The following is a 55,074-nucleotide window of genomic DNA, read 5'->3' as shown; positions in this document are numbered from 1 at the left end:
CGACGACAGCATCGTCAAGGCCGCCCAGCTCGACGGCGCCAGTCTGCCGCGCATCTACTGGCGCATTCTCATCCCCAGCCTGCGGCCCGTCTTTTTCAGCACGCTGCTGGTGCTTTCGCACATTGCCATCAAGAGCTTCGACTTGGTGATGGCGCTGACCGCCGGCGGCCCCGGCTTTGCCAGCGACGTGCCCGCCACCTTCATGTACACGATGGCCTTCACCCGCGGCCAGATCGGCCTGGGAGCCGCGTCGGCCACCGTCATGCTGGCCACCGTGGCGGCCATCGTCGTTCCCTACCTCTACAGCGAGCTGCGCACGAGGAAGCCCACATGAAGCACCTGCACCGTTTCCTCCTGCTGGGCGCGCTGGCCTTGTTCGCCGCGATCTTCCTCGCACCGCTGTACGTGATGGTGGTCACCTCGCTGAAGGACATGGACCAGATCCGCGCCGGCGGCCTGCTCGACCTGCCATCCGACCCCAGCCTGGCCGCCTGGTCCAAGGCCTGGTCCAGCGCCTGCACTGGCACTGACTGCGGCGGACTGCGGCCCTTCTTCATGAACTCCATCGCCATGGTGGTGCCAGCCGTGCTCATCTCCACCGCGCTGGGAGCGCTCAACGGCTATGTGTTGAGCAAGTGGCGCTTCCGCGGCAGCGAGCTCGTGTTCGGGCTGATGCTCTTTGGCGTCTTCATGCCCATGCAGGTGGTGCTGCTGCCGATGTCGCAGGTGCTGGGCTGGCTGGGCCTGTCCACCTCGCTGTGGGGTCTGGTGCTCGTGCATGTGCTGGCCGGTCTGCCGTCCACCACCCTCTTCTTCCGCAACTACTACGTGGGCCTGCCCGACGAACTGGTGAAGGCCGCGATGATCGACGGTGCCGGCTTCTGGCGCATCTTCTGGCGCATCGTGCTGCCGCTGTCCACGCCCATCCTGGTCGTCACGCTGATCTGGCAGTTCACGCAGATCTGGAACGACTTCCTCTATGGCGTGGTGTTCACCGGCGCCGAGGCCAAGCCCGTCACGGTGGGTCTGAACAACCTCGCCAACACCACCGCCAACGTCAAGGAATACAACGTCGACATGGCCGCCGCCATGATCGCTGCATTGCCCACGCTGGCGGTCTACATCGTCGCCGGCAAATACTTCGTGCGCGGCCTCACCGCCGGCGCCGTGAAAGGTTGAACCCCATGGGAGCCCTCTCCATCCGCCAGGTCCGCAAGGCCTACCATTCTGTCGAAATCCTCAAGGGCATCGACCTCGAGGTCGAGGCGGGCGAATTCCTCATCCTCGTCGGCCCCTCAGGTTGTGGCAAGTCCACGCTGCTGGCGATGATCGCCGGCCTGGATCACCCCACCTCCGGCAGCATCCACATCGGCAACCGTGACGTCACCCACGCCCTGCCCAAGGACCGTGACATCGCGATGGTGTTCCAGAGCTACGCGCTCTACCCCAACATGACGGTGGCCGACAACATCGGCTTTGCGCTGGAGATGCGCAAGGTGCCCAAGGCCGAGCGCACAGCAGCAGTTGCACGCGTGGCGAAGATGCTGCAGATCGAGCATCTGCTCGAACGCAAGCCGGCGCAGCTATCGGGAGGCCAGCGCCAGCGTGTGGCCATGGGCCGCGCCCTGGCGCGCAACCCCAAGCTCTTTCTCTTCGACGAGCCGCTGTCGAACCTGGACGCCAAGCTGCGCGTGGAGATGCGCGCCGAGATCAAGCTGCTGCACCAGCGCACCCGCACGACCACGGTCTATGTCACGCACGACCAGGTCGAGGCGATGACCCTGGGCGACCGCATCGCGGTGATGAAGGACGGCCAGGTCCAGCAGTTCGGCACCCCGGACGACATCTACAGCCGCCCGGCCAACCGCTTCGTCGCCGAGTTCATCGGCTCGCCGGCGATGAACTTCATCGAGGCCTCGCGCACAGGCGCCGACGAGCTGCAGGCCCACGGACTGGGGTTGGCATTGACGCCCACCCAGCGCCAGGCCCTCCAGGCTCACGGGAACAGCGCCATCAGCTACGGCTTGCGCCCCGAGGCCCTGCAGTTCGCAGGCCAGGGACTGCCCGGCGAGCTGGGCATGGTCGAGCCCACCGGGCCCGAAACCTATGCCTTGGTGGACACGCCTTTGGGCCGCCTGACCGTCAGGGTGCCGGGCAAGGTGCCTCAGCGCGTAGGCGAGCGCGTGCACCTGGCCTGGTCCCCCGAACACTGCCACCTCTTCGACGGGCAGACACAGCAGCGCATCGCCTGATACCCTCGCGAGATGCATGTCTTCCCGCGTTACCGTTCTCCGGCCTTCCTGAAAGAGCACATCTTTCACACCATGGCCTTCTACCACCCCCGCTGCATCGACCGGCGCGGGGGCTACTTCCATTTCTTCCTCGACGACGGCACCGCCTATGACACCGAACACCGGCACCTCGTCAACAGCACCCGGCTGATCTACAACTACGCCCAGGCCCATCAGCATTTCCGCGCGCCCACCTACCTCGACGCCGTGCGCCACGGCCTGTCCTTCCTGCGCGAGGCTCACCTCGACCCGGCCACCGGCCGCTACGCCTGGATGCTGCGCGTCGAGGACCGCCCAGACGGCACCCGCGAGCACGTGGTGGAAGACGCGGCCCAGTACGCCTATGGCCTGGGCTTTGTGATGCTGGCCTACGCGCACGCACTGAAGGCCGGCGTGGCCGAGGCGCGCGAATGGCTGGCGCAGACTTGGCAAACGCTGAACACCCTCTTTTGGGACGAGTCCCAGGGCCTGTATGCCGACGAGCTGGTCGAAGGGGGCTGGGGCCCCTACCGCGGCCAGAACGCCAACATGCACGTCTTCGAAGCTCTGCTGGGCGCCTTCGAGGCCACCGGCGAGACCTCTTACCTCGACCGGGCCGAACGCATCGCCCGCCGCGTCACGGTGGACCTGGCCGACCAGACCGACGGTCACGTCTGGGAGCACTACCACGCCGACTGGACGCCCGACTGGACCTACCACCGCGACCGGCCCGACGAGATCTTCCGTCCCTGGGGCTACCAGTTCGGCCACCAGGCCGAGTGGGCCAAGCTGCTGCTGATCCTCGACCGCCTGCGCCCCGCCCCCTGGCTGTTGCCTCGTGCCCAGGCCCTGTTCGACTTCACCGTCGCTCATGGCTGGGACGAAGAGGCCCGCGGCCTGTTCAACCGCATGGCCCCCGACGGCAGCCTGTGCGACGACCACAAGGCCTTCTGGGTGCAGTCCGAGACGGCCACCGCCGCAGCCCTGCTGGGGCACCGTACCGGCCTGGAAACCTACTGGCGCTGGTACGACCGGCTGTGGTCCTACTGCTGGGACTACTTCATCGACCACGAGCACGGCGCCTGGTACCACACGCTCACCCGCGACAACCGCCGCCTGGGCGAGGAGAAGACCCCAGTGGGCCGGCTCGACTACCACACGCTGGGCAACTGCTACGAGATGCTGCGGGTGGTGGCCCCATGACGGAGCCACCCCCGGCTGCACAGCTATTGCCAGGTGCCGCCGGTGCTCACCGAGCCGCCCCCGGAGGGAGTGGTCACGATGCGATTGCTGCCGCCTTCCCACACCACATTGCCGGCCCCATCCTTCTTGATGAATTTGTACTGGTAGGTGGTGTTGGCGGGCAGGTTCAGCACCGTGCGCCAGTCGCCGCGGGTGCCCGAGCCGGAGATCCAGGTCATGGGCTTGGCTGCCGCCGGCGACCAACTCCCCAATGCCGTGTGGTGGCCCACGACGAAGAGGTTCTGCCCCCACACGGTGTCGGCCGTCACGTTGAACGTGACGGCAGCCGTCTGTGAGGGCTGGGCGCTTCCCCCCAGGCGGGCCCCCACATGGATCGCCGCGGCCCCGTTCGGTGCGGCCGTCAGCGTCACATAGCCGCCGGCATCCACCGTCACCACGTTGCCAGTGCACTGGCCGTTGTTGAAGTCCCCCGAGACGACATCGCAGTACTGGCCGGCCGGCAGACTGGTCTTGAAGTTGCGCGTCAGTGCCGCTCCTTCGCGATTGATGACCACGAAGCCCTTGTCGCCGCGGCCGAAGGCGATCTGGTTGTTGCCGTTGTCCCACCAGTCGGTCACCGTCCAGTTCGACAGTGTGGCGTTGCGGAAGGCCACCATGTTGGCGATGCCACGCCAGCGGTGTTCGCACACCCAGCCGCCGATGCTCTGATTGAAGCAGGCCGGCTGGCTCACGCCACCGTCCCAAGGGCCGCGGGTGGCCCCGCCACTGTCGTGCGGCGGGCCAAAGCTCGTGTCGTACGCCGTGCTGCGGTTGAAGGCATAGCTGGACATCAGCGCCGGGTAGCCATAGGGCCAAGCCAGCATGAAGATGTTCGCCAGGTCATAGGTCGCGCCGTAGTGATAGGTCAGGTAGTTGCCCCCGCCGCCGTGACCCCGCTGTTTGTCGTGGTTGTCGATGAAAGCGATCGCCTTGCTGCTGGGCATCAGGCCCCAGGTTTCGCCGAAGCTGCGCAGCTCGGCCAGCCGGCCTGCGCCGGCGAACTTGCCGAAAATCTGCTTGCCGTAGTTGAACTCGGTCACGGTGACCTGGCCGCCGCCGAGCGAGAAGTACTGGTTCGGCTGCACGGACTCGCCGGCCGCGCCAATCACCTCCAGGAACCAGAAGGGCCGTTTCGTGCCGGTGCGGCTGTTGACCGCATCGATGATGGCGCCCAGGTCGGTCGGGCTGATGTGCTTGGCCGCATCGACGCGGAAGCCCCTAACCCCCATGTTGACCAGACCGACCAGGTAGTCGGCGATCTTGCCGCGCACGTAAGCGCTGCCGGTGTTCAGGTCCTGCAGGCCCGAGAGCTCGCAACGCTGCACATTGTTCGCATCCCCGTAGTTGGTGATGGAGCACACCGGCTGGTGGAAATCGTTCGGACCGTAGAGCCCGGGATAGTGGTGATAGCTCCAGCTGCGCCCAGCGCTCGAGGTGCCGCCCGTGCCGCCGGACATGTGGTTGATCACCGCGTCCACATAGATGCTCACCCCCACGGCGTTGCAGCGGTTGACCATGTCCTGGAACTCGGCGCGGGTGCCGCTGCGGCTGCGGTCGAGGTTGTAGCTCACCGGCTGGTAGCGCATCCACCACGGATAGGGCGCACCGTCACCGCTGGTCACCCAGTTGTGCTCGTTCGGGGGCGACACCTGCACCGCCGCGAACCCCTTGGGCCCAAGGAAGGTCTCGCACTCGCGCGCGATGTCGGTCCACTTCCATTCGAACAGATGCACGAAGGCCGTGCGCGGTGCGCTCTGGGCCTGGGCCGTCGAGGGGCCCAGGGTCGTGGCGGCCAATGCCAAGGCGGCCAGGCCCTGCCGGGCCACACGCCGACAGCGCGGGGGCAATGGGGAAAGCTGCAGCATCGTTGTCTCCTGCGGTGCTGGTTGCGGTGTCGACCGGCGCCGCCGGCCTCGGTTGGGGAACGGGCCGCAGCATAGGAAGCCCGGCGCTGCAGTGCCAGAGGTCGAGCCCCGGTACGCCGGCGTTACATCGGACTTTTTTGTAAGAACTACGTGCACTACACGGTCACGCCCTCACCGACGGCATGTCGTGGGCTGAAAGTTCAGGGTTTGCCAGCAGCGCCGCGCGCGGGGCTCAACCCTCGATCCGTGCCACCCGCCAGGCCGCCAGTGTGGCCAGCAAGGCCGCCAGCGCGGCCGCCCAAAACACCGCGGCCCAGCCCCAGGCGCCTCCCAGCGCGCCGCCGGCCACGCCGCCCAACACGCCTGGCAGCCCATAGCCCAGCACTGAGTACAGCGCCTGGCCGCGTCCGCGCAGGCGGTCGGCGAAGTGCCGGTTGATGAAGGCGATGCACACCGTGTGGTGGGTCGCAAACGTGAGCGCATGGCTGACCTGCGCCAGTACGAGCACCACCAGGCTGGTTCCGAAGGCTGCGGTGGCGCCGAAGCGCAGCGCCGCCACCGCGCACACCACGACCATCCAGAACGACAGCGGCCAGCGCGCCAGCCAGCGCCCCTGCAGCAGGAACCAGGCGATCTCCACCGCCACCGACACGGCCCACAGCACCCCCACCACGCGCTTGCTGTGGCCCAGGGCGTCCAGGTACAGCGAGAAGAAGGCGTACAGCGCGACGTGCGCCAGGATCATGAAGAACACCGAGACGAAGAACCAGCGCACCGCCGGTCTGGCCAGCACGGGCCCCAGCGCCGGAGCCGGGCGGCCGACCGACGCCGCGTCCTCGCCGGCCGGCAGCCGCCAGCACACGACCACCAGGGCCGCGAGCAGCGCCACCGTGCCCGCCGCAAACCACGACAGGCCGAAACGCTCGAACACGAAACCGAAGACCAGCACCGTGACGATGAAGCCCACCGAACCCCACACACGCACGCGGCCATAGCGGGTCACGTCCAGGCCCTGCGGCGTGCTCACCCGCTGGGCCAGGGCCGCCTCGGCCATGGGCATCATCGCGCTGGTATTGAAGAACATCAGGAAGAGCACGCCGCCCATCACCACCCCGCTGGGCGCAACCCCGTGAGGCATCAGCAGCAAGCCCAGGCTGCTGGCCAGGCCCAAGCTGGCAGCCCAGCGCATCAGGCCGGTGCGCCGGCCGGTGTGGTCAGACAGCCAGCCCCAGCTGTAGGGCGCGATCACGCGGGTGATGCTCTGAACCGCGGTGAGGGCGCCGATCGCCAGCGAGCCGAAGCCCAGCTCCTTCAACCACAGCGGCAGGTAGGGGTTGAAGTAGCCGATGAAGCCGAAATACACCGCTGCCAGCGCGGCAAAGCTCCACAGGCCCTGCGCAGGCGCGGGAACACCGGCGGGAGCCGCCACGGGCTCCCTCAAGCCTGCGGCGCGCGGGCCGGGATCTTCGGCGTGGGCACCGCCACGTCGCCGCACTGGGCTCGGTGACGCAGGGCGTGGTCCATCACCACCAGGGCGAGCATGGCCTCGGCGATGGGCGTGGCACGGATGCCTACGCAGGGGTCATGACGCCCGAAAGTTTCCACGGTGGCCGGCTGGCCTTGCAGGTCGATCGAGCGGCGCGGCGTGCGAATCGAACTCGTGGGCTTGATCGCGAGGTGCACCACCAGATCCTGCCCGGTGCTGATGCCGCCCAGCACGCCGCCGGCGTTGTTGCTGAGAAAGCCCTCGGGCGTGAGTTCATCGCCATGCTCGGTGCCCTTCTGGGCCACGCAGGCCAAGCCCGCACCGATCTCCACACCCTTGACGGCGTTGATCCCCATCATCGCATGGGCGATGTCGGCGTCGAGCTTGTCGAACAGCGGCTCGCCCAGGCCCACCGGCACACCGCTGGCCTCCACGCGCAGGCGGGCGCCCACCGAATCGCCGGCCTTGCGCAGCGCGTCCATGTACGCCTCCAACCGCTCGATCACGCTGGCATTGGCGGCGAAGAACGGGTTGTGGGGCACGTGCTCCCACGACTCGAACGGGATCTCGATCTCGCCGAGCTGGGTCATGCAGCCGCGAAACGTGGTGCCGTACTGCTGATGCAGCCACTTCTTGGCCACGGCCCCCGCAGCCACCATCGGCGCCGTCAGCCGGGCCGACGAACGCCCGCCACCGCGCGGGTCACGGATGCCGTACTTGTGCCAATAGGTGTAATCGGCATGCCCGGGGCGAAAGGTCTGCAGGAGGTTGCCGTAGTCCTTGCTGCGCTGGTCGGTGTTGCGGATGAGCAGGCAGATCGGCGTGCCGGTCGTGTGACCCTCGTACACGCCCGAGAGGATCTCCACCGCATCGGGTTCGTTGCGCTGGGTTACGTGGCGCGACGTGCCGGGACGGCGGCGGTCCAGTTCGGGCTGGATGTCGGCCTCGGACAGTTCCAGCCCGGGCGGGCAGCCGTCGATCACGCAGCCGATGGCCGGGCCGTGGGACTCGCCGAAGTTGGTGACGCGAAAGAGCTGGCCGAAAGTGCTGCCGGACATGAAACCCAAGCGTAGAAACGGAACGGGCCGTGCCCCTGGCCGGCCCCGGAATGTGGAGGGAAGGCAGATTTTAAGCGCCGCCTGAGCGAAACTCAGAACCGGCCCGGCCGGCCTCAGGACGCCTGGGCCGGCTCGTCGCCCACCGGCCAATCGCGGATGTAGGCCTTGAGCATGCGGTTTTCGAAGTCTTGACTCTCCACCACCGCCTTGGCCACGTCGTAGAAAGAGATCACGCCCATCAGCGTGCGCTGGTTCATCACCGGCATGTAGCGGGCGTGCCGCCCCAGCATCATCCGCCGGACCTCGTCGATCTCGGTCTCCAGCGTGCAGGTCAGGGGGGCCGGATCCATCACCGTGCGCACGATCGTGCGGCCCACACTGCCGCCGTTGGCCACCACCGCCTGGATGCATTCACGGAAGGTGAGCATGCCCACCAGTTCCCCGTGCTCCATCACCACCAGAGAACCGATGTCGTGCTCGGCCATGGTCTTCATCGCCTCGCCCAGGGGCTGGTCGGGCGATACCGTGAACAGCGTGCCCCCCTTGACGCGCAGGATGTCACTGACTTTCATGGCGGGCCTCCTTGAAGCGATGGCTGGGTCGAAGCATGGGGATGGTCTGTCCCACCCAGGTGAGTACGGACAGGACGAGGCTTCAATATAGCCCACAATCCAGGATCACCGCAGATCACGCCCCCCTGGACAACCCCGGGTGCACCCTCAGGCTTTTGGGAGAGACCATGCCAGGATATTCCGACCCCGGCTTCGACACGCTGGCCCTGCATGCCGGCAGTGCACCGGACCCGAGCACCGGCGCCCGCGCGGTGCCGATCTACCTCAGCACCTCCTTCGTCTTTGACGACAGCGACCACGCCGCTGCGCTGTTCAACATGGAGCGTGCCGGCCATGTGTACTCGCGCATCTCCAACCCCACCACCGCCGTGCTGGAAGAGCGCATCGCCGCGCTCGAAGGCGGCGTGGGTGCGATCGCCACGGCCAGCGGCCAGGCCGCCCTGCACCTGGCGGTGGCCACGCTGATGGGTGCCGGCTCCCACATCGTCGCCAGCACGGCGCTCTATGGCGGCTCGCACAACCTGCTGCACTACACGCTCGCACGCTTCGGCATCGAGACCAGCTTCGTGCCCCCCGGCGACCTGGACGCCTGGCGCGACGCCATCCGCCCCAACACCCGGCTCTTCTTCGGCGAGACGCTGGGCAACCCCGGCCTGGATGTGCTGGACATTCCCGCCGTCAGCGCCCTGGCCCATGAACACGGCCTGCCACTGCTGGTGGACTCCACCTTCACGACCCCGGTGCTCATGCGGCCCATCGAACACGGCGCCGACCTCGTCTACCACTCGGCCACCAAGTTCCTCGGCGGCCACGGCACCGTGATCGGCGGCGTGCTGGTCGACAGCGGACGCTTCGACTGGGAGGCCTCGGGGCGCTTCCCCGAACTCACCCAGCCCTACGAGGGCTTCCATCAAATGGTCTTCAGCGAGGAAAGCAGCGTAGGCGCCTTCCTGTTGCGTGCCCGCCGCGAGGGCCTGCGCGACTTCGGCGCCTGCCTGAGCCCGCACTCGGCCTGGCTCATCCTCCAGGGCATCGAGACCCTGTCGATGCGCATGGAGCGCCACGTGGCCAACACCCGCCAGGTGGTGAAGTTTCTCGCCGAGCACCCCATGGTGGAGTCGGTGGGCTACCCCGAACTGCCCAGCCATCCCAGCCATGCGCTGGCCCAGCGCCTGCTGCCCAAGGGCTGCGGCGCGGTGTTCAGCTTCAACCTGCGCGGCAGCCGCGAGCAGGGCCGCCGCTTCATCGAAAGCCTGCGCCTGTTCTCGCACCTGGCCAACGTGGGCGATTGCCGCTCGCTGGTCATCCATCCGGCCTCCACCACACACTTCCGCATGGACGACGCAGCGCTGGCACGCGCCGGGATCACGCCGGGCACCATCCGCCTGTCCATCGGCCTGGAAGATCCGGCCGACCTCATCGACGACCTGGGCCGCGCCCTGAAAGCCGCCGAAAAAGCCGGGAGGGCCGCATGAAGCTTTTGGTCCATGGCCGCCAGGCCTATGCCTACACCGGCGGCAAGCCCTTCGACCCTGCGCTGCCCTGCGTGGTCTTCGTCCACGGCGCCTTGCACGACCACAGCGTCTTCGCGCTGCAGACCCGCTACCTGGCCCACCACGGCCATGCCGTGCTCGCAGTGGACCTGCCGGGGCACGGGCGCAGCGCCGGCCCGGCGCTCGACAGTGTCGAGGCCCTGGCCGACTGGCTGATCGCCCTGCTGGAGGCCGCCGGCGTGGCACGCGCGGCCCTCGTGGGTCACAGCATGGGCTCGCTGATCGCGCTGCAAGCCGCCGCCCGCCTGGGCGAGCGCGCCACCCACCTCGCCCTGGTGGCCACCGCCTACCCGATGAAGGTCTCGCCGGCGCTGCTGGAGACCTCCCTCCAGGACCCGCCCAAGGCCATGCGCATGGTCAACAGCTTTTCCATCGGCACGATGGCCGCCAAACCGTCGGCGCCCGGCCCTGGCGCCTGGCTGCACGGCGGCAACCTGGCGCTGATGCAGCAGTTGCAGGCCCGTCATGCCCGGCAGCATGCCGGCGCCAACCTCTTTCACATCGACTTTTCCATCTGCGACCGCTATGCCGCCGGTCTGGAGGCGGCCCGGCGCGTGCAGTGCCCGGCCCTGCTGCTGCTCGGGGCCCAGGACCAGATGACCCCGCCTGCGGCGACGAAAGATCTGGCGGCCGCGCTGCGCGCGCGCGTCCAGACCCTGCGCGCCGGGCATTCCCTGATGACGGAAAACCCCGACGGGGTGTTGAATGCCCTCAGGAGCTTTCTCTCCTCGCCCGGGAGTCCGTCATGAACACCCCCTTGCAGGCACAAGGCGCCAACCCGCGCAGCTTCAAGAGCTTCGCCGAGTTCTACCCGTTCTACCTCAGCGAACACAGCAACCGCACCTGCCGCCGGCTGCACTTCGTCGGCTCCACGCTGGCGCTGATCTGCCTGGCGGCCCTGCTCGTCACCGGCCAGCCGCAGTACCTGCTCTACGGCCTGCTGGCCGGTTACGGCTTCGCCTGGATCGGCCACTTCGGCTTCGAGAAAAACAAGCCCGCCTCCTTCAAGCGCCCGCTCTATAGCTTCATGGGCGACTGGGTCATGTACAAGGACATCTGGACCGGCAAGATCAAGTTCTGACCGCACTCAGTCCAGCAGGTCCTTGAGCGTCATCCGGCCGAAACCGGCCTTGTCCCAGAAGCCGCGCAGGTCGGGAGCCGGATCGAGCAGCAGCTCGGCCATCAGGGGCTGCGCAAGGGTGTGTTCGGGCTCGGCCAGCAGCACATGGCGCGCGCCCCCCTCCTCGTCCAGCCGCCCCACCCAGTCCAGCGCACGCAGCTTGTCCAACACAGGCTCGATCTGCAGCGGGTCGGTGCGCAGCCGCTGTGACAGCGCTTCCAGGCTCAGCCCATGGACGGGCTGCCGCCGGCTGGCCTGCAGCTCGCGCATCACCAACAGCGCCAGATGGAAGCGATATCCCGGTGTGGCCGGGCGACGCACCACCTTCATCTGCAGGCTGGGCGCATAGGCTGCGATCACCGCCCCCAGCAGCACCACGACCCAGCCCAGGTAGAGCCAGACCAGGAAGATCGGCACCGTGGCAAAGGTGCCGTACAAGGCCGAATAGGTCGGCACGCTGCGCAAATACCACGCCAGCAGCGCCTTGGCCAGCTCGAAACCCGTGGCCACGAAGAAGCCGCCCGCCAAGGCATGAGACCAGCGCACGTGGGTGTTGGGCACGTAGCGGAACAGCCCCGCAAAGGCGCCCGCCATCAGCACGAACTCCAGCGCGTTGAAAATCGCTGACACCGGCGCAGGCAAAGACCCCACCAAGCCGCGCGACGCCGACAAGGCATAAGACGTGAGCGTCAGACTCACCCCGAGCAGTAGCGGCCCCAGCGTGGCGGCCGCCCAGTACACCAGCACACGCTGCGCGATAGGGCGCGGCTTGCGCACCCGCCAGATGGCGTTGAGCGTGCGATCGATCGTGAGCATCAGCGACAGGGCTGTCAGCACCAGCGCGATCAGGCCTGCCGTGCCCAGCCGGTTGGCGTTCGCGGCGAAGCGCGTGAGCGCACGCAACACCGGCCGCGCGATCGCCTCGGGCACCAGGCTTTTCACGAAATAAGCCTCCAGGGCCGCCTGGAAGCTGGCGAACATGGGAAAGGCCGTGAACACCGCCAGCGTCACGGTGAACAACGGCACCAGAGCGATCAGGGTGGTGAAGGTCAGGCTGCCGGCGGTCAGACCCAGGCGGTCCTCGCGGAAACGCTGGCCCAAGGTCCGCAGGGTCTCGCGCCAGGGCCAGTCCTGCAGCGTGCGGACCAGCACCGACAGCCGCTCGCGCGCCGACAGCGGCAGCTGCTTGGGAAGGTTCATGCCCGGTATCATGCCATCGATGGATCACCACACCCGCATCGACCTCACGCGCGCCCTGGCCGTGGGCAGCCTCATCGGTCTGATCATCCTGGGGCTGGCCTGGGAGCTCTGGCTGGCCCCGCTGCGCCCGGGCGGCTCCTGGCTGGTGCTCAAAGTGCTGCCGCTGTTCATCCCGTTGGCCGGCCTGCTCAAGCGCCGTATGTACACCTACCGCTGGGTGAGCCTGCTGGTGTGGATCTACTTCACCGAAGGTGTGGTGCGCGCCGCCTCCGACCGCGGCTTCAGCGCCGTGCTGGCCGCGATCGAGGTGGGGCTGTGCCTGCTGCTGTTCACCGCCTGCGCCCTGCATGTGCGCTGGCGCCTGCGCCATGCGCGCACCGCCACCCCCACGCCATCTCCCTGAATCCCATGAGTCTGCTCGACGACCTGCGCACGGCAGTCGGTGCCTCCCAGGTGCTCACCGACGGCGACCTCTCCGCCTACGAAATCGACTGGCGCCGCCGCTACCGGGGCAAGGCCCTGGCGGTGGTGCGCCCCGCCAACACGGCCGAAGTCGCCGCGGTGGTGCGGGCCTGCGCCCGCCATGGCGTGAGCCTGGTGCCCCAGGGCGGCAACACCGGCCTGGTGGGAGCCTCGGTGCCCGACGACAGCGGCCGCCAGGTGCTGCTGAGCACCCAGCGGATGCAACGCATCCGCGAGATCGACACCGCCAACCTCACGATGACGGTCGAGGCCGGCTGCGTGCTGCAAGCCGTGCAGGAAGCCGCCGCCGCCCAGGGCCTCCTGTTCCCCCTGAGCCTGGCCGCCGAGGGCAGTTGCACCATCGGCGGCAACCTGGCCACCAATGCCGGCGGCACCCAGGTGCTGCGCTACGGCAACGCCCGTGAGCTCTGTCTGGGCCTGGAGGTGGTGACGGCCGACGGCGAGATCTGGGACGGCCTGAGCGGCCTGCGCAAGGACAACACCGGCTACGACCTGCGCGACCTCTACATCGGCAGTGAAGGCACCCTCGGCCTCATCACCGCCGCCACGCTGCGCCTATATCCGCGCCCGGCCGCCCGCATGACCGCATTGGCCGCCCTGCCCTCGATGGACGCCGCCGTTGGGCTGCTGCAGCGCGCCCAGGCCCGCCTGGGCGCCAGCCTCACCGGCTTCGAGGTGATGAACCAGTTCTCGCTCGAGCTCGTGCGCCGGCACTTCCCGCAGCAGCCCCAGCCGCTGCCCCCCTCTGCCTGGACCGTGCTGATGGAGGCCTCCGATCACGAGTCCGAGGCCCATGCCCGCGCTCTGTTCGAAAGCCTGCTCGAACAGGCCTACGAGGATGGCCTCATCACCGACGCCGCCGTGGCCGAGAGCCTGGAGCAGTCCCGGGCGTTGTGGCATCTGCGCGAATCCATCCCGCTGGCCCAGGCGGAGGAAGGCCTGAACATCAAGCACGACATCTCGCTGCCGGTCTCGCGCATTCCGGCCTTCGTGGCCTTCACCGACGCCGCCCTGGCGGCCCACCTGCCCGGTGTGCGCCTGGTCGATTTCGGTCATCTGGGCGATGGCAACCTTCACTACAACGTGCAGGCACCGACCGGCGTGTCGGGGGGGGAGTTCCTGGCGGCCCACGAAAAGACCGTCAATCGCATCGTCTACGACGCGGTGACGGCGCATGGCGGTTCCATCTCGGCCGAGCACGGCGTGGGCCTGCTCAAGCGCGAGGAACTGGCGGCACGCAAGTCGCCGGTCGCGCTGGGCCTGATGCGCGCGATCAAGCGGGCTCTCGACCCTCAGGGCCTGTTCAATCCGGGCCGGCTGCTGGCCCCCTGAGCACGGGGGCGGCCGGGTGCCCTACTGCACCGGCCCCTTCAGGCCGGCCGGCAGCGGCAGGGTCAGCACCTCGATGCCCTCGTCCCGCAGCGCCTGGGCATCTTCCCGCGTGGTCTGGCCGCGGATGCCACGCGAGGGCACCTCGCCGTAGTGGATGCGCCGGGCCTCCTCGGCGAAGCGATCGCCGACATCCTCGGTGTGTTCAAGCACATGCCGTACCGCCCGCATCCAGAGCTGCTCCGGCGTCGGCGTCGCTTCGGCCTGCGCCGGCCCCTCGGGCCGGGTCGCGGCGCCGAGATTCAGGCGCGGTGCGCTGGGCAGCTTCTCGACCGTGGCATGGCCGCACAGCGGGCAGCTCACCAGGCCCCGCGCAAGCTGGGACTGAAAGTCCTCCTCCGAGCCGAACCAGCCTTCGAAGCCGTGGCCCTGGGCGCAGCGCAGATCGAACACCTTCATGGCAGGGATGATGCCTGATATGTATCGTCCGTGGGGCGCCAGTCCGGACACCAGCGCCCGGCCTGCCAGCGCTGCCACCACAGCAGGCCGATCAGGGTCTTGGCGTCGGTGACCTCTCCGCTGCGCACCCAGGCGTCGAGTTCCTGGGGCGCAGCCGCGAAGACCTCGACGAACTCCCCCTCGTCCAGGCTCGCGGCCCCAGGGGTCAGTCCGCGGGCGAACCAAACCTCGATGCCTTCGGTGGAATAGGCGATCGCGTTGTGCAGCACCCCCGCTCGGGCCCATTGCCGGGCGACGTAGCCGGTCTCCTCGCGCAGTTCGCGCATGGCACATCGCAGACCCGATTCGCCCGGGTCGAGCTTGCCGGCCGGGAACTCGATCATCACCCGGCCGAGCGGGTAGCGGAACTGGCGTTCCAGCACGAAGCGGCCGTCATCCAGCAGGGGCACCACCATCACGGCCCCGGGATGCACGATGTACTCGCGCTGAGCGAGCCGGCCGTCGGGCAGGCGCACACGGTCCCGACGCACCTTCAGGAAATCGCCTTCGTAGGCGACGCGGCCTTCCACGCAGGCCTCGTGCAGGGAACGCTCGTCTTCGTGCCGGTTCATGACCGCCTCCAGTCAGGAGCGATGACGCCGCAGGTAGCGCCAGACGAAGCCCGGGAAGGCCAGCGTCGCGAACAAGCAGGCGGCCACCACATAGAACTCCCAGCCCTGCGGATGGCGCTGGCCCAGGCGGGCCTCCAGACCCATGCCCAGGGCGAGCACCAGGCCGAACAGCAGCAGCCATTCCAGCAGCCGCCAACCCAGCCCCTTTGGATGCTTCGGCGGCCCGATGAAAAGGACACGCTCGCTGAGAAACGGCAGGTTGGCAGCGACGGCCGCCACGATCAGGATCACCCAGATCGACGCCGACTGATCCATCGGTCCGGTCCGGCCCCGCTCAGACCGAGAAGGCCCGCACGATCGCCTGGGCGCACATGGCCATCAGCCCCCCGGGCAGGATGCCCAGCACCAGCACCGCCAGGCCGTTGACCGACAGCACAGCACGGGCCTCGGGGCTGGCCTGGATCGGCGCACGGTCCTCGGCCTCGTCGAAGTACATCACCTTGACAACACGCAGGTAGTAGTAGGCCCCCACCAGCGACAGCAGCACCGCGAACACCGCCAGACCGATGTACAGGTCCACATTCGTCGAGACCAGCGCCTGCAAAACGGCCAGCTTGGCATAAAAGCCCACCGTGGGCGGGATGCCCGCCAACGAGAACATGAAGATGGCCATCACCGCGGCATACCAGGGGCTGCGCTGGTTCAAGCCCTTCAGGTCTTTGATTTCCTCAGCCTCGAAACCTTCGCGCGACAGCAGCAGGATCAGGCCGAAGCTACCCAGGGTCGTGATGACATAGGTGACCACGTAGAACATCGCCGAGCTGTAGGCATTGGCGGCCGACAGGGTGTTGCCGTTGACCACCCCGCAGGCCAGGCCCAGCAGCATGAAACCCATCTGCGCGATGGTGGAATAGGCGAGCATGCGCTTGAGATTGCTCTGCGCGATGGCTGCGAGGTTGCCCACCAGCAAGGACACCACCGACAACACGATCAGCATCTGCTGCCAGTCCACGGCCAGGGCGAGCATGCCGTCGATGAGCAGGCGCACCGTGATGCCGAAGGCGGCCAACTTCGGCGCTCCGGCGATCAGCAGCGTTGCCGCCGTGGGTGCTCCCTGGTAGACATCGGGCACCCACATGTGGAAAGGCGCCGCGCCGAGCTTGAAGGCCAGCCCCGCCACCACGAAAACCACGCCAAAGACCAGCACTTGGCGGTTGAACTGCCCGGCGGCAATCGCCTTGAAGACTTCGTCGATGTCCAGCGACCCGGTGGCACCGTACATCATTGACAGGCCGTACAGCAGGAAACCGCTGGCCAGCGCACCGAGCACGAAGTACTTCATGGCCGCCTCGGTGGCCACGAGATCGTCGCGACGCAAGGCCACCAAGGCATACAGCGACAGCGACATGAGTTCCAGGCCCAGGTAAATCACCAGGAAGTTGTTCCCGGAGATCATCACCATGATGCCCAGCAGCGCCAGCAGGCTGAGCGTGAAGAGTTCTCCCCCACGCAGCATGTCGCGCTTGGCGCTGTACAGATGACCGTAGATCAGCGTCACGAAGACCGACAGCGTCGCAAAGAACTTCAGCAGGTTGCCCAGCGGGTCGTTGACGACCATGCCCTGCATCGCATAGACCGTCTGCCCTTCCAGGTAGTAGCCCAGGAAGTAGGCCATCTGCATCGCACCCACCACGGCCAGGGTGGCCAGCGTGAGGCCATACGTCAGACGGCGCAACGGGTGCGTCACGAACAGGTCAATCACAAGAATGGTGCTGGCCAGCACCAGCAGCGTGATCTCGGGGTAGATGGCGATCCAGTTCATCGTGTTCATTGTCATCGCCCCGTCAGTTCAGCTTGGACACGGCGACATGCTTGAGCAGATCCACCACCGAGTGGTGCATCACGTCGGTGAAGGGCTTTGGGTACACGCCCATCCAAAGCACCGCCAGGGCCAGCAGCGCCAGCATGAAGAACTCGCGCTTGTTCAGGTCTTGCAAGCCGCGCACGTTGTCGTTCGCGACGTCGCCGAAGTACACGCGCTTTACCATCCACAGCGTGTAGGCCGCCCCGAAGATCAGCGTCGTGGCCGCCAGCAAACCGATCCAGAAGTTCACCTTCACGGCGCCCAGAATCACCATCCACTCCCCCACGAAGCCGGCCGTACCCGGCAGGCCGCAGTTGGCCATCGCGAACAGCACCGCGAAGGCCGCAAACTTGGGCATGGTGTTCACCACGCCGCCATAGGCCGCGATCTCGCGCGAATGCACACGGTCATAGAGCACACCGATGCACAGGAACATCGCGCCGGAGACGAAGCCGTGCGCAATCATTTGCACGATGGCCCCCGAAACCGCCAGCTCGTTGAACAAGAAGAAGCCCAGGGTCACGAAGCCCATGTGCGCGATCGAGGAATAGGCCACCAGCTTCTTCATGTCCTGCTGCACCAGAGCCACCAGACCGATGTAGAGCACGGCGATCAACGACAAGCTGATGATGAGCCAGTCCAGCTCACGGGCCGCATCAGGCACGATGGGCAGGGAAAAGCGCAGGAAACCGTAGGCACCGAGCTTGAGCATGATCGCCGCCAGCACCACCGAGCCGCCGGTGGGAGCCTCCACGTGGGCATCGGGCAGCCAGGTGTGCACCGGCCACATCGGCACCTTCACCGCAAAGGCCAGGAAGAAGGCCCCGAACAGCAGCAATTGCACATCCAGCGGCAGCGGGAGCTGATGCCAGCTCAGGATGTCGAAGCTGCCGCCCGACTTGAAATACAGATAGGCCAGGGCCACCAGCATCAGCAGCGAGCCCAGCAGCGTGTAGAGAAAGAACTTGAATGCGGCGTAGACCCTGCGCGGCCCGCCCCAGATGCCGATGATGATGTACATCGGGATCAGCGTGGCCTCGAAGAAGACGTAGAACAGCAGACCGTCCAGCGCCGAGAACACCCCCACCATCAGGCCGGAGAGGATGAGGAAGGCCCCCATGTACTGGTTCACGCGCTCGGTGATCACCTCCCAGGCGGAGATCACCACCACGACGGTGATGAAGGCCGTCAACAGCACGAACCACACGGAAAGCCCATCCACGCCCAGGTGGTAATGGACATTGAAGCGCTCGATCCAGGGCACATGCTCGACGAACTGCATCGCCGAGGTGCTGGTGTCGAAGCCGGTGACCAGGGGGACCGTGATGAAGAAGCTCAGCACGGCACCGGCAAGGGCGATCCAGCGCACCGCATTGGCATGCTCATCGCGCCCCAAGGTCAGCAAGATGACGCCAAAGAGAATGGGCGTCCAGATGGCGAGGCTCAGCAGACTCATGTTCGGGCAACCTCGCTCAGCGGACCAGGAAGGACTGCAGGTGGGGCCACAACTGCCAGGTGATCAGCGCGAACACGCCGACGATCATCACCAGGGCGTAGTGGTAGATATAGCCCGACTGCACCAGACGCACCACGGAGGCCGTCCAACCAACCACTTTGGCCGAGCCGTTGACGATCAGGCCGTCGATCAGGCCCACGTCGCCCCCCTTCCAGAGGCCGCGGCCCAGCAGCCGGGCACCCGCGGCAAAGACCTTCTCGTTGATCCAATCCATGTAGTACTTGTTCTCCATGATGCGCACCAGCCAGCCCAGGCGAGCGTGCAGCGCCGCCGGGATCTCGGGCTTGACCAGGTAGAAGACGTAGGCTGTGGCCACCCCCGCCAGCGCCAGCCAGAACGGCAAGGTCTGCAAACCGTGCAGGGCCATCGCAGCAGCGCCGTGGAAGCCCTCGGCCAGCACCTTCATGGCCGGGTGAGCCTCGGTGTTCACGACGATGGCGTCCTTGAGGAAGTCTCCGAAGAGCATCGGGCCGATGGTCATGAAGCCGATCACGACCGAAGGCACGGCCAGCAGCAGCAGCGGCGCTGTGACCACCCAGGGTGACTCGTGCGGCTCGTGGTGGCCGTGCTCGTCGTCGTGGTGACCATGATCATCAGGCGACGGATGGGGTTTGTCGTGGAAGCGCTCCTTGCCATGGAAGACCAGGAAGTACATCCGGAAGGAGTAGAAGGCCGTGATGAACACACCGGCGACCACGGCGAAGCTGGCAAAACCCGCCCCCGGCAGGGTGCTCGCCTGCACCGCCAGGATGATGCTGTCCTTGGAGTAAAAGCCCGAGAACAGCGGCGTGCCGATCAGCGCCAGCGACCCCAGCAGCGAGGTGATCCAGGTGATGGGCATGTACTTGCGCAGTCCACCCATGTTGCGGATGTCCTGATCGTGGTGCATGCCGATGATCACCGAGCCGGCGGCAAGGAACAGCAGCGCCTTGAAGAAGGCATGGGTCATCAGGTGGAACACGGCCACCGAATAGGCCGACGCTCCCAGCGCCACCGTCATGTAGCCGAGCTGCGACAGGGTGGAATAGGCCACCACGCGCTTGATGTCGTTCTGGATGATGCCCAGCAAACCCATGAAGAGTGCCGTGATGGCCCCGATCACCAGCACGAAGTTCAGCGCGGTGTCCGACAGCTCGAACAGTGGTGACATGCGTGCCACCATGAAGATGCCGGCCGTCACCATCGTGGCCGCGTGGATGAGCGCCGAAATCGGTGTGGGGCCCTCCATCGAGTCCGGCAGCCACACGTGCAGCGGAAACTGTGCCGACTTGCCCATCGCACCGATGAACAGGCAGATGCAGATCACCGTGATCAGCATCCACTCGGTCCCCGGGAAGCTCAGGCGGGCGAGTTCACCGGCCTTGCCAAAGGTCTCGGTGTAGTTGAGCGTGCCGGCAAATGCCACGATCAGACCGATGCCGAGGATGAAGCCGAAATCGCCCACCCGGTTGACCAGGAAGGCTTTCAGATTGGCAAAGATGGCCGTGGGCTTCTTGTACCAGAAGCCGATCAACAGGTAGGACACCAGGCCCACCGCCTCCCAGCCGAAGAAGAGCTGGAGGAAGTTGTTGCTCATCACGAGCATCAACATCGAGAAGGTGAACAGCGAGATGTACGCGAAGAAGCGCTGGTAGCCCGGGTCTTCTTCCATGTAGCCAATGGTGTAGATGTGCACCATCAGCGACACGAAGGTCACCACGCACATCATCATCGCCGACAGGCCGTCGATGAGGAAACCCACCTCCATCTTCAGCTCGCCCAGCACCAGCCATTCGTAGACAGTGGCATTGAAGCGTGCCCCGTCCACCGCCACGGCCTTCAGCACCATGGCCGAGAGGATGAAGGAGATCAGCACACCGAGGATGGTGAAGAAGTGGGCGCCGCGGCGGCCGACGTAGCGGCCGAACAACCCCGCGATGATGGCCCCGGCCAGCGGCGCCAGGGGCACCGCGACCAGCATGTTCTGTGAGAGTTGCGACATCTTGTGGTGTCCTGTGCTGCGTCAACCCTTGAGGGCGTCGAGTTCGTCCACGTTGATGGTCGAGCGGTTGCGGAACAGCACGACCAGGATGGCCAGGCCGATGGCCGACTCGGCCGCGGCCACCGTCAGGATGAAGAAGACGAACACCTGGCCGGCCGGGTCGCCCAGATAGTGCGAGAAGGCCACGAAGTTCAGGTTGACGGCCAGCAGCATCAGTTCGATGGCCATCAGCAGAACGATCAGGTTGCGCCGGTTCATGAAGATGCCGACCACCGACATCGCGAACAGGATGCCTCCCAAGGTGAGGTAGTGTCCCAGGGTGATGCTCATGCCTTGCCTCCGGTGGTGGGCTGCTCACCGCCCGAGGCGGCCGCCACCGGCCTGTCGACGACCGGTTCGATATTGAGCACACGCAGCCGCTGCGCCTTGGTCACGCGAATCTGGTCGGCCGGGTTCACGTAGCGGGAATCCTTGCGCCGGCGCAGCGTCAGGGCGATCGCCGCCACGATGGCCACCAGCAACAGCACTGCCGCCACCTGCAGCGGGTAGATGTAGTGGGTGTACATCTCGATCCCCAGCAGCTTGGTGTTGCCCATCTGGATCTGCTCGGGTGTCGGCTGCGGCGCCTGGCCCGGGCTGAAGCCGGTCATCAGCACCAGGGCCATCTCCAGCGCGATGAGCACGCCGATCAGGCCGGCGACCGGGAAGTGCCTCCAGAAGTTCTGGCGCAAGGCGTCGACGTTGATGTCGAGCATCATCACGACGAACAGGAACAGCACCATCACGGCACCGACGTAGACGAGCACCAGCGCAATGGCCAGGAACTCGGCCTGCAACAGCATCCACACGCCGGCAGCGTTGAAGAAGGCCAGCACGAGGTACAGCGCGGCATGCACCGTGCTGCGCGCCGTGATGACGCGGAAGGACGCGAACAGCAGCACTGCTGAGAACACGTAAAAGAGCGCGCTTAGGGTATCCATGTCTTTGTTCTCGGTTGGCGGGTCGCCCGGCTCCCCCTCGGAGCCGGCAGAGACCGGCAGGCGGGCACTACCGGTACTTCGCGTCCGCCTCCTTGTTGGCCGCGATTTCCTTCTCGTAGCGGTCCCCCACGGCCAGCAGCATGTCCTTGGTGAAGTACAGGTCGCCGCGCTTCTCGCCGTGGTACTCGAAGATGTGGGTTTCGACGATGGAGTCGACCGGGCAGCTTTCCTCGCAGAAGCCGCAGAAGATGCACTTGGTCAGGTCGATGTCGTAGCGGGTCGTGCGGCGCGAACCGTCCTCACGCACCTCGGACTCGATCGTGATCGCCATTGCAGGGCATACCGCCTCGCACAGCTTGCAGGCGATGCAGCGCTCCTCTCCGTTGTCGTAACGGCGCAGTGCGTGCAGGCCCCGGAAACGCGGGGACAAGGGGGTCTTCTCCTCCGGGAACTGCACGGTGATGTGCGGCGAGAGGAAATGACGGCCCGTCAGTGCCAGACCCTTGATCAGCTCCGTGAGCATGAAGCTGTTGATGAACCCCTTGAGGGAAGCTACAGCAGACATCGTGGGACCTCGTCAGACTTCCGGTTCAGTGCCAGATGTTCCAGGGCGATTGGATCCACAGACCCACCACCACCAGCCACACCAACGTCACGGGAATGAAAACCTTCCAGCCCAGACGCATGATCTGGTCGTAGCGGAACCGCGGGAAGGTCGCGCGCACCCACAGGAAAATGGTGACCAATACGAAGGTCTTCAGGCCCAACCAGACCCAACCAGGAATCCAGTTGAACAGTGCGCTGTCCACCGGCGGCAGCCAGCCGCCGAAGAACATCAGCGCGGCCAAGGCCGACACCAGGATCATGTTGGCGTACTCGGCCAGGAAAAACATCGCGAACGACATGCCCGAGTACTCGATCATGTGGCCGGCGACGATTTCCGATTCGCCTTCGACCACGTCGAAGGGGTGACGGTTGGTCTCAGCCAGTCCGGAGATGAAATAGACGACGCAGATGGGCAGCAGCGGCAGCCAGTTCCAGGACAGGAAGTTCAGCCCCAGATCGGCAAAATAGCCCTTGTCCTGGCTGACCACGATGTCGGTCATGTTCAGGCTGCCAGCGACCATCAGCACCACGACGAAGGCGAAGCCCATCGCGATCTCGTACGACACCATCTGCGCCGACGCGCGCATGGCGCCGAGGAAGGCGTACTTCGAGTTCGAAGCCCAGCCGGCAATGATGACGCCGTAGACCTCCAGCGAGGTGATTGCCATCAGGAACAGCAGGCCGGCGTTGATGTTGGCCAGCGCCACCTCAGGACCGAAGGGAATCACCGCCCAGGCGGCCAGCGCCGGCATGATGGTCATGACCGGGGCCAGGTAGTACAAACCTTTGTTGGCGGCCGTGGGCGTGATGATCTCTTTGAAGATCAGCTTCACCGCATCCGCGATCGGCTGCAGCAGTCCACCTGGGCCGACGCGGTTGGGCCCGGGGCGCACCTGCGTCCAGCCGATGGCCTTGCGCTCCCACAAGGTGAGGTAGGCCACGCAGATCATCAGCGGCAGGACCAACGCCACGATCTTGACCAGGTTCCAGACCACGGGCCAGGCGCCGCCGAGCTGGGCCTGGCCGAATTGGGTGAGGGTCTCAAGCATCTGCAGCTTCCTCGATCACGCCTTGCTCAATTCCACGGCCGCGAACATCGGGCCCAGCTCGGCGGTGTCGGCATGGCCTGCGGCCACACGCACCACGTTGGCCGCCAGGCCGGCATCACAACGCACCGGCAGCGTGGCCACGCCGCCACCCACTTGCACACGCACACGGTCGCCCTCTTTCAGACCCAGGTGCACCCAGGTGGCCTGCCCCACGCTAACCACCGGGGGCTGAGCATCGCGAGTGAGCTGCAGCGATGCAGCCCGGCGCACCAGCATGTCGCTGCTGTAGATGGGCACGTCGGCGATGCGCTCCAGGCCGGTCGAGACCGGCGCCGGGTGGGCAGAAACCTGCACCTCATTGCTCAGCCGTGCCGCCAGCGCCGTCACGTCACCCAGCGCCTGGGCACGCACCTCCTCGGCCGTCTCGAAGCCGAAACCAGGCAGATCCAGCATCGTGCCCAGCACACGCAGCACCTTCCAGGCCGGGCGGGTCTCGCCCAGCGGCTTGACCACACCATAGAAACTCTGTGCACGCCCTTCAGCATTCACGAAAGTGCCGGCCGTCTCGGTGAAGGGGGCGATGGGCAGCATCACGTCCGCATGGGCCTGCACGGCCGACTTGAACGGGGTGAGCGCCACCACCATCTCGGCGCCGTGCAGGGCGCGGGCCGCACGCAGCGGGTCGGCAAGGTCGAGCGAGGGTTCGACATGCAGCAGCACGTAAGCCTTGAGAGGCTGGGCGAGCATGCCGGCCACGTCCAGACCACCCGGCCCGGGCAGAGCCCCGACGAGCTGAGCGCCCACGCTGTTGGCGGCCTCGCTCAGCACACCGGACGTGCCGCCCGTGTGGGCGGCAATCCAGTTCGCCAGCGCCAGCAGTTGCGACGCCTGGGGATGCTGCACCGCGGCGTTGCCCAGCAGCACGGCCTTGCGTTCACCCGAGAGCAGCGAGCGGCCGATGGCCGCGGCAGCCTCGTCGACCGTAGCGTCCATCGGGGCCGGGACACCCCGCTCGGCGGCGACCGCCGCGGCCACCGCTGCCAGGGCCTGCACCCAGGCCGACGGCGCGGCCGTCATGCCCTGGGCCATGGGCATCAGCCAATCATCGTGCAGCGCATGCAGACTGTGGATGCGCGCTCCGCGCCGGGCCGCCTGACGCAGACGCTGGGCCAGCAGCGGATGATCCTTGCGCAGGAAGGAGCCGACGACAAGCGCCGCCTCCAGGTTCGACAGGGAGGCGATGGACCGCCCCAGCCAGCGCGCTTGGCCCGCAGGCGGCGCGGTGAAGTCGGCGTGCCGCAGTCGATGGTCGACGTTCTCGCTGCCCAGTCTTCGCATGAACTGGCCCAGCAGATACAGCTCCTCGGCTGTGGCATGTGCACTGCCCAGCGCACCGATGGCCTGAGCGCCATGCTGGTGGCGGACCTGCTTCAGTCCGTTGGCCACGTACTCGAGCGCGGTGGACCAGTCGACCTCGCGCCACTGGCCGCCCTGCTTGATCATCGGGACGGTCAAGCGGTCCTCGACGTTCAGGGCCTCGTAGGAGAAACGGTCACGGTCGGCGATCCAGCATTCGTTGACCTCCTCGTTCTCGAGGGGCACGACACGCATCACCTTGTTATTCTTGACTTGCACGATCAGGTTCGCACCGGTCGAATCGTGCGGGCTGACGCTCTTGCGGCGCGACAGCTCCCAGGTTCGTGCCTTGTAGCGGAAAGGCTTGCTGGTCAGTGCTCCCACCGGGCAGATGTCGATCATGTTGCCCGACAGCTCGGAATCGACCGTCTGGCCCACGAAGGTGGTGATTTCGGAGTGTTCGCCGCGGTGGAGCATGCCCAGCTCCATGACACCGGCGATCTCCTGCCCGAAGCGCACGCAACGGGTGCAGTGGATGCAGCGGCTCATCTCCTCCATGGAGATCAGCGGACCGACCTCCTTGTGGAAGACCACGCGCTTTTCCTCCTGGTAGCGCGACGACGAGCCCCCGTAGCCGACGGCCAGGTCCTGGAGCTGGCATTCGCCCCCCTGGTCGCAGATCGGGCAGTCCAGCGGATGGTTGATGAGCAGGAACTCCATCACCGACTGCTGGGCCTTGATCGCCTTGTCGCTCTTGGTGCGCACGATCATGCCCTGCGTCACCGGCGTGGCGCAGGCCGGCATGGGCTTGGGCGCCTTCTCGACATCGACCAGGCACATGCGGCAGTTGGCCGCGATCGACAGCTTCTTGTGATAGCAGAAGTGCGGAATGTAGGTACCGGCCTTCTCGGCCGCATGCATCACCATGCTGCCTTCGGGCACCTCGACCTTGCGGCCGTCCAGTTCGATTTCAACCATATGCTGCAAGCCTCAAACGTAGGCCGGGACCTGGCAGGTCTTGTGTTCGACGTGGTAGGCGAACTCGTCGCGGAAATGCTTGATCATCGCCCGCACCGGCATCGCCGCTGCATCGCCCAGCGCGCAGATGGTGCGGCCCTGGATGTTGTCGGCCACCGAGTTCAGCAGATCGAGATCTTCAGGCCGGCCCTTGCCATGCTCGATGCGGTCGACCACGCGCCACAGCCAGCCGGTGCCCTCGCGACAGGGTGTGCACTGCCCGCAGGACTCATGCATGTAGAAGTAGGACAGGCGCAGCAGCGACTTGACCATGCAGCGCGTGTCATCCATCACGATGACCGCACCGGAACCCAGCATCGAGCCGGCCTTGGCGATGGAGTCGTAATCCATCGTGCAGTCCATCATGATGGAGGCCGGCAGCACCGGCGCCGACGAACCGCCGGGGATCACCGCCTTGAGTCGGCGGCCCTTGTGCACGCCGCCGGCCAGCTCGAGCAGCGTGGCAAAGGGTGTGCCCATCGGGATCTCGTAGTTGCCCGGACGCTCGACATCGCCCACCACCGAGAAGATCTTGGTGCCGCCGTTGTTGGGCTTGCCCACCTGCAAGTAGGCGTCACCGCCGTGACGGATGATCCAGGGCACCGCAGCGAAGGTCTCGGTGTTGTTGATCGTGGTGGGCTTGCCATACAGGCCGTAGCTCGCCGGGAACGGCGGCTTGAAGCGCGGTTGGCCCTTCTTGCCCTCCAGCGACTCCAGCAGCGCGGTTTCCTCGCCGCAGATGTAGGCCCCGAAACCGTGATGGGCATGCAACTGGAAAGAAAAGTCGCTGCCGAGGATGTGATGGCCTAGGTAGCCGGCAGCACGTGCTTCCTCGAGGGCCTGCTCGAAACGCTCGTAGACCTCGAAGATTTCGCCGTGGATGTAGTTGTAGCCCACGCTGATGCCCATCGCGTAGGCGGCGATCGCCATGCCCTCGATCACGATGTGCGGGTTGTAGCGCAGGATGTCGCGGTCCTTGCAGGTGCCCGGCTCGCCCTCGTCGGAATTGCACACGAGGTACTTCTGGCCAGGGAACTGGCGGGGCATGAAGCTCCACTTCAGACCCGTGGGGAAGCCGGCACCGCCACGGCCGCGCAGGGCCGACGCCTTCACCTCGGCAATCACCTGGTCGGGCGTCATGCCCGCGCCGCCATCCAGACCCAGCACCTTGCGCAAGGCCTGATAGCCTCCACGGGCCTCGTAGTCCTTCAGGCGCCAGTTGCTGCCGTCCAGGCCGGCATAGATCTGGGGACTGATGTGGCGGCCGTGGAAGCAGGTTTCGCGGCCAGTGGCCTGGAACTTGGACAGGTCGAGGGCCATCACTTCACCCCCTGCTTGGCGGCAGACTCGAGTTCGACCAGCAGCGCATCGAGTCGCTCATTGCTCATGAAACTGCACATCTGGCGGTCGTTGACCAGCATCACCGGCGCATCGGCACAGGCGCCCAGGCACTCGCATTCCTGCAAGGTGATCAGCCCGTCGGGCGTGGTGCCGCCGATCTCGATGCCCAGGCGACTGGCGAGGTGCTCGGCAGCGGCCAGCCCGCCACGCAACTGGCACGGCAGGTTGGTGCAGACGTTGAGCTTGAACCTGCCCACCGGCCGCTGGTTGTACATGTTGTAGAAAGTGGTGACCTCGCGCACTGCCACCGCGGGCATGCCCAGATACTGGGCCACGCCCAGTTCGGCTTCGGCCGACACCCACCCCTGCTCCTGCTGCACGATGGCCAGGCAGGCCATCACGGCCGACTGCTTCTGCTCGGACGGGTACTTCGCCACCTCGCGGGCGAAACGCTCCAGCGTGGCCGGTGCGAACTGCATCGGCTGGACCTGCTTGGCTTGGGCGCTCATCGGTCAATCTCTCCGAACACGATGTCCATGGTGCCGATCACGGCCACGGCATCGGCGATCATGTGGCCACGCGACATCTCGTCCATCGCGGCCAAGTGGGCAAAGCCCGGGGCACGGATCTTCAGGCGGTAGGGTTTGTTGGCACCGTCGCTGACGATGTAGATACCGAACTCGCCCTTGGGGTGCTCGACGGCGGCATAAGCCTCGCCTTCGGGCACATGGAAGCCTTCGGTGAAGAGCTTGAAGTGATGGATCAGCTCCTCCATGCTGGACTTCATCTCCACGCGAGACGGCGGCGCGACCTTGTGGTTGTCGGTGATGACCGGGCCCGGGTTCTTGCGCAGCCATTGCACGCACTGCTGGATGATGCGGTTGGACTGTCGCATCTCCTCGACGCGCACCAGGTAGCGGTCGTAGCAGTCGCCGTTGGTGCCCACCGGCACGTCGAACACCATGCGGTCATAGACGTCGTAGGGCTGCATCTTGCGCAGGTCCCAGGCGATACCCGAGCCGCGCAGCATCGGTCCGGTGAAACCGAGGTTGAGGGCACGCTCCGGGCTGACCACGCCGATGCCCACGGTGCGCTGCTTCCAGATGCGGTTGTCCGTCAGCAGCGTCTCGTACTCGTCCACATGCTTCGGGAAGCGACGGGTGAAGTCCTCGATGAAATCGAGCAAGGAGCCCTGCCGGTTCTCGTTGAGCTTGGCGATCGCCTTGGCATTGCGGATCTTGGAGGGCTTGTACTGCGGCATGCTGTCGGGCAGGTCGCGGTAGACACCGCCCGGACGGAAATAGGCCGCGTGCATGCGCGCCCCCGAGACCGCCTCGTACATGTCGAAAAGGTCTTCCCGCTCGCGGAAGCAGTAGATGAGCATGTTCATCGCACCGCAGTCCAGCCCATGGGCACCGAGCCACAGCAGGTGGTTCAGCAGCCGGGTGATCTCGGCGAACATGACCCGGATGTACTGCGCACGCTCGGGCACTTCAATGCCCAGCAGCTTCTCGATGGCCAGGCAGTAGGCGTGCTCGTTGCACATCATGGACACGTAGTCGAGACGGTCCATGTAGGGCAGCGACTGGATGTAGGTCTTGCTCTCGGCCAGCTTCTCGGTGGCACGGTGCAACAGGCCGATGTGAGGATCGGCGCGCTGGATGACCTCGCCGTCAAGTTCCAGCACAAGGCGCAGCACACCGTGGGCGGCCGGGTGCTGCGGGCCGAAGTTGAGCGTGTAGTTCTTGATGTCAGCCATGGTTGCCTCGGGCTCAGTGCAGGCCGCCGTAGCGCTCTTCGCGGATTACGCGCGGCGTGATCTCGCGCGGCTCGATCGTCACCGGCTGGTAGATGACGCGTCGCTGCTCGGGGTCGTAGCGCATCTCCACATGACCCGTGGTCGGGAAGTCCTTGCGGAACGGATGTCCAATGAAGCCATAGTCGGTGAGGATGCGCCGCAGGTCCAGGTGACCCTCGAAGACGATGCCGAAAAGGTCGAAGGCTTCGCGCTCGAACCAATTGGCGGCATTCCAGATCTCGTTGACCGAGGCCACCATCGGCAGGTCGTCATCGGGGCAGAAGGTGCGCACACGCAAGCGCCAGTTGTGCGCGACCGACAGCAGGTGGCACACCACCGCGAAACGCGGCCCGTCATGACGGCCGTCGCCATAGGTGCTGTAGTCCACCCCACACAGGTCGATGAGCTGCTCGAAACGCAAGGCCTCGTCGTCGCGCAAACGGCGGCATACATCGAGGTAATCGGCCGCCGCCACCACCAGGGTGAGCTCGCCGCGATCGCGCTGGAGCGAACGGATCTGGCCGCCCAGACGGGCCTCGATCGCGCTTTGCAGGGTGTCGAGTCGGGTCATGAGCGTCTCTTCAGCGGGCGATGGTGTTTTCTCGGCGGATCTTGGACTGCAGCTGCAAGATGCCGTACAGCAGCGCCTCGGCCGTGGGCGGACAGCCGGGCACATACACATCGACCGGCACGATGCGGTCGCAGCCGCGCACGACCGAATAGCTGTAGTGGTAATAGCCGCCGCCGTTGGCACACGAACCCATGCTGATCACCCAGCGCGGCTCGGCCATCTGGTCATAGACCTTGCGCAGGGCCGGGGCCATCTTGTTGCACAGCGTGCCTGCCACGATCATCAGATCGGACTGGCGCGGGCTGGGGCGAAAGAGCATGCCGAAGCGGTCGATGTCGTAGCGCGATGCGCCGGCGTGCATCATCTCCACGGCACAGCACGCCAGCCCGAAGGTCATGGGCCACAGCGACCCGGTCTTGGACCAGTTGATCAGCTTGTCAGCCGTCGTGGTGATGAAACCTTCCTTGAGAACGCCTTCGATACTCATGACTGCACTCCTTGGTCATTCCCAATCCAGGGCGCCCTTCTTCCACTCATAGACGAAGCCCACCACGAGGATGGCCAGGAAGACCATCATGGCCCAGAAGCCCACCGGCCCGATCTCGCGCAAGGCCACGGCCCAGGGGAAGAGGAAGGCGATTTCCAGGTCGAACAGGATGAAGAGGATGGCCACGAGGTAGTAGCGCACGTCGAACTTCATGCGCGCGTCCTCGAAGGCCTCGAAGCCGCATTCGTAGGGGGAGTTCTTCTCGGGGTCGGGCCGTCGCGGGCCGAGGACGAATCCGAGCACCTGGGGCGCCACGCCCACCGCGACGCCGACCAGAATGAACAAAAGGACAGGAAGGTACTGGTCGAGGATCATAGGCGTTGCGTCGCTTGGCTCATCGTTTCGTGGGTCCTGGCTGCGCCATGTCTGCGTCGTCCGGCCTTGCCGCAAGCGGCAAAAATAAGGCGCGCTGTCCTCAGCGGCAAACCGCTGCTTCAGCACGCCCGATTTCCCTGCGCCTGCCGCTGCCGGCCGGTGTCAGGGTCGACGGAGCACCGGATGAGGACTCCGCCGAAGATGCATTGAGATGGTGCCGACGGCGAGACTCGAACTCGCACAGCTTTCGCCACTACCCCCTCAAGATAGCGTGTCTACCAATTCCACCACGTCGGCCCGGAACACTCTCGCGGGCCAGGCCCGCGACATGCACCAATCGTTCAGTTGGGTTTCGTGAGCCGCCCGTGAATTCTGAGGGGAGCTGCTCACTGCACAGACATAAATTCTAACCCGAAACCCAGGGTTTTCTCCAAGCGCCGCCACCGACTTTTGAGACCGGTTGGAATCTGGCGCAAGCTGCGCACCGCGAGCTATGCGACCCGCGGGCGCGTGACCGGACCCGCAGGCCCGGTTGGTGAGCTCCGCCTCAGTGGCCGGAGGCCGGGATCTGGGCCGCACCGGCCGCCGCAGGCGCCGAGGCCGGCTGGCCGGCAGCCGGCGCAGACTGTGCGTCGGGCGCGCCGGGGATCTGTGCAGCCCCCGGGGCTGCGGGCTGGTCGAGCACGCTCGCACCGGGCGCGGCCGCGCCACGGGTGTCGGGGGTGGAGAGATAGGCCAGCGCCAACGTGCAGGCAAAGAAGACGGTGGCGCACACCGCGGTGGTGCGCGACAGGAAGTTGGCGCTGCCTGTGGCTCCGAACAGGCTGCCCGAGGCCCCGCTGCCGAAGGAGGCGCCCATGTCGGCCCCCTTGCCATGCTGGATCAGCACCAGACCGATCATGGCGAGCGCGGCCAGCAACTGCACCACGAGGATCAGGGTCATCATGAACTGCATCAGTGTTCTCCGGTGGTTCGAGGAGCCGCACGCCTCACAGGGCGGCGCGGCAAATAGCGATGAAGTCGGCAGCCTTCAGTGAGGCCCCGCCGATGAGCCCGCCGTCGATGTCGGGCTGCTGGAACAAGGCGGCGGCATTGTCGGGTTTGACGCTGCCGCCGTAGAGGATGCGCATCCCGTCGGCATGCGGTGTGGCTGCCTTGAGCTGAGCGCGCAGCAGGGCGTGCACGGCTTGGGCCTGCTCGGGGGTGGCGGTCTTGCCGGTGCCGATGGCCCACACCGGCTCGTAGGCCACCACGATCTGCGGTGTGCAGTGACCCAGCGTGTGGATCACGGCCGAGAGCTGGCGCTTGACGACCGACTCGGTATGCCCGGCCTCGCGCTCGGACAGCGTCTCGCCCACGCACACGACGGGGATGAGGCCCTTGCCGACCGCCATCTTCGCCTTGTCGGCCACGAGCTGGTCGGTCTCTCCGTGCAGGCTGCGGCGCTCGGAATGACCGACGATCACGTAGCGGCAGCCCAGGTCAGCGAGCATCGCGGCCGACACCTCGCCGGTGTAGGCTCCCTGCTCGTGTGCCGAGCAGTCCTGAGCGCCCAGCGCGATATGGCTGCCTTGCAGGGCCAGCACGCAGGCGGCCAGGTAGGGATACGGCGGACACACGGCCGTGTCGCACACGAAGGGTTCGGCCGCGCGCAAGCCGGCCAGCAGTTCGGCGTTGGACGCCAGGCTGCCGTGCATCTTCCAGTTGCCGATGACGAGTTTGCGTCGCATGGACGGAGCACTCCGCGCAAAAACTGTAAATTTTAAGGAGACGTCCGCGCTGCAGGCTGCCACACGAGGGCCAGCTTGCCGATGTGCTGGTTGGACTCCATGAGCGCATGCGCCTGGGCGGCCTCATCCGGCCCGAAGGTGCGGAAGACGACCGGCACGATGCGCCGCGAGGCCAGCAACGGCCACACGCGCTCGCGCAGTTCCCGGGCGATCTGGGCCTTGAAGGCCACGGGACGGGGACGCAGTGTCGAGCCCGTCACCGTGAGGCGGCGGCGCATCAGCGCACCGAGGTCGAGCTCGGCTTTGGCCCCGCGTTGCAAGGCGATGATGACCAGGCGGCCGTCATCGGCCAGGCAGCCGATCTCGCGCGGCAGGTAGTCGCCAGCCACCATGTCGAGGATGACATCCGCCCCATGGCCGCCGGTGAGCTCGCGCGTGCGCTCGGCAAAGTCCTCGCGGCGGTAGTTGATCGCATGGTCGGCCCCGAGCCTGCGGCAGGCCTCGCACTTCTCGTCGGAGCCGGCGGTGGCGATGACGGTCGCCCCGAAGGCCTTGGCGAGCTGGATGGCTGTCACACCGATGCCGCTGGTGCCCCCTTGCACGAGCAGGGTCTCGCCAGGCTGCAGGCGGCCGCGCTGAAAGACGTTGGACCACACGGTGAAGAAGGTCTCGGGCAGCCCCGAGGCCTCGACGTCGGACCAGCCGGGGGGCACCGGCAGGCACTGGGCCACCGGGGCGACGCACAGCTCGGCATAGCCGCCGCCTTGCACCAGGGCGCAAACCCGGTCACCCAGACGCAAGCCGGCTTCGGACAGGGCCTGCGCATCGCCGGCCACGATCTCGCCGGCCACCTCCAGGCCCGGGATGTCCGAAGCGCCTGCCGGCACAGGGTACAGGCCCTTGCGCTGCAGCACGTCGGGGCGGTTGACCCCTGAGGCGCCGACGCGGATCAGCACCTCCCCCGGCCCGGCCACCGGGTCGGGGCGCTCGGCCAGGCGCAGCACCTCGGGTGCCCCGTATTCGACGATTTCGACCGCTTTCATGGCGTGGCGATGGGCCGTGCGACCCGGCTCACTGCTGTTGCTGCTGCTGTTGCTGTTCCTGGGCCTCGCGTTCGCCGGCGGGAACCCGCTCGGCCAGGGCCTTCATCGACAGCTTCACGCGGCCCTTGTCGTCGGTCTCGAGCACCTTGACGCGCACGATCTGGCCTTCCTGCAGGTAGTCGCTGACCTTGTTGACGCGCTCGTGGGCGATCTGGCTGATGTGCAGCAGACCGTCCTTGCCGGGCAGCAGGTTGACCAGGGCACCGAACTCCAGCAGCTTGGTCACGGGGCCTTCGTAGATCTTGCCCACCTCGACCTCGGCGGTGATCTCCTCGATGCGACGTCGAGCCTCTTCGGCGCGCGCACCGTCGGTGGAGGCGATGGTGATGGTGCCATCCTCGGCGATGTCGATCTGGGTGCCGGTCTCCTCGGTCAGCGCGCGGATGGTGGCCCCGCCCTTGCCGATCACGTCGCGGATCTTCTCCGGGTTGATCTTCATCGTGTAAAGGCGCGGGGCGAATTGGGAGACCTCGGTCTTGGCACCACCGACAGCCTCGACCATCTTGCCCAGGATGTGCATGCGCGCTTCCTTGGCCTGGGCCAGCGCGACCTGCATGATCTCCTTGGTGATGCCCTGGATCTTGATGTCCATCTGCAAGGCGGTCACACCTTCGGTCGTGCCGGCCACCTTGAAGTCCATGTCGCCCAGATGGTCCTCGTCACCCAGGATGTCGGTGAGCACTGCAAAGCGGTTGCCTTCCTTGATCAGGCCCATGGCAATGCCGGCCACATGCGCCTTCAGGGGCACGCCGGCGTCCATCAGCGCCAGGCAGCCGCCGCACACGGAGGCCATCGAGGACGAACCGTTGGATTCAGTGATCTCGGAGACCACGCGCATCGAGTAGGCGAAATCGTCCTTGGAGGGCAGCACGGCCACCAGGGCCCGCTTGGCCAGCCGGCCGTGACCGATCTCGCGGCGCTTGGGGCTGCCCACGCGGCCGGTCTCGCCGGTGGCGAACGGCGGCATGTTGTAGTGCAGCATGAAGCGGTCGGTGAATTCACCGCCCAGCGCGTCGATCTTCTGCGCATCGCGGTCGGTGCCCAGGGTGGCCACGACCAGGGCCTGGGTCTCGCCACGGGTGAACAGGGCTGAGCCGTGGGTGCGCGGCAGCACGCCAGTGCGGATCTCGATGGGGCGCACGGTGCGGGTGTCGCGACCGTCGATGCGCGGCTCGCCGGCCAGGATCTGGCTGCGAACGATGCGCGCCTCGATGTCGAAGAGCAGGCCGTCGACCTTCACCTCGTCGAACTCGAGGCCTTCGGCGCCCAGCGCTTCCTTCACGGCGGCATAGGCTTCACGGCACGCCTGGGTGCGGGCCTGTTTGGAGCGGATCTGATAGGCCGCGCGCAGCTTGTCCTCGGCCAGGGCGGTGACCTTGGCGATGAAGGCCTCGTCCTTGGGCGCAGGCTGCCAGTCCCACTCGGGCTTGCCGCCCTCGCGCACGAGTTCGTGAATGGCCTGGATCGCCACCTTGCCCTGCTCGTGACCGAAGACCACGGCGCCGAGCATGACGTCCTCGGGCAACTGGTCGGCCTCGGACTCGACCATCAGCACGGCCGCCTCGGTGCCGGCCACCACCAGGTCCAGGCGCGACTGCGCCAGTTGGGTCTTGCCGGGGTTGAGCACGTACTCGCCGTCGACATAGCCCACACGCGCGGCGCCGATCGGGCCGTTGAAGGGAATGCCCGAGACGGCCAGCGCAGCGCTGGTGGCGATCATGGCGGGGATGTCGGGCTCGACCTCGGGGTTGAGCGAGAGCACGTGCACGACGACTTGCACCTCGTTGAAGAAGCCCTCGGGGAAGAGCGGCCGGATCGGACGGTCGATCAGGCGCGAGGTCAGGGTCTCGTATTCGCTGGGCCGGCCCTCACGCTTGAAGAAGCTGCCCGGGATCTTCCCGGCGGCATAGGTCTTCTCGATGTAGTCGACGGTCAGCGGAAAGAAGTCCTGGCCGGGCTTGGCATTCTTGGCCGCCACCACGGTGGCCAGCACCACGGTGTCGTCCATGTTGACCAGCACCGCGCCGGTGGCCTGGCGCGCGATCTCGCCCGTCTCCATCGTGACGGTGTGCTGACCCCATTGGAAGGTCTTGGTGACTTTGTTGAAGATGCTCATGGATGTCTCCGGTGATAGGCGCGCATGCGGCTGCGCGCAAAGCCTGGAGCCTCGTCACCGGAGCGGAGTGCCATTCCAGGGGGCCTGACCCGCAGGCGCCTTGGAATGACACAGCAACTCCATTGCAGTGGCGCGGACTCCGACAAAAAACAAAGAGCCTGTGCTGGGGACGCCAGACAGGCTCTTGGTCATCCTCGGGCGTTTACTTGCGCAGGCCCAGCTTCTGGATCAACGCCGTGTAACGCTCGGCGTCCTTGTCCTTCAGGTAGGCCAGCAGGCGCTTGCGGCGGTTGACCATCTTCAGCAGACCACGGCGACCATGATGGTCTTTCTTGTGGAGCTGGAAGTGGGGGGTGAGTTCGTTGATGCGGGCGGTCAGCAGGGCCACCTGCACTTCGGGAGACCCGGTGTCGGCGGCGCCGCGAGCGTGGGCCTTGATGATCTCGGCCTTGTTCAGATCTGCGATCGACATGTCGTTCCTTGGAATCGACCGCCACCCCGGCGACTCAGGCGCGCGCCGGGATGAGCGGTTTCGTACTCACTTGCGGTCGCGGGTGAAACCTCCCCGCGCCGTGCCTTGTCTTGCAGTTTTTTGCTGCAAAACTTGATTATTGTACACGGGGACGGTTTTGCGCGACTCAGGGGCGGCGCATCTGGCACTGGTGGGGCTGCTCGGTGCGTGCCGCGCTCAGGTGGCGCACGGTGGCAAATCCGTAGCCGGACCCCTCGTTGTCGAAGCGCACCCCCTCGCTGCCGGCCCTTTGCATCAGGCTGACGTACAGCGGCTGGATGAACTGGTGATCGGCGGCGCGCATGACCCCCTGGTGGACGCCGCCGAGAGCCGCGCCGTCGAAGCGGGCCCCTTCCAGCGCACGGGCCACCTGGAGCGGATCGGTCGCGCCGGCGCGTTCGATGGCGGTCACCAGCATCTCGACCATGGTCTGCATGCGCATGTGCAGGTAGTCGTCGGCGGCCCGGGGGAAGCGCTCGCGGAAGGCCGCATAGAAGCGGTCGGAAGCGGCCCCGCCGGCATTGGGATGCCACTCGGCCACCGCCAGCACGCGGCCCACGCCGGCCTCGCCGATCGCCGCCGGCACGCCCAGGGCGTTGCCGTAGAAGGTGTAGAACTTCGCCTGCAGGCCCACCTCGCGGGCGGCCTTGATCATCAGGGTCAGGTCATTGCCCCAGTTGCCGGTCACCACCGCCTGGGCGCCCGAGGCCTTGATCTTGGCCACGTACGGCAGGAAATCCTTGATGCGGCCCATTGGGTGCAATTCTTCGCCCACGATCTTCAGGTCGGGGCGGCGCTGGGCCAGCATCTCGCGGCTCTTGCGCACCACATGCTGGCCGAAGCTGTAGTCCTGGCCGATCAGGTAGACGCTGTCGACCGAGCGGTCCTCGGCCAGCACATCCATCAGCGCGGCCAGGCGCATGTCCGCATGGGCATCGAAGCGGAAGTGCCAGAAGCTGCAGCGCTCGTTGGTCAGGCTGGGCTCCACGGCGGCATAGTTCAGGAAGAGCACGCGGCGCTGCGGGTCGCGCTCGTTGTGCTTTTCGATGGCGTCGATCAACGCCGCCGCCGTGGCCGAGCTGTTGCCCTGGGCGACGAAAGCGATGCGCTGGTCGATCGCCGATCGCAGCATCGACAGGGCCTCCTCCGTCTGACCCTTGCTGTCCAGGCGCACGATCTCCAGCGGCCGCGCGCCCCCGGGCAGCTTCACGCCGCCACGGGCATTGACCCGCTCGGCCGCCCAGGCGAGGTTGCGGTGCACGGCCTCCCCCGCGTTCGCAAACGGACCGGACAGACCTTCGATGAGGCCCAGGCGCACCGGCTCGGGCCGCGGCTGGGCCACCACAGGGGTTGCGAGGCCGACCAGGGCCGCGGCCAGGGCCAGGGCCAGGGCCCTGCGCAGGGTGTTCGTGACAAGAGTCTTCATGGACCGGGGTTCGTCGGGCTGGGCCAGGGAAAGGGATCGGGCGCGGATTGTGCCAGCGCGCAACGCCGGCTCGGCGGCTCAGGCCGTGGCCAGGTCCCAGCGGGGGGCAACATCGAAGGCGTAGTCGCGCCGCGCCCGTCCCGGATCGCGCTGCAGCCGCATCGCGGCCGCCAGAGCGATCATGGCGCCGTTGTCGGTGCACAGATGCAGTTCGGGATAGTGCACCCTCAGGCCCCGACGCTGTGCCTGGGCATCCAGCAGATCGCGCAGGCGACGGTTGGCCCCGACCCCGCCGGCCACGACCAGGCGCTTGAGGCCCGTCTGTTTCAGCGCCGCCAGCGATTTCTTCACCAGCACCTCCACGATGGCCGCCTGGGTGGCCGCAGCCAGGTGGGCGCGGTCCTGCTCGCACACGGCATCGCCGAGCTTGCGCACCTGGGTCCACACGGCCGTCTTCAGCCCGGCGAAGGAGAAGTCCAGGTTGCCGCTGTGCAGCAGCGGACGCGGCAGCTCGTAGACCTCCGGGTCGCCGAACTCGGCCAGCCGGGCCAGCGCCGGGCCGCCGGGATACCCCAGGCCCAGCAGCTTGGCCGACTTGTCGAAGGCCTCGCCGGCGGCGTCGTCGATGGTCTCCCCCAGCAGTTCGTACTGGCCGACGTCGTCCACCCGCATCAACTGGGTGTGGCCTCCGGACACCAGCAGGGCGACGAAGGGGAACTCGGGCGGATCGGCCGACAAGAAGGGCGAGAGCAGATGCCCTTCGAGGTGATGCACCCCCACCACCGGCCGATCCAGCGCCGCCCCGAGGGCACAGGCCAACCCGGCCCCCACCAGCAGCGCACCGGCCAGGCCCGGGCCGCGGGTGTAGGCGATGGTGTCGATCTCGTCCAGGCGGCAGCCGGCCTCGGCCAGCACCTGGCGGGTCAGTGGCAGCACCCGCCGGATGTGGTCCCGAGACGCCAGCTCGGGCACCACGCCGCCGTAGGCTTGGTGCATGTCGATCTGGCTGTGCAGTGCATGGGCCAGCAACCGGGGCGCAGCCAGGCCGGCGTCGGCGCGCACCAGGGCCACGCCGGTTTCGTCACAGGAAGACTCTATGCCCAGAACCAACATCCGGGCAGTGTAGCGCCCTGGGGTTGACCCGGATAACAAGGGATATTTGCCCGCCCCAGTTACAACTTGGCACGATCTGTTAGCGCTTTGTCACAACTCCAACCTAGGGAATGCACCACACTGCGCCGAATTCCCTTCCCAGGGAAACGCACGGGCGGTTAGTCTTGCCACCCGTTGCGGTACACACGCAAGAGCGGCGTTTCGACCGTCCAAAGTCGTTTGGGATCATGAAGGAATACAAGCTCTCGGGCTGGCCCGAACTGCCGCCCGCCTACCAGCGCACCGCCTACCAGCGGATGCTGCATCAGATGTCCCAGGGCTTCGTCCCGCTGACCCTGCTGGTGCGTGCCAGCGGTCTGGGCCGCGACGCGGTCCAGCATTTCCTGGCCCAGCTCAGCACCCGCGGGGTGCTGGTGGAGCGCACGCAGCCGCGCGCCCCGCTGGGCGCCGGCATGGCCTCGCGTTCGATGGCCTGGCTGCGCCGCGCCCTGCGCGTCTGAGCCCCCGGGGGCCTCGGCGTGGCCCGATAGTTGCAAGGCGGCGGGCATGAGCCCGTCCCCTGCCCTGCGCATTCTGATCGTTGCACCGGAAACGCTCACCCCGGACCCGGACGACGCCGTTGCGGGCTGGCAGGCCGAGCGCTCGCGCAGCCTGCGCATCGGCCTGTTGGAGGCCGGCTGCAACATCGTGGCGGTGCTGCCGGCCGATGCCTACCTGCCCGAGCGGGTGGCACAGATCCAACCCGACATGATCATCGTCGATGCCGAGAGCGAGGCACGCGACACGCTGGAGCATGTGGTGATGGCCACCCGCGATGCGCGCCGGCCCATCGTGCTGTTCACCGACGACGAGGACACCAGCCATGTGCGCGACGCCATTGCCGCGGGCGTCAATGCCTATGTGGTGGCCGGGCTCGCACCGGAGCGCGTCAAGCCGGTGCTGGAAGTGGCCATGGCCCGCTTCCAGCACGAGGAGGGCTTGCGGCGCGAACTGGCCGATGTGCGCACCCAGTTGCAGGAGCGCAAGCTCGTCGATCGGGCCAAGGGCATCCTGATGGCCCGGCTGGGCTGCACGGAGGCGCAAGCCTATGCCCGGCTGCGCAAGCTGTCGATGGACAAGGGCCTGCGGCTGGCCGACCTGGCCCAGCGGCTGATCGACGCCAACGAACTCCTGGCCTGATGCGCCGTGGCGCACCGCCGTTGTGCGCCGCACAAACCGCAGGCTCAGCAACCGCTGCAGGCGCACCGCACCGGGGCACCGCCGACAGCGCTGCTGCGGCAAAACCCTGGCACGGTTCATGCGTAAGCTCTTGCGCGCAGGTCAACGGCGACCCGCGCAAACGGCCCGGTGGCATCAAGGACGATGCCCCGGCCCCAGGACGAAGGCGTCCCCACCGGTCTGTTCGCAGGCTGCGTGAGGACGCCTTTTCTGTTTGGTGCTTCGATGAAATCAAGGACGCGACGCATGAAAGCCCACGATCTGCTCAAGGCCCGCCTGAGCCGCCGGACCCTGCTCAAGACCACGGCCGCGGCCGGCGCCACCGGCATGGTGCCCGGACTGCACACCGCCGTCTGGGCCCAGGGTTCGGACAAGCCCGAGAAGGAGGAGGTGAAGATCGGCTTCATCCCGCTGACCGACTGCGCCTCGGTCGTGATGGCCTCGGTGCTGGGCTTCGATAAAAAGTACGGCGTGAAGATCATCCCCACGAAAGAGGCCTCGTGGGCCGGCGTGCGCGACAAGCTCGTCAACGGCGAGCTCGACATGGCGCATGTGCTGTACGGGCTGATCTACGGCGTGCATCTGGGCGTGAGCGGTCCCAAGAAGGACATGGCCGTGCTGATGAGCCTGAACAACAACGGCCAGGCCATCACCTTGTCAAAGAAGCTCTCGGACAAAGGGGCTGTCGATGGCGCCTCGCTGGCCAAGCTGATGGCCTCCGAGAAGCGCGACTACACCTTCGCCCAGACCTTCCCCACTGGCACCCATGCAATGTGGCTGTATTACTGGCTGGCCAGTGCGGGCATCAACCCGTTCAAGGATGCCAAGGTGATCACCGTGCCGCCCCCCCAAATGGTGGCCAACATGCGCGTGGGCAACATGGACGGCTTCTGCGTGGGCGAGCCGTGGAACCATCGCGCCATCATGGACGGTATCGGTATCACGGCCGTGACCACCCAGGACGTGTGGACCGATCACCCCGAGAAGACCCTGGGCACCACCGCAGACTTCGTCAAGAAGTATCCCAACACCTGCCGTGCGGTGGTTGCTGCCATCCTCGAAGCCAGTCGTTGGATCGACGCCGGCCTGCAAAACAAGCTCAAGATGGCCGAGATCGTGGCCGACCGTGCCTACGTGAACACCAGCGTGGACGTGATCAACCAGCGCATCCTGGGCCGCTACCAGAACGGCCTGGGCAAGACCTGGGACGACCCCCACCACATGAAGTTCTTCAACGACGGCGCGGTGAACTTCCCCTATCTGAGCGACGGCATGTGGTTCCTCACCCAGCACAAGCGCTGGGGCCTCATCAAGGAGCACCCGAACTACCTCGAGGTGGCCCGGCAGATCAACCAGATCGATCTGTACAAGCAAGCTGCCACGGCTGCGAAGGTGAGCCTGCCCAAGGACGTGATGCGATCGAGCAAGCTCATCGATGGGGTGGTCTGGGACGGCAAGGACCCGGCCAAGTACGCCGACAGTTTCAAGATCAAGGTCTGAGTCAGCACACACGGGAGCCCATCATGGTCAGTGCCGTCTTTCATCCTTCGGTCGGCGACAGCCCGGCCGCCCAGTGCCCCTCCAGCCCGAGCCGATCCAAGGTGGCGACCGCCGCGCCGGCACCGGCCCGACCTGCCCGGGCCCCGATCGACTGGCGCGGCTGGGCCCTTGCCCTGCTGGCGCCGGTCTTCGGCGTGGCCCTGCTGATCGGCATCTGGGGCCTGGCCACCGTCAACAGCACCAGCTTCCCCACGCCGGGGGCCACCTGGGAAGCCGCCGTCCAACTCTTTGCCGACCCGTTCTATCGCAATGGGCCGAACGACCAGGGCATCGGCTGGAACGTGCTCTATTCGCTGCAGCGGGTGGGCATGGGCTTCGGCCTGGCCGCGCTGGTGGGCATCCCGATGGGCTTCCTGATCGGGCGCTTTGCCATCGTCAACCGCATGTTCTCGCCCATCGTGAGCCTGCTGCGCCCGGTCTCTCCGCTGGCCTGGCTGCCCATCGGCCTGCTGGTGTTCAAGGCGGCCAACCCGGCGGCCATCTGGACCATCTTCATCTGCTCGATCTGGCCGATGATCATCAACACAGCCGTGGGCGTGCAACGGGTGCCGCAGGACTACCTGAACGTGGCTCGCGTGCTGAATCTGTCGGAGTGGAAGGTCATCACCAAGATCCTGCTTCCCTCGGTGCTGCCCTACATGCTGACCGGCGTGCGGCTGTCGGTGGGCACGGCCTGGCTCGTGATCGTCGCCGCCGAGATGCTGACCGGCGGCGTGGGCATCGGCTTCTGGGTGTGGGACGAGTGGAACAACCTCAACGTGCAGCACATCCTGATCGCGATCTTCGTGATCGGCATCGTGGGCCTGCTGCTGGAGCAAGCGCTCATCGCCATCGCCAAGCGCTTCAGCTACGCCGAGTGAAAGGACCGATCATGACCCCCCATTTCATCCAGGTGCAGTCGGCCGAGATGGTCTTCCACACCAAGAAGGGCAGCTTCCACGCACTGCACGACATTCACCTCGATGTGGCCCGCGGCGAGTTCGTGACGCTCATCGGCCACTCGGGCTGCGGCAAGTCCACCCTGCTCAACCTGATCGCGGGCCTGCTCAAGCCCACGGCGGGTGTGCTGCTGTGCGACAACCGCGAGATCCGCGAGCCCGGCCCAGAGCGGGCGGTGGTGTTCCAGAACCACTCGCTGCTGCCCTGGCTCACCTGCTTCGAGAACGTCCACCTCGCCGTGGACCGCGTCTTTGGCGGCAAGGAGTCCAAGGCCCAGTTGAAGGCGCGCACCCTGGCGGCTTTGGAGCTGGTGGGCATGGGACACGCCACCACCAAGCGCCCGCACGAGATCTCGGGCGGCATGAAGCAGCGCGTGGGCATTGCCAGGGCGCTGGCGATGGAACCCAAGGTGCTGCTGATGGACGAGCCCTTCGGCGCCCTGGACGCCCTCACCCGCGCGCACCTGCAGGACGAGTTGCTGAAGATCGTGGCGCGCACGAAGAGCACGGTCGTGATGGTGACGCACGACGTGGACGAGGCCGTGCTGCTGTCCGATCGCATCGTGATGATGACCAACGGACCGGCCGCCACTATCGGCGAGATCCTGCGCGTGGACCTGCCGCGCCCGCGCGAGCGCGTCTCACTGGCCGAGGACGCCCACTACATCGCCTGCCGCAAGGCGGTGCTGGACTTCCTCTACACGCGCCACGGTCACGTGGAACGGCTGGCTGCCTGACGGCCGGACCACCACCACAACGCCGCGCCGGCGGCGATCATCGGCAGGCACAGCCACTGGCCCATGCTGAGGTTCAGGGCCAGCAGGCCCAGGAAGCTGTCGGGCTCGCGGAAGTATTCGGCGATGAAGCGCAACACGCCATAACCCATCAGAAAAGCCCCGGAGACCTGCCCCGTGGCGCGGGGTTTGCGGGCATACCACCACAGCAGCACGAAGAGCAGCAGGCCCTCGAGCGCAAACTGGTACAGCGGCGACGGATGGCGGGGGATGTCGGTGCCCGACTGCGGGAAGACCATGGCCCAGGGCAGGTTCGGGTCGGCCTCGCGTCCCCAGAGCTCGCCGTTGATGAAGTTGCCGATGCGGCCCGAGGCCAGGCCGGTGGGCACGCACGGTGCGATGAGATCGGTCACCTCGAAGAAGCGGCGCTTGCGCTGCCGGGCGAACAGCGCCACCGCGCCCATCACGCCGAGCAGGCCCCCATGGAAGGCCATGCCGCCCTTCCACACCGCGAAGATCTCCAGGGGATGGGCCATGTAGTAGCCAGGCTTGTAGAAGAGCACATAGCCCAACCGGCCGCCGATGATCACGCCCAGCACGCCGTAGAACAACAGGTCCTCGACGTCGCGGCGTGTCCAGCCGGTGTCGGCATAAGGCGAACGCCCCACGCGGATCGAGGCCAGCCACAGAAAGAGGCCGAAGGCGACGAGGTAGGTCAGGCCATACCAATGGATGGCCACCGGCCCGATCTGCAGGGCCACAGGGTCGAACTGGGGATGCACGAGCATCAGGGGGTTTCCTTGTGGGACGATGGCGCGGCGGCCATCACATGGTCAACGAAGCGGCCCACGACCGGGGGCTGAGGCAGTCGCCACACCAGGCTGGTCTCGCAGGCCAAGCCCGCGTCCTCGACCGAGCGGTAGACGACCCCGGGGCGCTGCAGCCGCGTGACCGTCTCGGGCACCCAGGCCACGCCGATGCCGGCGGACACCAGGTTCACGATGGTCTGCATCTGGATGGCTTCCTGGGCGATGCGCGGGGCGGCCTGACGGTCGCGATAGAACGCAAGCATCGCATCATAAAGCGAGGGGCTGATGGCGCGCGGGAAGATCACCAGCGGGTCGTCCAGCACCTGCGTGGCCCGCAATGTCGGGTGAACGGCCAGCGGATGGTCGCCGGGCAGGGCCAGCACCAGCGGCTCCCCCTGCACCCGCACGGTGCCGAACCCGGCCAGTCGCTCGCCCGGCGCGTGCAGCACGAAGCCGGCGTCGATCTCGCCGGCTTCGAAGGCCGCCAGTTGCACATCGAGCGTGGCCTCGCGCAGGGCCAGTTCCACTCCGGGGTGGGCTTCGCGGAAGGTCTTGAGCCAGCCGGGCAGCGGGCCATAGCCGATGGTGGAGACAAAGCCCAGGCGCAGCCGCCCCAGCGTGCCCTGGGCCGCCGCGCGCGCCAGGGGCCCGAGCTGTTCGGCCTGCGCCAGCAGGCGGCGGGCCTGAGGCAGCAAGGCCAGACCCGCCGGGCTCAGCGCCACCGAGCGGCGCGTGCGGTGAAAGAGCGGCGCGCCCAGCAAGTCCTCGAGCTGACGGATGCCCATGGTGAGCGGCGGCTGGGTCATGTGCAGGCGCTCGGCCGCCCGGCCGAAATGCAGCTCCTCGGCGACGGCCACGAATTGCCTGAGATGGCGCAGCTCCAGCATTGATTTACCAGACGAATCAGAATTGCTTGAAAGATATATTGGAGTCGATTGTGCCAGCGCTGCATACTGTGCGCCGACCGGCCTTCTGCGGCCTTCTTCCCCACGATTCCCACTCCGAGGACGAGCCATGAACTACAACCGCCGCTCGAAGAACATCACCGAGGGCGTCGCCCGCGCGCCCAACCGCTCCATGTACTACGGCATGGGCTACAAGGAGGAGGACTTCGGCAAGCCCATGATCGGCGTGGCCAACGGCCACTCGACCATCACGCCGTGCAACTCCGGGCTGCAACGCCTGGCCGATGCGGCCGTGGAAGGTCTGAAGGCGGCCGGCGCCAACCCGCAGGTCTTCGGCACGCCCACGATCAGCGATGGCATGGCCATGGGCACCGAGGGCATGAAGTACTCGCTGGTGTCGCGCGAGGTGATCTCCGACTGCGTGGAGACCTGCGTGGGCGGCCAGTGGATGGACGGCGTGATGGTCATCGGCGGCTGCGACAAGAACATGCCCGGCGGCATGATGGGGATGCTGCGCGCCAATGTGCCCAGCCTGTACATCTACGGCGGCACCATCCTGCCCGGCAAGTACAAGGGCCAGGACCTGAACATCGTCAGCGTGTTCGAGGCGGTGGGCCAGTTCACCGCCGGCAAGCTCAGCGAGGACGACTTCTGCGAGATCGAGCGCCGTGCGATTCCAGGCAGCGGCTCGTGCGGCGGCATGTACACCGCCAACACGATGAGCTCGTCTTTCGAGGCGCTGGGCATGAGCCTGCCCTACTCGTCCACGATGGCCAACGTCGAGGACGAGGTGGTCGAGAACGTGAAGCGGGCCGCCGCGGTGCTCGTGGAAGCCGTCAAGAAGGACCTCAAGCCGCGCGATATCGTCACGAAGCAGTCGATCGAGAATGCCGTGGCGGTGATCATGGCCACCGGGGGCTCGACCAACGCGGTGCTGCATTACCTGGCGATCGCGCACGCGGCCGGCGTGGACTGGACCATCGACGACTTCGAGCGCATGCGCCGGAAGATTCCCGTGCTGTGCGACCTCAAGCCCAGCGGCAAGTACCTGGCCATCGACCTGCACCGTGCGGGTGGCATCCCGGCGGTGATGAAGGAGCTGCTCAAGGCCGGCCTGCTGCACGGCGAGTGCATGACCATCACTGGCAAGACGGTGGCCGAGAACCTGGCCGACGTGCCGGACCTTTCACCCGACCAGGACGTGATCCGCCCGGTGAGCAACCCGATCTATGCGCAGGGGCATTTGGCGATCCTGAAGGGCAACCTGGCGCCCGAGGGCAGCGTGGCCAAGATCACGGGCTTGAAAAACCCGAAGATCACCGGCCCGGCCCGTGTGTTCGATGATGAACAGTCGGCCCTGGCGGCCATCATGGCCAATCAGATCAAGCCCGGCGATGTGATGGTGCTGCGCTATCTCGGCCCCAAGGGCGGGCCGGGCATGCCCGAGATGCTGGCGCCCACCAGCGCGCTGATCGGCCAGGGTCTGGGTGAATCGGTGGGCTTGATCACCGATGGGCGCTTTTCCGGCGGGACCTGGGGCATGGTGGTGGGCCATGTCGCACCGGAAGCCGCCGAAGGGGGAACGATCGCCCTGGTGCATGAAGGCGACACCATCACCATCGACGCCCACACGCTGAGTTTGCATCTGCACGTCAGCGACGAGGAACTGGCCCGCCGCCGAGCCGCCTGGACGCCGCCGGCACCACGCTACACCCGCGGCGTGCTGGCCAAGTTCGCGAAGCTGGCCAGCAGCGCGAGTTCGGGAGCCGTGCTCGACAAGTTCGAGTGAGCAAGCGTCAGATTCTCCGCTTGCGCGGCTCTTGCCCCAGAGCGGCCAGGTTCTTCTTGCGCCGCTCTTTCTTCCTCTCTTCCAGCTTGTCCATCTCGCGGCGCTTGGTGTAGCCCGAAGCATCGGCCCAGGCCCACCAGGCCACTGCCAGCGCAAACGGTGACAGGATGATCCACCACGACCATTGCGCCACGGCACCGAACTCGGCCAACTTCAGCACGATCAGCAAGACACCCAGGACGATGAAATACATGCAGGACTCCGCGGGGCTGTAAGGGCCATGGGCTCGGACGCCCAACCGGGCACCGGGCGCAAAGCCTAGAATGCATGGGTGCGACTGTCAATCAACCCCCACGATCGCCGGAAAGACGACATGAAGCCTCTTCTCGCCCTCGCTGCCCTCGCCTGCCTGAGCACTCCCGTCCTGGCCAGCCAGCAACTGGCCCAGCAAAAGGCCTGCATGGCCTGCCACGCTGCGGACAAGAAGCTGGTCGGCCCCTCGTTCAAAGATATCGCGGCCAAGTACGCCGGCCAGAAGGATGCCGTCAACAAGCTGGCCCAGAAGGTCATCAAGGGCGGGGTCGGCGTCTGGGGCCAGGTGCCCATGCCGGCCAACGCCTCGGTCAGCGAGGCCGATGCCAAGACCCTCGTGCAGTGGATCCTGACGCACAAGTGATCCGCGCCGCACAACGGGCCTGAGCCGACACCCCGCCCTGGCGGGGTGTCGGCCTTTCAGGGAAGCAATTCGGCGGCCAGCCAACCGCGCAGACTGTTGAGGAAGGCCAGCCCTTGTGCCTGCGGCAGTTCGTCGCGGTGCACCACCTGCTCCACCAGGCGGCCGTCACGCAGCGCCATCGCCCGGCCGATGCCACCCAGCAGGCCGCACGACAGCGGCGGCGTGACCCAGCGGCCGTGCAGTTTCACGGCGACATTGCCCCGGGTGAACTCGGTCAGTTCGCCGGCCTCGTTCCACAGCAAAGTGTCGAAGACCGCCGGATCGGTGGGGGCCAAGGCGTCGTAGTGCGCGCGCCGTGTGGTCTTGAAGCGCACGAATTCGCTGCCGGCCGCCTGGAAGGGCCGCTCGGCCAGCCGGACCCGCACCGGTGGCACCACATCGTGCAACGCGAAGGCCTCGGCCCGGCAGCTTCCGTCGGCCCCGGCCAGCAGCCTCACGCGCCACAGACCTGCGGGGTGTGTGGCGACCAGCCCGTCCAGGGCCTGGGCGGCCGCCTGCGGCTGCCAGGTGAATCCGAAATGCCGTGCGGCGGTGGCCATGCGCGCCAGATGCTCGTCACGGTGCACCACGTGGCCGGCCTCCAGCCGCATCGTCTCCAGCAGCTCGAAGGCCGACTGTGCCCTCACGAGGAAGGCCTGCTTGCTGCGCCATTCCGCCCACTCGCCCGCTGCGTCGGCGTCGGCCGTGATGCCGCTGCCGATGCCGCAGCGGGCCTGCCCGGCCTGGAGGCTCACGGTGCGGATGGGCACGTTGAAGGTGGCCGAGCCGCCAGGTCGCACCACCCCGACGGCCCCGCAATAGACCCCGCGCGGCCCCGCCTCGAGCTGGCCGATCCAGTGCATGGCCCGCAGCTTGGGCGCGCCGGTGACCGAGCCGCAGGGAAAGAGCGCCTGGAAAATATCGACCAGCCCCACCCCCGCCCGGGTGCGTGCGACCACGTCCGACGTCATCTGCCAGACGGTCGGCAGGGCCTGGATATGGAACAGACGGGGCACCTGCACGCTGTGCGGCTGGGCCACGCGCGAGAGATCGTTGCGGATCAGGTCCACGATCATCAGGTTCTCGGCGCGCTCCTTCTCGCTGGTGCGCAGATGTTCGGCTCGGCGTGCGTCGGCCTGCGGGTCCGCCTCCCGTGCGGCGGTGCCCTTCATCGGCCGCGAGAGCAGCCGGTCGTCGCGCCAGTCGAAAAAGAGTTCGGGCGAGACCGACAGCACCTGCTGCGTGCCCGTGTCGAGGTAGGCGGCATAGCCGTCGGGCTGGGCCCGCAGCAAGGCCTGGAACAGCGCCAGGGGCTCGCCCGAGAACGGACTGCGCCATGGCGCGGTGAAGTTGATCTGATAGACCTCGCCATCGGCGATGGCGGCGTGGATGCGCGCAATCGCCCGGTCAAAGCCGGTGCGGTCGATGCCGGCCGTCCAGGACAAGGGCTCGTACCGCAGGGGCGAGGGGGCAGGCCAGGGCTGGGCACGGTCGAAGACCCCGAACCAGGCCAGGCGTCCGTCGGGCCGATGGGCCTGCATCGCGCGATCAAAGGCCGGCGCCGCCTCGTACGCGACAAAGCCCACACACCATCGGCCCTGCCGGGCTTCGGCCTCGACCCGTTGCAGCACGAGCGGCACCTCGTCGAGTGTGTCCGCCTGGAGCACCGCCAGCGGGTCAAAGAAGGCCAGGCGCTCTCGCGCCGCCCCCTCGACGGGCGCGATGAAATCGATCAGCGCGGTGGGGGCAGCGGACACGGGCGCAGGACAGCGATGGCATCGGGGCCGACAGTCTAGCGCCCGCGAAAGGCCCGCGTGGGACTGCGCCAAGGGCTGAAGCCCCCCCAAAGCGCTGCGCACTCGCCGCTGCCGCGGCGCCTCGATCAGTTGGACTGCGCCAACTGATCGAGGATGGCGGGGTTCTCCAGCGTGCTGGTGTCTTGGGTGATGGGCTCGCCCTTGGCGATCGAGCGCAGCAGGCGGCGCATGATCTTGCCCGAGCGGGTCTTGGGCAGGTTGTCGCCGAAGCGGATGTCCTTGGGCTTGGCAATCGGGCCGATTTCCTTGGCCACCCAGTTGCGCAGCTCATTGGCAATCTTCTTGGCTTCTTCGCCGGTGGGACGCGGACGCTTGAGCACGACGAAGGCGCAGATGGCCTCGCCGGTGGTCTCGTCCGGGCGGCCCACCACCGCAGCCTCGGCCACCAGCTCGGTGCAGCTCACCAGGGCGGATTCGATCTCCATCGTGCCCATGCGGTGGCCCGAGACGTTGAGCACGTCGTCGATGCGGCCCGTGATGGTGAAGTAGCCGGTCCGGGCGTCGCGACTGGCGCCGTCACCAGCCAGGTAGTAGCCCTTGAGCTCGGGTGGGTAATAGCTTTTCTTGAAGCGCTCCGGGTCGCCCCAGATGGTGCGGATCATGCTGGGCCAGGGCTTCTTGATCACCAGGATGCCGCCCTGGCCGTTGGGCACGTCCTGGCCGGTCTCGTCGACGATGGCCGCGGCGATGCCCGGGAAGGGCAGCGTGCACGACCCCGGCACCAAAGGCGTCGCCCCCGGCAGGGGAGTGATCATGTGGCCACCGGTTTCGGTCTGCCACCACGTATCCACGATGGGACAACGCCCACCGCCGACATTGTCGTGGTACCACTCCCAGGCCGCGGGGTTGATTGGTTCGCCCACCGAACCCAGGATGCGCAGGCTGGAGAGGTCGTAGCGCTTGGGGTGCACCGCCTCGTTGCTCTCGGCCGCCTTGATGAGCGAGCGGATGGCCGTCGGGGCGGTGTAGAAGATCGTGACCTTGTGGTCCTGGATCATGCGCCAGAAGCGGCCGGCGTCCGGGAAGGTGGGCACGCCTTCGAAGACGATCTCGGTGCCGCCCAGGGCCAGGGGGCCGTAGGTGATGTAGGTGTGGCCGGTGACCCAACCAATGTCGGCCGTGCACCAGAAGATGTCGTTGTCCTTGAGGTCGAAGGTCCACTTGGTGGTGAGCGCCGCATGCAGCAGGTAGCCGCCGGTGCTGTGCTGCACGCCCTTGGGCTTGCCAGTGGAGCCCGAGGTGTAGAGCAGAAAGAGCGGGTGCTCGGCCTCGACCCATTCAGGCTCGCAGGTGGCGGCCTGGTTCTGCGTGACCTCGTGCAGCCACAGGTCGCGCGCCGGGTCGAAGGGCACGCTGCCGCCGGTGCGGCGGTAGACGATGACCTTGCGGATGGTTTCGCAGCCGCCCAGGCCGAGGGCCTCGTCGACGATGGCCTTGAGCGGCAAGTGCTTGCCGCCGCGCACTTGCTCGTCGGCGGTGAGCACCATCACGGCGCCGGCGTCCTGGATGCGGTCGCGCAGCGACTGGGCCGAGAAACCACCGAAGACCACCGAGTGGGTGGCACCGATGCGGGCACAGGCCTGCATGGCCACCACGCCCTCGACCGACATGGGCATGTAGATCACCACGCGGTCGCCCTTCTTCACGCCCTGGGCCTTCAGCGCATTGGCCAGACGGCAGGTGCGCTCCAGCAGCTCGCGGTAGGTGACGCGGGTGACCTGGCCGTTGTCGGCTTCGAAGAGGATGGCCACCTTGTCGCCCAGGCCGCGCTCGACGTTGCGGTCCAGGCAGTTGTACGAGGCGTTGAGCGTGCCGTCCTCGAACCACTTGTAGAACGGGGCATTGCTGTCGTTCAGCACCTTCGTGAAGGGCTGCTTCCAGCTCACCATCTCGCGCGCCAGGCGGGCCCAATAGCCTTCGTAGTCGGCTTGCGCCTCGGCACAGAGCTTTTCGTAGGCCGCCATGCCGGACACATGCGCGCCGGCGACGATCTGGGCGGGCGGTGGGTAGAGCTTGCTCTGCGGGTCGGACATGGGTGCGTCTCCTGTGGATGGTCGGTCAATCCGCTGAGTACCAAACCTTAAGGGGAAGCTCTTACGAAAGGCTGACTCCCCGGCCCTCCGGTTTTACCCTGACGTGCAGCGGCCCCCAAGGCCTGGAATACTGCCGCCCGCGCGACCGCGCGGGCTCGGTTGCAAGTGTCGGCTGGCCCTAGAATCCGCGACATTCCGTAGTATCCCTAGGCCGTCGATGAGTGCCATTCCCGATCCCCGGGCCACCCGGCTGCGCCCGCTGCCCAACCTGATCTTCGCCAGCCGCTGGCTGCAACTGCCCCTGTACCTGGGCCTGATCGTGGCCCAGGGCGTCTATGTGTTCCACTTCTGGGTGGAGCTGGTCCACCTGCTCGAGGCCGCCTTCGGCAGCCAGGCGGCGCTGGACAAGCTGGTCACCAGCATCGGCTACAAGGCCGACGCCCAGGTCACCGCGCTGAACGAGACCATCATCATGCTCGTGGTGCTGGCGCTGATCGACGTGGTGATGATCTCCAACCTGCTGATCATGGTGATCGTGGGCGGCTACGAGACCTTCGTCTCACGCCTGCACCTGGAGGGCCACCCGGATCAGCCGGAGTGGCTCAGCCACGTCAACGCCTCGGTGCTGAAGGTCAAGCTGGCCACCGCCATCATCGGGATCTCGTCGATCCACCTGCTCAAGACCTTCATCAACGCCGCCAACTACGACGAGAAGGTGCTGATCTGGCAGACCCTGATCCACATCGCCTTCCTGTTCTCGGCCCTGGCGATCGCGCTGGCCGACCGGCTGATGAGCCACACCACCCCGTCCAACATGCATTGAGGCCAGGCCATGAAGCGCTGGGTGCCCACCCGTGAGCAGTTGCTGGCGTCGCGCTGGCTGCGCCCGGTGGCGCACCGCCTGCAGGACGAGCACCTGTGGCACCTCGACCGCGGCAGCGTGGCACGCGCCGTGGGCATTGGTCTGTTCTTCGGCTTCATGCTGCCGGTGGCGCAGTTCCTTTTTGCCGTGGTGACGGCGGTCTTCCTTCGGGCCAACGTGGCGGTGGCAGCGGCCTCCACCCTGGTGACCAATCCCTTCACCTTCCCGCCGGTGTACTGGCTGGCCTACCAGATCGGCCGTTGGATCCTGGGCAGCGAGCGTGGCGAGGTGGTGGCCCAGGCCCTGGAGGCCCATGTGGAGACCCTGGCCGCCCAGCAGGGGTGGTGGCAGGCGCTGTGGCAGTCCATCCAATCCACCGGCACTCCACTGGTGCTGGGCTTGGCCGTGCTGGCCGTGAGCAGCTCGGTGCTGGGCTATCTTGCGGTGTGGCTGCTGTGGCGGCCACACCCCCGCACGGACACGCCGCCCCCGGGGCCCTGATCGCCCCGGGGAACTTCCGGGCCGCGGATGGCTCCATGCCGGGGTCGTGCGTCGCGGCGCTACCGCGGCGCATCCGTTTTATTGCCATGCCTGGCGGCCCGCGTGTCGTCTGGCTGGTGCTAACGCGCGCAACTGCCCCATGGTCACAACGACAACGAGCGCGCCAGTCCACCTGCCCTCGGACACCGGCAGCCTCGGTTGGGCCGGTCGCGGGGGGTTCGTCGCCCTAGCGGCAGTGGCGCTGGCAGGGGTGCTCTGGCTGTTGAGCACCCAGACCCTGCCTGTGCAGGGCCACCTCCCGTGGGTGCCTGAACTCGGCATCGATCTGGCCTGGCGCATCGATGGCCTGTCGGCCCTGATGCTGCTGATGATCACCGGCGTGGGCACGGCCGTGTTCGTCTATGCCGGGGGCTATCTGGCCGGCCACCCCCAGCAGTCGCGCCTGTACGTGCTGCTCACGCTGTTCATGGGCGCGATGATCGGCTGCGTGACTGCCGACAACCTGGTCGTGCTTTTCGTGTTCTGGGAACTCACCAGCCTCACCTCGTTCCTGCTCGTGGGCTTCCACCACACCGACCTGGCCAGCCGCAAGTCGGCACAGCAGGCTTTCCTCGTGACCGGAACGGGAGGCTTGGCCCTGCTCGCAGGCCTGCTGCTGCTCGGGCACTTGATGGGCAGCTACTCGCTGTCCGCGGTCATCGAGCGCGTTCCCTATGAGGAAGCCTCACCGGCCCTGACCATGGCCCTGGTGCTGATCCTCATCGGGGCGTTCACCAAGAGCGCGCAGTTTCCCTTCCACTTCTGGCTGCCCAATGCCATGTCGGCGCCCACGCCGGTGTCGGCCTATCTGCACTCGGCCACGATGGTCAAGCTCGGGGTCTATCTGCTGGCACGCCTGGATCCGGCGTTCGGCGAATGGGGTCTCTGGGAAATCGCACTGAAGACGGCCGGCTCGCTCACGGCGGCCTGGGGCATGGTGCTGGCCCTGCGTGAGCGCGACCTCAAGCGCATCCTGGCGTGGTCCACCGTGGCCACGCTGGGCACGCTGGTGGTGTTGATCGGCCTGCGCGGCGAGGGCGCCACGGTGGCGGTGGGCGCCCTGCTGCTGGCCCACGCCCTGTACAAGGCGCCGCTGTTTTTCGTCGCGGGCAACATCGACCACGGCACCGGCACGCGCGTGATCGACCGGCTGGGAGGCCTGCGCAAGGCCATGCCCTTCACCGCCGCGGCGGCCCTGCTGGCCGGCATGTCGATGGCCGGGATGCCGCTGTCGTTCGGCTACGTCGTCAAGGACGTGATCCTGGAGGTGAAGAGCGCCGACGATGTCTTCGCCTTCGCTCGCGCGGCCAACACGGTGTTCGGTGCCATCGCGGTGGCGGTGGCCGGCGTCGCCGCGGTGCGAGTGTTCTGGCGGCACCCTGGCACCAACGAAACCCCCGAAGCCCACGAAGGCGGGCCGGCCCTGGTGCTGCCGCCGCTGATCCTCGCCGGCCTAGGCATCGTGCTGGGCCTGTTCCCCTTCTATGTCGACGAACTCCTCGCGCTCGCTGCGGTGGCGATGACCCCCGGCACGCAGGCGACCGTCATCAGCCTGTCGCTGGAGATCGGCCCTTCGCTGGGCTCGCTGGCGGTGACTTTGCTGATCGGTGCGGCGATTTACTTGTTCTGGGATCCGCTGCATCGTCTGTTCGAAGCCGTGGGGCGGCGCGTCGGCCGCATTGGCATGGCGTCCCAGTACGAGCGGCTGCTGTCCGGCATCCCGAAACTTGCAGCGCGCTGCACGCGCAGCCTGCAGCATGGCCGTTTGCCTGGCTACATGGCATTGACGGCGGGCACCGTCTCGCTCGGCCTGCTCGTAGCGCTGGGGCCGGCGCTCGTGGCACTGCCTGGGCCTGCGGCGGGGGCCTGGTCCTGGGGTGTGGCCGGCTCGGTGGTCCTGATCGCTCTGGGGGCTGTGGCTGCGGCACTGCTGCGCGAGCGCCTCACCCTGCTGCTGGCCAGCGGACTGGTGGGCTACGGCAGCGCGACCCTGTTCCTGTTCACGGGCGCGCCGGACCTGGCCTTCACGCAGTTCACGGTGGAAACCGTGTTCGTGGTGGTGGTGGCGGCCGTGCTGCTCCAGCTCAAACGCCTGGGGCGTCCGATGTCCATCGACGAACCGTTGTGGCGCCCGGGGGCCGCGCTGGTCTGTCTGGGGTTTGCCACGCTGGTCACCGCCTTGCTGCTGCTGACGGTGGCCACCCCCTTCGATGCCTCGCTGTCCGGGTTCTTTGCCGAGCGCAGTGTGCCTGAGGCGTTTGGCCGCAACGTAGTCAACGTGATCCTGGTTGACTTCCGCGCGCTGGACACCCTGGGCGAGATCGCCGTGGTGGCACTGTCGTTTCTGGCCGCGCTGCCGCTGCTGCGCAGTCTGCGCAGCGCCTCTCAGACCAAGCCGGAGGCAGGCTCATGACTCCACGCCTCGTGATCCTCGATGTGGTGGCCCGGGCGCTCTACGGGCTCATTCTGGCGGCGTCTGTGTGGGTGCTGCTGCGTGGCCACAACGAACCAGGCGGCGGCTTCATCGGCGCGCTGGTGGCCGTGAGCGCCTCGGTGCTGTGGGGCATCGCCCGCTCGCCTGCGCAGGCGATACACCGGCTGCCCACAGGCTCGCCGGTGAGGCTGGCCGCCCTGGGCGTGTTGGTGGCTGCGGTGTCGGGTCTGCCGGCCCTCACACAGGGCCAAGCCTTCTTGACGCACTGGTGGGGCGCCCTCGACCTGGGGTTCACCGAGCTCAAGATCTCCACGGTGCTGCTGTTCGACATCGGGGTGTATCTGTGCGTGTGGGGCGCGCTGGCCGGTTATGCCCTGGCGCTCATCGACATCGACGAGCCCACGTCCAATGATTCGCGGGAGACTGGATCATGACCTGGCTGCTGGCCGCCGCCGTCTGGATCACTCTGGCCGTGGGCCTGTACCTGGCCCTGTCGCGCGACGTGCTGCGCTGCGTGCTGGGGCTGGCCGTG

General features: G+C 66.9%; 55 protein-coding genes and 1 tRNA gene (2 of these 56 running past the window's edge). 21 read left to right on the top strand and 35 right to left on the bottom strand.

Annotation, left to right across the window (positions count from 1 at the left end):
* The 4 genes in view from AC1ECW_RS06745 to AC1ECW_RS06730 are tightly spaced (at most 12 nt apart) and all read left to right on the top strand, a layout consistent with a single transcriptional unit that may run on beyond the window.
* Window positions 1–334: the end of a carbohydrate ABC transporter permease gene (locus AC1ECW_RS06745; protein WP_409707240.1), read on the top strand. Its footprint begins 557 nt before the window's first position; only the last 334 of its 891 coding nucleotides appear in the window; the start codon falls outside the window, past its left edge; it ends in the stop codon at window positions 332–334.
* Entirely contained in the window at window positions 331–1,179 is an 849-nt protein-coding gene (locus AC1ECW_RS06740; protein WP_409707237.1) for a carbohydrate ABC transporter permease, read from the top strand. Before AC1ECW_RS06745 ends, AC1ECW_RS06740 begins: the two co-directional genes overlap by 4 nt.
* A gap of 5 nt (window positions 1,180–1,184) precedes the next feature.
* Window positions 1,185–2,252, top strand: coding sequence for an ABC transporter ATP-binding protein (locus AC1ECW_RS06735; RefSeq protein ID WP_481201485.1), 1,068 nt, complete (start codon window positions 1,185–1,187; stop codon window positions 2,250–2,252).
* Between the two features lie 12 nt (window positions 2,253–2,264).
* Window positions 2,265–3,473, top strand: a complete 1,209-nt coding sequence (locus AC1ECW_RS06730) for an AGE family epimerase/isomerase (protein ID WP_409707231.1) — start codon at window positions 2,265–2,267, stop codon at window positions 3,471–3,473.
* A 23-nt stretch (window positions 3,474–3,496) separates the two neighbouring features.
* Here the strand turns inward: AC1ECW_RS06730 and AC1ECW_RS06725 are convergent, their stop codons facing one another.
* From AC1ECW_RS06725 to AC1ECW_RS06710, 4 genes are all read right to left on the bottom strand, one after another.
* Entirely contained in the window at window positions 3,497–5,377 is a 1,881-nt protein-coding gene (locus AC1ECW_RS06725) for a carbohydrate-binding module family 20 domain-containing protein (protein ID WP_481201484.1), read from the bottom strand.
* Window positions 5,378–5,609: 232 nt separating this feature from the next.
* Window positions 5,610–6,806, bottom strand: a complete 1,197-nt coding sequence (locus AC1ECW_RS06720; RefSeq protein WP_481201483.1) for an MFS transporter — start codon at window positions 6,804–6,806, stop codon at window positions 5,610–5,612.
* A gap of 8 nt (window positions 6,807–6,814) precedes the next feature.
* On the bottom strand, window positions 6,815–7,921 hold the full coding sequence (aroC, locus tag AC1ECW_RS06715; protein WP_409707218.1) for a chorismate synthase: 1,107 nt from the start codon (window positions 7,919–7,921) through the stop codon (window positions 6,815–6,817).
* Window positions 7,922–8,034: 113 nt separating this feature from the next.
* On the bottom strand, window positions 8,035–8,493 hold the full coding sequence (locus AC1ECW_RS06710) for a CBS domain-containing protein (protein WP_409659528.1): 459 nt from the start codon (window positions 8,491–8,493) through the stop codon (window positions 8,035–8,037).
* A 167-nt stretch (window positions 8,494–8,660) separates the two neighbouring features.
* Between AC1ECW_RS06710 and AC1ECW_RS06705 the strand changes: the two genes are divergently transcribed.
* From AC1ECW_RS06705 to AC1ECW_RS06695, 3 genes are read left to right on the top strand one after another with little or no spacing between them, the layout of a single operon-like run.
* Window positions 8,661–9,968 (top strand): O-acetylhomoserine aminocarboxypropyltransferase, encoded by a 1,308-nt coding sequence (locus AC1ECW_RS06705; RefSeq protein ID WP_409707215.1) that lies wholly within the window; start codon window positions 8,661–8,663, stop codon window positions 9,966–9,968.
* Complete coding sequence (locus tag AC1ECW_RS06700) at window positions 9,965–10,795, top strand: alpha/beta fold hydrolase (protein WP_481201482.1); 831 nt, start codon at window positions 9,965–9,967, stop codon at window positions 10,793–10,795. Before AC1ECW_RS06705 ends, AC1ECW_RS06700 begins: the two co-directional genes overlap by 4 nt.
* Window positions 10,792–11,127, top strand: coding sequence for an Mpo1-like protein (locus tag AC1ECW_RS06695; protein ID WP_409704453.1), 336 nt, complete (start codon window positions 10,792–10,794; stop codon window positions 11,125–11,127). The genes AC1ECW_RS06700 and AC1ECW_RS06695 overlap by 4 nt, the downstream gene beginning before the upstream one ends.
* 6 nt (window positions 11,128–11,133) lie before the next feature.
* On the opposite strand, the gene AC1ECW_RS06690 is transcribed toward AC1ECW_RS06695, so the two are convergent.
* Complete coding sequence (locus tag AC1ECW_RS06690; RefSeq protein ID WP_409704451.1) at window positions 11,134–12,366, bottom strand: YihY family inner membrane protein; 1,233 nt, start codon at window positions 12,364–12,366, stop codon at window positions 11,134–11,136.
* A gap of 19 nt (window positions 12,367–12,385) precedes the next feature.
* Between AC1ECW_RS06690 and AC1ECW_RS06685 the strand changes: the two genes are divergently transcribed.
* Together AC1ECW_RS06685 and AC1ECW_RS06680 are read left to right on the top strand one after the other, a co-directional pair.
* Complete coding sequence (locus AC1ECW_RS06685; protein ID WP_409704449.1) at window positions 12,386–12,769, top strand: DUF2069 domain-containing protein; 384 nt, start codon at window positions 12,386–12,388, stop codon at window positions 12,767–12,769.
* Window positions 12,770–12,774: 5 nt separating this feature from the next.
* Window positions 12,775–14,181, top strand: coding sequence for an FAD-binding oxidoreductase (locus tag AC1ECW_RS06680; protein ID WP_409704447.1), 1,407 nt, complete (start codon window positions 12,775–12,777; stop codon window positions 14,179–14,181).
* Window positions 14,182–14,202: 21 nt separating this feature from the next.
* Here AC1ECW_RS06680 and AC1ECW_RS06675 read toward each other — a convergent pair whose 3' ends face one another.
* The 25 genes from AC1ECW_RS06675 to tsaD all read right to left on the bottom strand — a co-directional run bounded on the left by AC1ECW_RS06675 (window position 14,203) and on the right by tsaD (window position 38,188).
* The gene (locus AC1ECW_RS06675; RefSeq protein ID WP_409704445.1) at window positions 14,203–14,637 is read right to left on the bottom strand and encodes a DUF1178 family protein; all 435 of its coding nucleotides are present in this window, start codon (window positions 14,635–14,637) and stop codon (window positions 14,203–14,205) included.
* On the bottom strand, window positions 14,634–15,248 hold the full coding sequence (locus tag AC1ECW_RS06670; protein ID WP_409704443.1) for an NUDIX domain-containing protein: 615 nt from the start codon (window positions 15,246–15,248) through the stop codon (window positions 14,634–14,636). The genes AC1ECW_RS06675 and AC1ECW_RS06670 overlap by 4 nt, the downstream gene beginning before the upstream one ends.
* Window positions 15,249–15,260: 12 nt before the next feature.
* Window positions 15,261–15,563: a DUF2818 family protein gene (locus tag AC1ECW_RS06665; RefSeq protein ID WP_409704441.1), complete on the bottom strand. Its 303-nt coding sequence runs from the start codon at window positions 15,561–15,563 to the stop codon at window positions 15,261–15,263.
* A 19-nt stretch (window positions 15,564–15,582) separates the two neighbouring features.
* The gene (nuoN, locus tag AC1ECW_RS06660; protein WP_409704439.1) at window positions 15,583–17,085 is read right to left on the bottom strand and encodes an NADH-quinone oxidoreductase subunit NuoN; all 1,503 of its coding nucleotides are present in this window, start codon (window positions 17,083–17,085) and stop codon (window positions 15,583–15,585) included.
* A gap of 7 nt (window positions 17,086–17,092) precedes the next feature.
* On the bottom strand, window positions 17,093–18,568 hold the full coding sequence (locus AC1ECW_RS06655) for an NADH-quinone oxidoreductase subunit M (RefSeq protein ID WP_409704437.1): 1,476 nt from the start codon (window positions 18,566–18,568) through the stop codon (window positions 17,093–17,095).
* A gap of 16 nt (window positions 18,569–18,584) precedes the next feature.
* Window positions 18,585–20,609: an NADH-quinone oxidoreductase subunit L gene (gene nuoL, locus AC1ECW_RS06650; RefSeq protein WP_409704435.1), complete on the bottom strand. Its 2,025-nt coding sequence runs from the start codon at window positions 20,607–20,609 to the stop codon at window positions 18,585–18,587.
* A gap of 21 nt (window positions 20,610–20,630) precedes the next feature.
* Window positions 20,631–20,939 (bottom strand): NADH-quinone oxidoreductase subunit NuoK, encoded by a 309-nt coding sequence (gene nuoK, locus AC1ECW_RS06645; RefSeq protein WP_409704433.1) that lies wholly within the window; start codon window positions 20,937–20,939, stop codon window positions 20,631–20,633.
* Window positions 20,936–21,589: an NADH-quinone oxidoreductase subunit J gene (locus AC1ECW_RS06640; RefSeq protein WP_409704431.1), complete on the bottom strand. Its 654-nt coding sequence runs from the start codon at window positions 21,587–21,589 to the stop codon at window positions 20,936–20,938. The genes nuoK and AC1ECW_RS06640 overlap by 4 nt, the downstream gene beginning before the upstream one ends.
* A 67-nt stretch (window positions 21,590–21,656) precedes the next feature.
* Window positions 21,657–22,154, bottom strand: a complete 498-nt coding sequence (nuoI, locus tag AC1ECW_RS06635) for an NADH-quinone oxidoreductase subunit NuoI (RefSeq protein WP_409659513.1) — start codon at window positions 22,152–22,154, stop codon at window positions 21,657–21,659.
* 25 nt (window positions 22,155–22,179) lie between these two features.
* Window positions 22,180–23,244, bottom strand: coding sequence for an NADH-quinone oxidoreductase subunit NuoH (nuoH, locus tag AC1ECW_RS06630; protein WP_409704429.1), 1,065 nt, complete (start codon window positions 23,242–23,244; stop codon window positions 22,180–22,182).
* Between the two features lie 15 nt (window positions 23,245–23,259).
* Window positions 23,260–25,578 carry an NADH-quinone oxidoreductase subunit NuoG gene (gene nuoG / locus AC1ECW_RS06625; RefSeq protein WP_481201481.1) on the bottom strand — a complete coding sequence of 773 codons (2,319 nt, stop codon included), beginning with the start codon at window positions 25,576–25,578 and terminating at the stop codon, window positions 23,260–23,262.
* A gap of 12 nt (window positions 25,579–25,590) precedes the next feature.
* Complete coding sequence (nuoF, locus tag AC1ECW_RS06620; protein WP_409704425.1) at window positions 25,591–26,937, bottom strand: NADH-quinone oxidoreductase subunit NuoF; 1,347 nt, start codon at window positions 26,935–26,937, stop codon at window positions 25,591–25,593.
* Entirely contained in the window at window positions 26,937–27,467 is a 531-nt protein-coding gene (nuoE, locus tag AC1ECW_RS06615; protein ID WP_409704423.1) for an NADH-quinone oxidoreductase subunit NuoE, read from the bottom strand. The genes nuoF and nuoE overlap by 1 nt, the downstream gene beginning before the upstream one ends.
* A complete protein-coding gene (locus tag AC1ECW_RS06610; RefSeq protein ID WP_409704421.1) occupies window positions 27,464–28,717 on the bottom strand; it encodes an NADH-quinone oxidoreductase subunit D in 1,254 nt (417 codons plus the stop codon). The genes nuoE and AC1ECW_RS06610 overlap by 4 nt, the downstream gene beginning before the upstream one ends.
* A 13-nt stretch (window positions 28,718–28,730) precedes the next feature.
* The gene (locus AC1ECW_RS06605; RefSeq protein WP_409704419.1) at window positions 28,731–29,327 is read right to left on the bottom strand and encodes an NADH-quinone oxidoreductase subunit C; all 597 of its coding nucleotides are present in this window, start codon (window positions 29,325–29,327) and stop codon (window positions 28,731–28,733) included.
* 10 nt (window positions 29,328–29,337) lie between these two features.
* Window positions 29,338–29,814 carry a NuoB/complex I 20 kDa subunit family protein gene (locus AC1ECW_RS06600; protein WP_104302711.1) on the bottom strand — a complete coding sequence of 159 codons (477 nt, stop codon included), beginning with the start codon at window positions 29,812–29,814 and terminating at the stop codon, window positions 29,338–29,340.
* A gap of 15 nt (window positions 29,815–29,829) precedes the next feature.
* Complete coding sequence (locus tag AC1ECW_RS06595; protein WP_409704417.1) at window positions 29,830–30,189, bottom strand: NADH-quinone oxidoreductase subunit A; 360 nt, start codon at window positions 30,187–30,189, stop codon at window positions 29,830–29,832.
* 212 nt (window positions 30,190–30,401) lie between these two features.
* Window positions 30,402–30,486 (bottom strand) — tRNA-Leu (locus AC1ECW_RS06590).
* A 250-nt stretch (window positions 30,487–30,736) separates the two neighbouring features.
* The gene (gene secG, locus AC1ECW_RS06585) at window positions 30,737–31,144 is read right to left on the bottom strand and encodes a preprotein translocase subunit SecG (protein ID WP_409704415.1); all 408 of its coding nucleotides are present in this window, start codon (window positions 31,142–31,144) and stop codon (window positions 30,737–30,739) included.
* A gap of 34 nt (window positions 31,145–31,178) precedes the next feature.
* Window positions 31,179–31,919, bottom strand: a complete 741-nt coding sequence (gene tpiA / locus AC1ECW_RS06580; RefSeq protein WP_409704413.1) for a triose-phosphate isomerase — start codon at window positions 31,917–31,919, stop codon at window positions 31,179–31,181.
* Window positions 31,920–31,951: 32 nt separating this feature from the next.
* The gene (locus AC1ECW_RS06575; protein WP_409704411.1) at window positions 31,952–32,962 is read right to left on the bottom strand and encodes an NAD(P)H-quinone oxidoreductase; all 1,011 of its coding nucleotides are present in this window, start codon (window positions 32,960–32,962) and stop codon (window positions 31,952–31,954) included.
* A 28-nt stretch (window positions 32,963–32,990) separates the two neighbouring features.
* Entirely contained in the window at window positions 32,991–35,138 is a 2,148-nt protein-coding gene (gene pnp / locus AC1ECW_RS06570; protein WP_481201480.1) for a polyribonucleotide nucleotidyltransferase, read from the bottom strand.
* A 202-nt stretch (window positions 35,139–35,340) separates the two neighbouring features.
* The gene (gene rpsO / locus AC1ECW_RS06565; RefSeq protein WP_062196133.1) at window positions 35,341–35,610 is read right to left on the bottom strand and encodes a 30S ribosomal protein S15; all 270 of its coding nucleotides are present in this window, start codon (window positions 35,608–35,610) and stop codon (window positions 35,341–35,343) included.
* Between the two features lie 166 nt (window positions 35,611–35,776).
* The gene (locus AC1ECW_RS06560; RefSeq protein ID WP_481201479.1) at window positions 35,777–37,075 is read right to left on the bottom strand and encodes a branched-chain amino acid ABC transporter substrate-binding protein; all 1,299 of its coding nucleotides are present in this window, start codon (window positions 37,073–37,075) and stop codon (window positions 35,777–35,779) included.
* A 78-nt stretch (window positions 37,076–37,153) separates the two neighbouring features.
* A complete protein-coding gene (tsaD, locus tag AC1ECW_RS06555) occupies window positions 37,154–38,188 on the bottom strand; it encodes a tRNA (adenosine(37)-N6)-threonylcarbamoyltransferase complex transferase subunit TsaD (RefSeq protein ID WP_409706113.1) in 1,035 nt (344 codons plus the stop codon).
* A gap of 227 nt (window positions 38,189–38,415) precedes the next feature.
* Between tsaD and AC1ECW_RS06550 the strand changes: the two genes are divergently transcribed.
* From AC1ECW_RS06550 to AC1ECW_RS06530, 5 genes are all read left to right on the top strand, one after another.
* Entirely contained in the window at window positions 38,416–38,688 is a 273-nt protein-coding gene (locus AC1ECW_RS06550) for a hypothetical protein (RefSeq protein WP_409706116.1), read from the top strand.
* A 46-nt stretch (window positions 38,689–38,734) separates the two neighbouring features.
* Complete coding sequence (locus AC1ECW_RS06545) at window positions 38,735–39,367, top strand: ANTAR domain-containing response regulator (protein ID WP_409706119.1); 633 nt, start codon at window positions 38,735–38,737, stop codon at window positions 39,365–39,367.
* 285 nt (window positions 39,368–39,652) lie between these two features.
* Window positions 39,653–40,906 carry an ABC transporter substrate-binding protein gene (locus AC1ECW_RS06540; RefSeq protein ID WP_409706122.1) on the top strand — a complete coding sequence of 418 codons (1,254 nt, stop codon included), beginning with the start codon at window positions 39,653–39,655 and terminating at the stop codon, window positions 40,904–40,906.
* A 23-nt stretch (window positions 40,907–40,929) separates the two neighbouring features.
* Window positions 40,930–41,826, top strand: coding sequence for a nitrate ABC transporter permease (gene ntrB / locus AC1ECW_RS06535; protein WP_409706125.1), 897 nt, complete (start codon window positions 40,930–40,932; stop codon window positions 41,824–41,826).
* Between the two features lie 11 nt (window positions 41,827–41,837).
* The gene (locus tag AC1ECW_RS06530) at window positions 41,838–42,641 is read left to right on the top strand and encodes an ABC transporter ATP-binding protein (RefSeq protein ID WP_481201478.1); all 804 of its coding nucleotides are present in this window, start codon (window positions 41,838–41,840) and stop codon (window positions 42,639–42,641) included.
* Here AC1ECW_RS06530 and lgt read toward each other — a convergent pair.
* A complete protein-coding gene (gene lgt / locus AC1ECW_RS06525; protein WP_481201477.1) occupies window positions 42,617–43,426 on the bottom strand; it encodes a prolipoprotein diacylglyceryl transferase in 810 nt (269 codons plus the stop codon). The genes AC1ECW_RS06530 and lgt overlap by 25 nt on opposite strands.
* Window positions 43,426–44,334 carry a LysR family transcriptional regulator gene (locus AC1ECW_RS06520; protein WP_409707587.1) on the bottom strand — a complete coding sequence of 303 codons (909 nt, stop codon included), beginning with the start codon at window positions 44,332–44,334 and terminating at the stop codon, window positions 43,426–43,428. Before AC1ECW_RS06520 ends, lgt begins: the two co-directional genes overlap by 1 nt.
* A gap of 127 nt (window positions 44,335–44,461) precedes the next feature.
* Here AC1ECW_RS06520 and ilvD point away from each other — a divergent pair, with 127 nt between their 5' ends.
* The gene (gene ilvD / locus AC1ECW_RS06515; RefSeq protein WP_409707590.1) at window positions 44,462–46,141 is read left to right on the top strand and encodes a dihydroxy-acid dehydratase; all 1,680 of its coding nucleotides are present in this window, start codon (window positions 44,462–44,464) and stop codon (window positions 46,139–46,141) included.
* A 7-nt stretch (window positions 46,142–46,148) separates the two neighbouring features.
* Here ilvD and AC1ECW_RS06510 read toward each other — a convergent pair whose 3' ends face one another.
* Window positions 46,149–46,394 carry a TIGR04438 family Trp-rich protein gene (locus tag AC1ECW_RS06510; RefSeq protein WP_409707593.1) on the bottom strand — a complete coding sequence of 82 codons (246 nt, stop codon included), beginning with the start codon at window positions 46,392–46,394 and terminating at the stop codon, window positions 46,149–46,151.
* Window positions 46,395–46,514: 120 nt separating this feature from the next.
* Here AC1ECW_RS06510 and AC1ECW_RS06505 point away from each other — a divergent pair, with 120 nt between their 5' ends.
* Window positions 46,515–46,817 (top strand): c-type cytochrome, encoded by a 303-nt coding sequence (locus AC1ECW_RS06505; RefSeq protein WP_409707596.1) that lies wholly within the window; start codon window positions 46,515–46,517, stop codon window positions 46,815–46,817.
* 56 nt (window positions 46,818–46,873) lie between these two features.
* Here the strand turns inward: AC1ECW_RS06505 and pabB are convergent, their stop codons facing one another.
* Complete coding sequence (gene pabB / locus AC1ECW_RS06500; RefSeq protein WP_481201476.1) at window positions 46,874–48,613, bottom strand: aminodeoxychorismate synthase component I; 1,740 nt, start codon at window positions 48,611–48,613, stop codon at window positions 46,874–46,876.
* 125 nt (window positions 48,614–48,738) lie between these two features.
* Window positions 48,739–50,706, bottom strand: a complete 1,968-nt coding sequence (gene acs, locus AC1ECW_RS06495) for an acetate--CoA ligase (protein WP_481201475.1) — start codon at window positions 50,704–50,706, stop codon at window positions 48,739–48,741.
* A gap of 217 nt (window positions 50,707–50,923) precedes the next feature.
* Here acs and AC1ECW_RS06490 point away from each other — a divergent pair, with 217 nt between their 5' ends.
* The 5 genes from AC1ECW_RS06490 to AC1ECW_RS06470 form a co-directional block, all read left to right on the top strand.
* A complete protein-coding gene (locus AC1ECW_RS06490) occupies window positions 50,924–51,529 on the top strand; it encodes a YqhA family protein (RefSeq protein ID WP_481201474.1) in 606 nt (201 codons plus the stop codon).
* Window positions 51,530–51,538: 9 nt separating this feature from the next.
* Window positions 51,539–52,069 carry a DUF2062 domain-containing protein gene (locus AC1ECW_RS06485; protein ID WP_481201473.1) on the top strand — a complete coding sequence of 177 codons (531 nt, stop codon included), beginning with the start codon at window positions 51,539–51,541 and terminating at the stop codon, window positions 52,067–52,069.
* A gap of 262 nt (window positions 52,070–52,331) precedes the next feature.
* Complete coding sequence (gene mbhE, locus AC1ECW_RS06480) at window positions 52,332–54,521, top strand: hydrogen gas-evolving membrane-bound hydrogenase subunit E (RefSeq protein WP_481201472.1); 2,190 nt, start codon at window positions 52,332–52,334, stop codon at window positions 54,519–54,521.
* Window positions 54,518–54,976 carry an MnhB domain-containing protein gene (locus tag AC1ECW_RS06475; protein WP_481201471.1) on the top strand — a complete coding sequence of 153 codons (459 nt, stop codon included), beginning with the start codon at window positions 54,518–54,520 and terminating at the stop codon, window positions 54,974–54,976. The genes mbhE and AC1ECW_RS06475 overlap by 4 nt, the downstream gene beginning before the upstream one ends.
* A protein-coding gene (locus AC1ECW_RS06470; protein WP_409707398.1) for a sodium:proton antiporter crosses the window boundary here: on the top strand, window positions 54,973–55,074 show its beginning. Its footprint extends 312 nt past the window's final position; only the first 102 of its 414 coding nucleotides appear in the window; the start codon lies at window positions 54,973–54,975; the stop codon falls past the right edge of the window. Before AC1ECW_RS06475 ends, AC1ECW_RS06470 begins: the two co-directional genes overlap by 4 nt.

It is taken from the genome of Caldimonas hydrothermalis (genome assembly GCF_056746695.1).
Note: the sequence above shows the minus strand (reverse complement) of the source record. Positions and strands in the feature narration are given on the sequence as shown.

Excerpts from the sequence above, each read along its gene's own strand:
- AC1ECW_RS06740 (WP_409707237.1), top strand. The coding sequence starts at position 331 with ATGAAGCACCTGCACCGTTTCCTCCTGCTGGGCGCGCTGGCCTTGTTC.
- AC1ECW_RS06735 (WP_481201485.1), top strand. The coding sequence starts at position 1,185 with ATGGGAGCCCTCTCCATCCGCCAGGTCCGCAAGGCCTACCATTCTGTC.
- AC1ECW_RS06730 (WP_409707231.1), top strand. The coding sequence starts at position 2,265 with ATGCATGTCTTCCCGCGTTACCGTTCTCCGGCCTTCCTGAAAGAGCAC.
- AC1ECW_RS06725 (WP_481201484.1), bottom strand. The coding sequence starts at position 5,377 with ATGCTGCAGCTTTCCCCATTGCCCCCGCGCTGTCGGCGTGTGGCCCGG.
- aroC (WP_409707218.1), bottom strand. The coding sequence starts at position 7,921 with ATGTCCGGCAGCACTTTCGGCCAGCTCTTTCGCGTCACCAACTTCGGC.
- AC1ECW_RS06710 (WP_409659528.1), bottom strand. The coding sequence starts at position 8,493 with ATGAAAGTCAGTGACATCCTGCGCGTCAAGGGGGGCACGCTGTTCACG.
- AC1ECW_RS06705 (WP_409707215.1), top strand. The coding sequence starts at position 8,661 with ATGCCAGGATATTCCGACCCCGGCTTCGACACGCTGGCCCTGCATGCC.
- AC1ECW_RS06700 (WP_481201482.1), top strand. The coding sequence starts at position 9,965 with ATGAAGCTTTTGGTCCATGGCCGCCAGGCCTATGCCTACACCGGCGGC.
- AC1ECW_RS06695 (WP_409704453.1), top strand. The coding sequence starts at position 10,792 with ATGAACACCCCCTTGCAGGCACAAGGCGCCAACCCGCGCAGCTTCAAG.
- AC1ECW_RS06690 (WP_409704451.1), bottom strand. The coding sequence starts at position 12,366 with ATGAACCTTCCCAAGCAGCTGCCGCTGTCGGCGCGCGAGCGGCTGTCG.
- AC1ECW_RS06685 (WP_409704449.1), top strand. The coding sequence starts at position 12,386 with ATGGATCACCACACCCGCATCGACCTCACGCGCGCCCTGGCCGTGGGC.
- AC1ECW_RS06680 (WP_409704447.1), top strand. The coding sequence starts at position 12,775 with ATGAGTCTGCTCGACGACCTGCGCACGGCAGTCGGTGCCTCCCAGGTG.
- AC1ECW_RS06675 (WP_409704445.1), bottom strand. The coding sequence starts at position 14,637 with ATGAAGGTGTTCGATCTGCGCTGCGCCCAGGGCCACGGCTTCGAAGGC.
- AC1ECW_RS06670 (WP_409704443.1), bottom strand. The coding sequence starts at position 15,248 with ATGAACCGGCACGAAGACGAGCGTTCCCTGCACGAGGCCTGCGTGGAA.
- AC1ECW_RS06665 (WP_409704441.1), bottom strand. The coding sequence starts at position 15,563 with ATGGATCAGTCGGCGTCGATCTGGGTGATCCTGATCGTGGCGGCCGTC.
- nuoN (WP_409704439.1), bottom strand. The coding sequence starts at position 17,085 with ATGACAATGAACACGATGAACTGGATCGCCATCTACCCCGAGATCACG.
- AC1ECW_RS06655 (WP_409704437.1), bottom strand. The coding sequence starts at position 18,568 with ATGAGTCTGCTGAGCCTCGCCATCTGGACGCCCATTCTCTTTGGCGTC.
- nuoL (WP_409704435.1), bottom strand. The coding sequence starts at position 20,609 with ATGTCGCAACTCTCACAGAACATGCTGGTCGCGGTGCCCCTGGCGCCG.
- nuoK (WP_409704433.1), bottom strand. The coding sequence starts at position 20,939 with ATGAGCATCACCCTGGGACACTACCTCACCTTGGGAGGCATCCTGTTC.
- AC1ECW_RS06640 (WP_409704431.1), bottom strand. The coding sequence starts at position 21,589 with ATGGATACCCTAAGCGCGCTCTTTTACGTGTTCTCAGCAGTGCTGCTG.
- nuoI (WP_409659513.1), bottom strand. The coding sequence starts at position 22,154 with ATGTCTGCTGTAGCTTCCCTCAAGGGGTTCATCAACAGCTTCATGCTC.
- nuoH (WP_409704429.1), bottom strand. The coding sequence starts at position 23,244 with ATGCTTGAGACCCTCACCCAATTCGGCCAGGCCCAGCTCGGCGGCGCC.
- nuoG (WP_481201481.1), bottom strand. The coding sequence starts at position 25,578 with ATGGTTGAAATCGAACTGGACGGCCGCAAGGTCGAGGTGCCCGAAGGC.
- nuoF (WP_409704425.1), bottom strand. The coding sequence starts at position 26,937 with ATGGCCCTCGACCTGTCCAAGTTCCAGGCCACTGGCCGCGAAACCTGC.
- nuoE (WP_409704423.1), bottom strand. The coding sequence starts at position 27,467 with ATGAGCGCCCAAGCCAAGCAGGTCCAGCCGATGCAGTTCGCACCGGCC.
- AC1ECW_RS06610 (WP_409704421.1), bottom strand. The coding sequence starts at position 28,717 with ATGGCTGACATCAAGAACTACACGCTCAACTTCGGCCCGCAGCACCCG.
- AC1ECW_RS06605 (WP_409704419.1), bottom strand. The coding sequence starts at position 29,327 with ATGACCCGACTCGACACCCTGCAAAGCGCGATCGAGGCCCGTCTGGGC.
- AC1ECW_RS06600 (WP_104302711.1), bottom strand. The coding sequence starts at position 29,814 with ATGAGTATCGAAGGCGTTCTCAAGGAAGGTTTCATCACCACGACGGCT.
- AC1ECW_RS06595 (WP_409704417.1), bottom strand. The coding sequence starts at position 30,189 with ATGATCCTCGACCAGTACCTTCCTGTCCTTTTGTTCATTCTGGTCGGC.
- secG (WP_409704415.1), bottom strand. The coding sequence starts at position 31,144 with ATGCAGTTCATGATGACCCTGATCCTCGTGGTGCAGTTGCTGGCCGCG.
- tpiA (WP_409704413.1), bottom strand. The coding sequence starts at position 31,919 with ATGCGACGCAAACTCGTCATCGGCAACTGGAAGATGCACGGCAGCCTG.
- AC1ECW_RS06575 (WP_409704411.1), bottom strand. The coding sequence starts at position 32,962 with ATGAAAGCGGTCGAAATCGTCGAATACGGGGCACCCGAGGTGCTGCGC.
- pnp (WP_481201480.1), bottom strand. The coding sequence starts at position 35,138 with ATGAGCATCTTCAACAAAGTCACCAAGACCTTCCAATGGGGTCAGCAC.
- rpsO (WP_062196133.1), bottom strand. The coding sequence starts at position 35,610 with ATGTCGATCGCAGATCTGAACAAGGCCGAGATCATCAAGGCCCACGCT.
- AC1ECW_RS06560 (WP_481201479.1), bottom strand. The coding sequence starts at position 37,075 with ATGAAGACTCTTGTCACGAACACCCTGCGCAGGGCCCTGGCCCTGGCC.
- tsaD (WP_409706113.1), bottom strand. The coding sequence starts at position 38,188 with ATGTTGGTTCTGGGCATAGAGTCTTCCTGTGACGAAACCGGCGTGGCC.
- AC1ECW_RS06550 (WP_409706116.1), top strand. The coding sequence starts at position 38,416 with ATGAAGGAATACAAGCTCTCGGGCTGGCCCGAACTGCCGCCCGCCTAC.
- AC1ECW_RS06545 (WP_409706119.1), top strand. The coding sequence starts at position 38,735 with ATGAGCCCGTCCCCTGCCCTGCGCATTCTGATCGTTGCACCGGAAACG.
- AC1ECW_RS06540 (WP_409706122.1), top strand. The coding sequence starts at position 39,653 with ATGAAAGCCCACGATCTGCTCAAGGCCCGCCTGAGCCGCCGGACCCTG.
- ntrB (WP_409706125.1), top strand. The coding sequence starts at position 40,930 with ATGGTCAGTGCCGTCTTTCATCCTTCGGTCGGCGACAGCCCGGCCGCC.
- AC1ECW_RS06530 (WP_481201478.1), top strand. The coding sequence starts at position 41,838 with ATGACCCCCCATTTCATCCAGGTGCAGTCGGCCGAGATGGTCTTCCAC.
- lgt (WP_481201477.1), bottom strand. The coding sequence starts at position 43,426 with ATGCTCGTGCATCCCCAGTTCGACCCTGTGGCCCTGCAGATCGGGCCG.
- AC1ECW_RS06520 (WP_409707587.1), bottom strand. The coding sequence starts at position 44,334 with ATGCTGGAGCTGCGCCATCTCAGGCAATTCGTGGCCGTCGCCGAGGAG.
- ilvD (WP_409707590.1), top strand. The coding sequence starts at position 44,462 with ATGAACTACAACCGCCGCTCGAAGAACATCACCGAGGGCGTCGCCCGC.
- AC1ECW_RS06510 (WP_409707593.1), bottom strand. The coding sequence starts at position 46,394 with ATGTATTTCATCGTCCTGGGTGTCTTGCTGATCGTGCTGAAGTTGGCC.
- AC1ECW_RS06505 (WP_409707596.1), top strand. The coding sequence starts at position 46,515 with ATGAAGCCTCTTCTCGCCCTCGCTGCCCTCGCCTGCCTGAGCACTCCC.
- acs (WP_481201475.1), bottom strand. The coding sequence starts at position 50,706 with ATGTCCGACCCGCAGAGCAAGCTCTACCCACCGCCCGCCCAGATCGTC.
- AC1ECW_RS06490 (WP_481201474.1), top strand. The coding sequence starts at position 50,924 with ATGAGTGCCATTCCCGATCCCCGGGCCACCCGGCTGCGCCCGCTGCCC.
- AC1ECW_RS06485 (WP_481201473.1), top strand. The coding sequence starts at position 51,539 with ATGAAGCGCTGGGTGCCCACCCGTGAGCAGTTGCTGGCGTCGCGCTGG.
- AC1ECW_RS06475 (WP_481201471.1), top strand. The coding sequence starts at position 54,518 with ATGACTCCACGCCTCGTGATCCTCGATGTGGTGGCCCGGGCGCTCTAC.